At 35.8% G+C, this 57,671-nt stretch carries 49 protein-coding genes (1 of these 49 running past the window's edge); 17 read left to right on the plus strand and 32 right to left on the minus strand.

The features are described from left to right. Positions 1 to 483: 483 nt before the first annotated feature. Positions 484 to 2,133 (plus strand): glucose-6-phosphate isomerase, encoded by a 1,650-nt coding sequence (pgi, locus tag GQ594_RS06090; RefSeq protein ID WP_160411876.1) that lies wholly within the window; start codon positions 484 to 486, stop codon positions 2,131 to 2,133. Positions 2,134 to 2,218: 85 nt separating this feature from the next. On the opposite strand, the gene crr is transcribed toward pgi, so the two are convergent. The 4 genes from crr to GQ594_RS06110 all read right to left on the minus strand — a co-directional run bounded on the left by crr (position 2,219) and on the right by GQ594_RS06110 (position 5,263). Continuing rightward, positions 2,219 to 2,722: a PTS glucose transporter subunit IIA gene (crr, locus tag GQ594_RS06095; RefSeq protein WP_160401602.1), complete on the minus strand. Its 504-nt coding sequence runs from the start codon at positions 2,720 to 2,722 to the stop codon at positions 2,219 to 2,221. A 9-nt stretch (positions 2,723 to 2,731) separates the two neighbouring features. Then, a complete protein-coding gene (ptsI, locus tag GQ594_RS06100) occupies positions 2,732 to 4,459 on the minus strand; it encodes a phosphoenolpyruvate-protein phosphotransferase PtsI (RefSeq protein ID WP_160411875.1) in 1,728 nt (575 codons plus the stop codon). 52 nt (positions 4,460 to 4,511) lie between these two features. Continuing rightward, on the minus strand, positions 4,512 to 4,769 hold the full coding sequence (ptsH, locus tag GQ594_RS06105; RefSeq protein ID WP_160401606.1) for a phosphocarrier protein Hpr: 258 nt from the start codon (positions 4,767 to 4,769) through the stop codon (positions 4,512 to 4,514). A 131-nt stretch (positions 4,770 to 4,900) separates the two neighbouring features. After that, on the minus strand, positions 4,901 to 5,263 hold the full coding sequence (locus GQ594_RS06110; protein WP_160401608.1) for a hypothetical protein: 363 nt from the start codon (positions 5,261 to 5,263) through the stop codon (positions 4,901 to 4,903). A 124-nt stretch (positions 5,264 to 5,387) separates the two neighbouring features. Between GQ594_RS06110 and GQ594_RS06115 the strand changes: the two genes are divergently transcribed. Both GQ594_RS06115 and pepP read left to right on the plus strand, forming a co-directional pair. Further along, positions 5,388 to 5,930, plus strand: a complete 543-nt coding sequence (locus tag GQ594_RS06115) for a UPF0149 family protein (protein WP_160401610.1) — start codon at positions 5,388 to 5,390, stop codon at positions 5,928 to 5,930. 40 nt (positions 5,931 to 5,970) lie between these two features. Then, positions 5,971 to 7,281, plus strand: coding sequence for a Xaa-Pro aminopeptidase (gene pepP, locus GQ594_RS06120; RefSeq protein WP_442903531.1), 1,311 nt, complete (start codon positions 5,971 to 5,973; stop codon positions 7,279 to 7,281). A 98-nt stretch (positions 7,282 to 7,379) separates the two neighbouring features. Here the strand turns inward: pepP and GQ594_RS06125 are convergent, their stop codons facing one another. Continuing rightward, entirely contained in the window at positions 7,380 to 8,201 is an 822-nt protein-coding gene (locus GQ594_RS06125) for a TonB family protein (protein WP_160411873.1), read from the minus strand. A 154-nt stretch (positions 8,202 to 8,355) separates the two neighbouring features. Here GQ594_RS06125 and ispB point away from each other — a divergent pair, with 154 nt between their 5' ends. Next, positions 8,356 to 9,342 carry an octaprenyl diphosphate synthase gene (gene ispB, locus GQ594_RS06130; protein WP_160411872.1) on the plus strand — a complete coding sequence of 329 codons (987 nt, stop codon included), beginning with the start codon at positions 8,356 to 8,358 and terminating at the stop codon, positions 9,340 to 9,342. Positions 9,343 to 9,486: 144 nt separating this feature from the next. Continuing rightward, positions 9,487 to 10,368 carry an EamA family transporter gene (locus GQ594_RS06135; protein ID WP_160411871.1) on the plus strand — a complete coding sequence of 294 codons (882 nt, stop codon included), beginning with the start codon at positions 9,487 to 9,489 and terminating at the stop codon, positions 10,366 to 10,368. Positions 10,369 to 10,482: 114 nt separating this feature from the next. On the opposite strand, the gene ffh is transcribed toward GQ594_RS06135, so the two are convergent. Beyond that, a complete protein-coding gene (ffh, locus tag GQ594_RS06140; RefSeq protein ID WP_160411870.1) occupies positions 10,483 to 11,850 on the minus strand; it encodes a signal recognition particle protein in 1,368 nt (455 codons plus the stop codon). A gap of 200 nt (positions 11,851 to 12,050) precedes the next feature. On the opposite strand from ffh, the gene GQ594_RS06145 reads away from it, so the two are divergent. Continuing rightward, the gene (locus GQ594_RS06145; RefSeq protein WP_160411869.1) at positions 12,051 to 12,434 is read left to right on the plus strand and encodes a RidA family protein; all 384 of its coding nucleotides are present in this window, start codon (positions 12,051 to 12,053) and stop codon (positions 12,432 to 12,434) included. Between the two features lie 383 nt (positions 12,435 to 12,817). On the opposite strand, the gene GQ594_RS06150 is transcribed toward GQ594_RS06145, so the two are convergent. Beyond that, complete coding sequence (locus GQ594_RS06150) at positions 12,818 to 13,105, minus strand: NINE protein (protein ID WP_160411868.1); 288 nt, start codon at positions 13,103 to 13,105, stop codon at positions 12,818 to 12,820. Positions 13,106 to 13,546: 441 nt separating this feature from the next. Here GQ594_RS06150 and GQ594_RS06155 point away from each other — a divergent pair, with 441 nt between their 5' ends. From GQ594_RS06155 to galU, 4 genes are all read left to right on the plus strand, one after another. Continuing rightward, positions 13,547 to 14,740 carry an amino acid aminotransferase gene (locus tag GQ594_RS06155; protein WP_160411867.1) on the plus strand — a complete coding sequence of 398 codons (1,194 nt, stop codon included), beginning with the start codon at positions 13,547 to 13,549 and terminating at the stop codon, positions 14,738 to 14,740. Between the two features lie 44 nt (positions 14,741 to 14,784). After that, a complete protein-coding gene (locus tag GQ594_RS06160; protein WP_202112501.1) occupies positions 14,785 to 14,916 on the plus strand; it encodes an entericidin A/B family lipoprotein in 132 nt (43 codons plus the stop codon). A gap of 56 nt (positions 14,917 to 14,972) precedes the next feature. Then, complete coding sequence (locus GQ594_RS06165; protein WP_160411866.1) at positions 14,973 to 15,476, plus strand: hypothetical protein; 504 nt, start codon at positions 14,973 to 14,975, stop codon at positions 15,474 to 15,476. A gap of 324 nt (positions 15,477 to 15,800) precedes the next feature. After that, complete coding sequence (gene galU / locus GQ594_RS06175) at positions 15,801 to 16,715, plus strand: UTP--glucose-1-phosphate uridylyltransferase GalU (RefSeq protein WP_160411865.1); 915 nt, start codon at positions 15,801 to 15,803, stop codon at positions 16,713 to 16,715. A gap of 103 nt (positions 16,716 to 16,818) precedes the next feature. Here the strand turns inward: galU and GQ594_RS06180 are convergent, their stop codons facing one another. The 10 genes from GQ594_RS06180 to orn all read right to left on the minus strand — a co-directional run bounded on the left by GQ594_RS06180 (position 16,819) and on the right by orn (position 30,393). After that, on the minus strand, positions 16,819 to 17,157 hold the full coding sequence (locus GQ594_RS06180; protein WP_160411864.1) for a hypothetical protein: 339 nt from the start codon (positions 17,155 to 17,157) through the stop codon (positions 16,819 to 16,821). 86 nt (positions 17,158 to 17,243) lie between these two features. Continuing rightward, on the minus strand, positions 17,244 to 19,808 hold the full coding sequence (locus GQ594_RS06185) for a tetratricopeptide repeat protein (protein WP_160411863.1): 2,565 nt from the start codon (positions 19,806 to 19,808) through the stop codon (positions 17,244 to 17,246). A gap of 58 nt (positions 19,809 to 19,866) precedes the next feature. Beyond that, on the minus strand, positions 19,867 to 20,478 hold the full coding sequence (locus GQ594_RS06190; protein ID WP_160411862.1) for a hypothetical protein: 612 nt from the start codon (positions 20,476 to 20,478) through the stop codon (positions 19,867 to 19,869). Then, on the minus strand, positions 20,478 to 21,116 hold the full coding sequence (locus tag GQ594_RS06195; protein WP_160411861.1) for a hypothetical protein: 639 nt from the start codon (positions 21,114 to 21,116) through the stop codon (positions 20,478 to 20,480). The genes GQ594_RS06190 and GQ594_RS06195 overlap by 1 nt, the downstream gene beginning before the upstream one ends. A gap of 6 nt (positions 21,117 to 21,122) precedes the next feature. Then, positions 21,123 to 23,120, minus strand: a complete 1,998-nt coding sequence (locus tag GQ594_RS06200; protein ID WP_160411860.1) for a WG repeat-containing protein — start codon at positions 23,118 to 23,120, stop codon at positions 21,123 to 21,125. A gap of 1,364 nt (positions 23,121 to 24,484) precedes the next feature. Beyond that, the gene (locus GQ594_RS06205; protein WP_160400944.1) at positions 24,485 to 25,906 is read right to left on the minus strand and encodes a cation:dicarboxylate symporter family transporter; all 1,422 of its coding nucleotides are present in this window, start codon (positions 25,904 to 25,906) and stop codon (positions 24,485 to 24,487) included. Between the two features lie 111 nt (positions 25,907 to 26,017). Further along, on the minus strand, positions 26,018 to 27,349 hold the full coding sequence (locus GQ594_RS06210) for a CoA-disulfide reductase (protein WP_160411859.1): 1,332 nt from the start codon (positions 27,347 to 27,349) through the stop codon (positions 26,018 to 26,020). 187 nt (positions 27,350 to 27,536) lie between these two features. Further along, positions 27,537 to 28,550, minus strand: coding sequence for a ferrochelatase (gene hemH / locus GQ594_RS06215; RefSeq protein WP_237398487.1), 1,014 nt, complete (start codon positions 28,548 to 28,550; stop codon positions 27,537 to 27,539). Next, complete coding sequence (gene waaA, locus GQ594_RS06220) at positions 28,550 to 29,824, minus strand: lipid IV(A) 3-deoxy-D-manno-octulosonic acid transferase (RefSeq protein WP_160411857.1); 1,275 nt, start codon at positions 29,822 to 29,824, stop codon at positions 28,550 to 28,552. The genes hemH and waaA overlap by 1 nt, the downstream gene beginning before the upstream one ends. Positions 29,825 to 29,829: 5 nt before the next feature. Next, positions 29,830 to 30,393, minus strand: coding sequence for an oligoribonuclease (gene orn, locus GQ594_RS06225; RefSeq protein ID WP_202112496.1), 564 nt, complete (start codon positions 30,391 to 30,393; stop codon positions 29,830 to 29,832). A gap of 79 nt (positions 30,394 to 30,472) precedes the next feature. On the opposite strand from orn, the gene rsgA reads away from it, so the two are divergent. Beyond that, on the plus strand, positions 30,473 to 31,501 hold the full coding sequence (gene rsgA / locus GQ594_RS06230; RefSeq protein ID WP_160411856.1) for a small ribosomal subunit biogenesis GTPase RsgA: 1,029 nt from the start codon (positions 30,473 to 30,475) through the stop codon (positions 31,499 to 31,501). A 127-nt stretch (positions 31,502 to 31,628) separates the two neighbouring features. Here the strand turns inward: rsgA and GQ594_RS06235 are convergent, their stop codons facing one another. Both GQ594_RS06235 and dauA read right to left on the minus strand, forming a co-directional pair. Beyond that, complete coding sequence (locus GQ594_RS06235; protein WP_160411855.1) at positions 31,629 to 32,183, minus strand: HdeD family acid-resistance protein; 555 nt, start codon at positions 32,181 to 32,183, stop codon at positions 31,629 to 31,631. A gap of 193 nt (positions 32,184 to 32,376) precedes the next feature. Further along, positions 32,377 to 34,050, minus strand: a complete 1,674-nt coding sequence (gene dauA / locus GQ594_RS06240) for a C4-dicarboxylic acid transporter DauA (protein WP_160411854.1) — start codon at positions 34,048 to 34,050, stop codon at positions 32,377 to 32,379. Between the two features lie 249 nt (positions 34,051 to 34,299). Between dauA and GQ594_RS06245 the strand changes: the two genes are divergently transcribed. Then, positions 34,300 to 35,646 (plus strand): histidine-type phosphatase, encoded by a 1,347-nt coding sequence (locus tag GQ594_RS06245; RefSeq protein WP_160411853.1) that lies wholly within the window; start codon positions 34,300 to 34,302, stop codon positions 35,644 to 35,646. A gap of 70 nt (positions 35,647 to 35,716) precedes the next feature. Here the strand turns inward: GQ594_RS06245 and GQ594_RS06250 are convergent, their stop codons facing one another. The 11 genes from GQ594_RS06250 to GQ594_RS06300 form a co-directional block, all read right to left on the minus strand. Next, entirely contained in the window at positions 35,717 to 36,511 is a 795-nt protein-coding gene (locus tag GQ594_RS06250) for an ABC transporter ATP-binding protein (RefSeq protein WP_160411852.1), read from the minus strand. 2 nt (positions 36,512 to 36,513) lie between these two features. Next, on the minus strand, positions 36,514 to 37,446 hold the full coding sequence (locus tag GQ594_RS06255; protein ID WP_160400954.1) for an ABC transporter permease: 933 nt from the start codon (positions 37,444 to 37,446) through the stop codon (positions 36,514 to 36,516). A 69-nt stretch (positions 37,447 to 37,515) separates the two neighbouring features. Beyond that, the gene (locus GQ594_RS06260) at positions 37,516 to 38,472 is read right to left on the minus strand and encodes an ABC transporter substrate-binding protein (protein WP_160411877.1); all 957 of its coding nucleotides are present in this window, start codon (positions 38,470 to 38,472) and stop codon (positions 37,516 to 37,518) included. 304 nt (positions 38,473 to 38,776) lie between these two features. Continuing rightward, positions 38,777 to 39,739: an ABC transporter substrate-binding protein gene (locus tag GQ594_RS06265; protein ID WP_160400956.1), complete on the minus strand. Its 963-nt coding sequence runs from the start codon at positions 39,737 to 39,739 to the stop codon at positions 38,777 to 38,779. Between the two features lie 162 nt (positions 39,740 to 39,901). Next, entirely contained in the window at positions 39,902 to 40,810 is a 909-nt protein-coding gene (gene fdhE, locus GQ594_RS06270) for a formate dehydrogenase accessory protein FdhE (RefSeq protein ID WP_160411851.1), read from the minus strand. A 104-nt stretch (positions 40,811 to 40,914) separates the two neighbouring features. Then, positions 40,915 to 41,631, minus strand: a complete 717-nt coding sequence (locus GQ594_RS06275; protein WP_160400958.1) for a formate dehydrogenase subunit gamma — start codon at positions 41,629 to 41,631, stop codon at positions 40,915 to 40,917. Continuing rightward, positions 41,624 to 42,598 (minus strand): formate dehydrogenase subunit beta, encoded by a 975-nt coding sequence (gene fdxH, locus GQ594_RS06280; protein ID WP_160411850.1) that lies wholly within the window; start codon positions 42,596 to 42,598, stop codon positions 41,624 to 41,626. Before fdxH ends, GQ594_RS06275 begins: the two co-directional genes overlap by 8 nt. Positions 42,599 to 42,613: 15 nt before the next feature. After that, the gene (gene fdnG / locus GQ594_RS06285; RefSeq protein ID WP_160411849.1) at positions 42,614 to 45,682 is read right to left on the minus strand and encodes a formate dehydrogenase-N subunit alpha; all 3,069 of its coding nucleotides are present in this window, start codon (positions 45,680 to 45,682) and stop codon (positions 42,614 to 42,616) included. A gap of 249 nt (positions 45,683 to 45,931) precedes the next feature. Then, positions 45,932 to 48,379, minus strand: coding sequence for a glycerol-3-phosphate 1-O-acyltransferase PlsB (gene plsB, locus GQ594_RS06290; RefSeq protein WP_160411848.1), 2,448 nt, complete (start codon positions 48,377 to 48,379; stop codon positions 45,932 to 45,934). A gap of 326 nt (positions 48,380 to 48,705) precedes the next feature. After that, positions 48,706 to 49,470: a type I 3-dehydroquinate dehydratase gene (aroD, locus tag GQ594_RS06295; protein WP_160411847.1), complete on the minus strand. Its 765-nt coding sequence runs from the start codon at positions 49,468 to 49,470 to the stop codon at positions 48,706 to 48,708. A 113-nt stretch (positions 49,471 to 49,583) separates the two neighbouring features. Next, the gene (locus GQ594_RS06300; RefSeq protein WP_160411846.1) at positions 49,584 to 50,456 is read right to left on the minus strand and encodes a shikimate dehydrogenase; all 873 of its coding nucleotides are present in this window, start codon (positions 50,454 to 50,456) and stop codon (positions 49,584 to 49,586) included. A 174-nt stretch (positions 50,457 to 50,630) separates the two neighbouring features. On the opposite strand from GQ594_RS06300, the gene GQ594_RS06305 reads away from it, so the two are divergent. Together GQ594_RS06305 and rsmB are read left to right on the plus strand one after the other, a co-directional pair. Continuing rightward, positions 50,631 to 51,974 (plus strand): Na+/H+ antiporter family protein, encoded by a 1,344-nt coding sequence (locus GQ594_RS06305; protein WP_202112495.1) that lies wholly within the window; start codon positions 50,631 to 50,633, stop codon positions 51,972 to 51,974. A 42-nt stretch (positions 51,975 to 52,016) separates the two neighbouring features. Continuing rightward, on the plus strand, positions 52,017 to 53,309 hold the full coding sequence (gene rsmB / locus GQ594_RS06310) for a 16S rRNA (cytosine(967)-C(5))-methyltransferase RsmB (RefSeq protein WP_160411845.1): 1,293 nt from the start codon (positions 52,017 to 52,019) through the stop codon (positions 53,307 to 53,309). Between the two features lie 55 nt (positions 53,310 to 53,364). Here the strand turns inward: rsmB and GQ594_RS06315 are convergent, their stop codons facing one another. Next, positions 53,365 to 53,904, minus strand: a complete 540-nt coding sequence (locus GQ594_RS06315; RefSeq protein ID WP_160411844.1) for an NAD(P)H-dependent oxidoreductase — start codon at positions 53,902 to 53,904, stop codon at positions 53,365 to 53,367. Between the two features lie 108 nt (positions 53,905 to 54,012). Here GQ594_RS06315 and GQ594_RS06320 point away from each other — a divergent pair, with 108 nt between their 5' ends. From GQ594_RS06320 to radA, 3 genes are all read left to right on the plus strand, one after another. After that, entirely contained in the window at positions 54,013 to 54,354 is a 342-nt protein-coding gene (locus GQ594_RS06320) for a winged helix-turn-helix transcriptional regulator (protein WP_160411843.1), read from the plus strand. 186 nt (positions 54,355 to 54,540) lie between these two features. Continuing rightward, on the plus strand, positions 54,541 to 55,515 hold the full coding sequence (gene serB / locus GQ594_RS06325; RefSeq protein WP_160411842.1) for a phosphoserine phosphatase: 975 nt from the start codon (positions 54,541 to 54,543) through the stop codon (positions 55,513 to 55,515). A 9-nt stretch (positions 55,516 to 55,524) separates the two neighbouring features. Beyond that, positions 55,525 to 56,904 carry a DNA repair protein RadA gene (radA, locus tag GQ594_RS06330; RefSeq protein WP_160400968.1) on the plus strand — a complete coding sequence of 460 codons (1,380 nt, stop codon included), beginning with the start codon at positions 55,525 to 55,527 and terminating at the stop codon, positions 56,902 to 56,904. Between the two features lie 151 nt (positions 56,905 to 57,055). Here the strand turns inward: radA and ppnN are convergent, their stop codons facing one another. Continuing rightward, a protein-coding gene (gene ppnN, locus GQ594_RS06335; RefSeq protein ID WP_160400969.1) for a nucleotide 5'-monophosphate nucleosidase PpnN crosses the window boundary here: on the minus strand, positions 57,056 to 57,671 show its final stretch. 761 nt of this gene lie beyond the right edge of the window; only the last 616 of its 1,377 coding nucleotides appear in the window; its start codon lies off the right edge, out of view; it ends in the stop codon at positions 57,056 to 57,058.

The raw sequence follows: 57,671 nt of genomic DNA on the forward strand, positions 1-57,671 counted from the left end.
TGTGAGAGTAGGGTGCCGCCAGACTTTTAAATAGATGAGCCCAGCAGTAATGCTGGGCTTTTTTGCTTTTGGGATTTTTATTTAGGAAAATACTAAAGCAGTACACTAATAGTAATTTAGAATTATAATTTATTGGTTTATTTTAATTTACCCTTATTTGATATTGAATAATTCTGTTAATGATATCATTTTATTTAACCACACAAGAGATACTAACTTTTCCCTCCGTAACCTAAATGAGATAGATAGAGCCTAACTAAAAGGACATGTTCATTCGTTATTTTTCACTGGTAGTCCTAAGTATAGATGAAGAAAAACTTAATCTAATAAAGACTGTCAGGAAAGCTATTGATTTTATTTGATTTTTTTATTTTGTTGTTTTTTATAAAAATTACTCCATTTTAATCGACTGGATCCTTATCTTGCATCATGTCAGGCATAGTTATATCATGGCTACAATCCCATATTATTAAGGAATAAACTATGTTAAAGTCAATTGATCCAACTACTACTGAGTCTTGGAAATCGCTCCAAGCTAGCTATGAAAAGCATCATACTAAAACCATTGCTCAGATCTTAAAAGAAGAACCACAACGCGTTGAAAAGCTCAGCATTCCTTTTGAAGATGAATTTTTGGTTGATTTGTCTAAAAATCGTATTACGCAAGAGACACTAGCATTACTTTATAAACTTGCTGACGAATGTGATCTGGCTGGCGCAACACAGGCCATGTATAGTGGTGAAAAGATAAACCGCACTGAAGACCGGGCAGTACTGCATGTAGCGTTACGTAACGTATCAAATACACCAATTTATGTTGACGGTAAAAATGTGATGGATGATATTAATGCTGTTTTAGCTAAGATGGAATCATTCAGTAAAAAGGTGATCGAAGGTGAGTGGAAGGGCTATACTGGTAAGGCGATTACTGATGTGGTGAATATTGGTATTGGTGGTTCAGATCTAGGACCAGTAATGATTACCGAAGCGCTACGACCTTACAAAAATCACTTGAACATGCATTTCGTATCAAATGTAGATGGTACACATATTGTTGAAGCACTGAAAGGTTTAAATCCTGAAACAACGTTATTTTTGGTGGCTTCTAAAACCTTTACTACACAAGAAACCATGACTAATGCACAGACAGCACGTGCATGGCTACTTGATGCGGCTAAGGATGATAAAGCGGTTGCGTTACACTTTGTTGCATTATCAACTAATGCTAAAGAGGTTGAAAAATTTGGTATTGATACTACCAATATGTTTGAGTTTTGGGATTGGGTTGGTGGTCGTTATTCGTCATGGTCTGCGATAGGATTATCAATTGTATTATCTATTGGTTTTGATAACTTTAAGCAATTTTTAGCTGGTGGTCATGCGATGGATAAACACTTCCAAAATGCGCCAATCGATAAAAATATCCCAACTTTACTTGCGTTAATAGGTATTTGGTATAATAATTTTTGCGGTGCTGAAACCGAGGCGATTTTACCTTATGATCAGTATATGCACCGTTTTGCTGCTTATTTCCAACAAGGAAATATGGAGTCGAATGGTAAGAGCGTGGATCGTAATGGATATAAAACGCCGTATACTACAGGTCCAATTATTTGGGGTGAACCGGGTACAAATGGTCAACATGCGTTTTATCAGTTAATCCATCAAGGGACTAAGCTCATTCCTTGCGATTTTATTGCTCCGGCGATTAGTCATAATCCAGTTAGCGATCATCATCCTAAGTTACTTTCTAACTTTTTTGCTCAAACCGAGGCTTTAGCATTTGGTAAAACAAAAGCGCAAGTCGAGCAAGAGTTTATTGACGCTGGTAAGACACTTGATGAGGTTAAATCTATTGTTCCATTTAAAGTCTTTGATGGTAATAAGCCGACTAATTCGATATTAGTGAAGAAGATCACTCCTTATACACTTGGTGCATTGGTTGCAATGTATGAGCATAAAATTTTTACTCAGGGCGTTATTTTAAATATCTTTAGTTTTGATCAATGGGGTGTAGAGCTTGGTAAGCAATTAGCTGGACGAATTTTACCTGAATTGACTGATGATAAGCCAGTAAGTTCTCATGACGATTCGACCAATAGTTTGATCAACCAATATAAAAAGTGGCGTTAGATTATTTTAGTCAATCGACTATTAGAGTAGAGGATAAAATAAAACCTTCAGCTTTGGCTGAAGGTTTTTTTATAGATATATGGCGTTACTTTTTAATTCGCATTATTGGCGTTTTACCCGCTTCGATAGTACCTGATAATTTAGTTAACTCAGTCACTGTTTCCATATTAGAAATAACTACTGGCGTTAACACTGATTTTGCTTTGCTTTCAAGTAGTGGTAAGTCGATTTCAATAATTGTGTCGCCTACTTTTACTTGTTGACCCTCTTCTGCAATTCGAGTAAATCCTTCGCCTTTTAGTTCTACGGTATCAATACCAAAGTGAACAAAAAGTTCGATACCTTCGTCTGATTCAATAGCAAAAGCGTGGTTGGTTTCGAAAATTTTGCCAATTTTGCCGCTTAATGGTGCAACGATTTTGTTACCAGATGGTTTGATGGCAACACCATCACCAACGATTTTTTCAGCAAAAACCACATCTGGCACATCTTCGATTTTGACAATTTCACCACTTAAAGGGGCAATAATCTCGATGCTATTTTTATTATCATCAGATACAAATTGCTTAATTTTATCGAATAGACCCATTATTGTCTCCTAACAAACTTGCTTTTCAGCAGTATAATTTTCAATTAACTCGATGATTTCTTTAGATGTCGCTTTTTCAAGTACGGTATCTGCAAATTTTTTCGCTTCTGCATAATTAGTATTACGAATTAATTTTTTAATTTTTGGAATAGATACTGCACTCATACTGAATTCATCAAGTCCCATACCTAGTAATAAGATGGTAGCTCTTTCATCGCCAGCAAGTTCACCGCACATTCCTGTCCATTTTCCTTCCTTATGAGAAGCATCAATAACTTTTTTAATCAATGTCAACACAGAAGGTGAAAACGGATTATAAAGGTGAGAAATTAGTTCATTACCACGGTCAACAGCTAAAGTATATTGTGTTAAGTCGTTGGTACCAATACTAAAGAAATCTACTTCTTTGGCTAAATGATGTGCAATCACAGCTGCTGCTGGTGTCTCGATCATAACGCCGATTTCAATGTTTTTATCAAATGCTTTACCTTCAGCACTTAATTGTTCTTTAAGAATATTGATTTCTGACTTTAATGTACGAATTTCTTCAACCGAAATGATCATTGGGAACATGATACGAAGTTTACCAAATGCCGATGCACGCAATACTGCACGTAGTTGTGTGTGTAGTATTTCTTTGCGATCTAAGCAAATACGGATAGCTCGCCAGCCCAGGAATGGGTTTTCTTCTTTTGGTAGATGCATATAAGGTACATCTTTGTCACCACCAATATCCATGGTTCGAACAATAATTGATAAGCCATTTGTTGCTTCAGCCACTTCTTTGTAGGCTTTGAATTGTTCTTCTTCATCAGGATATGCTTCACGATCCATGAACAAAAATTCAGTACGATAAAGCCCAACACCTTCGTAACCATTACGTTCAGCCCCAGCGATGTCACGTACAGTGCCAATGTTGCCACAAATTTCTACTTGATGGCCATCAAGTGTGACTGCAGGTAAATCCTTTAATTTTGCCAGTTCTTCTTTATCGGCTGTGTATTTTGTCTGAACTTGTTTTAGTTTTTCTTGAGTATTGTGATCTGGATTAATATAAATGGCATTATTTATTGCATCTAAAATAATAAAATCACCATGTTTGATCGCTTGAGTGGCATTAGATGTGCCGACAATAGCAGGGATTTCTAAAGAACGCGCCATGATTGATGTATGGGAAGTGCGTCCACCGGCATCAGTAATAAAGCCTAATACCATTTCTAAGTTTAATTGAGCTGTTTCTGACGGTGTTAAGTCAGTGGCAACTAGGATACATGGTTGATTGATTGCACTAAGATCAACAATTTCGATACCTAAAACATTTTTAAGTAATCGTTTGCCAATGTCACGAATATCGGCAGCGCGTTCTTTTAAATATTCATCATCTAGATTTTCAAGCTCTTTAGCTTGTGCCTCAAATACTGATTGCACCGCAGCGTCTGCGCTTGAATGCTTGCTTTGAATACGAGAAATCACTTCTTGTTCAAGATCTTCATCTTCAAGAAGCATGATATGCCCTTCAAAAATAGCGGCTTTATCTTCCCCTAGTGTTAACTTTGCTCGCTCCATAATTACGTTTAGCTGTTCGCTTGATTTTTGGCGAGCCTCTTTAAAGCGTTCTATTTCAGCGTCAATTTTGTTATCAAGAATTTGTCTATTATTAATAACAATTGGTTCTTCTTTTAGTAATAACGCTTTAGCAAAAGCGATACCGGGGGAAACAAGTATACCTGATACCATAACATTTAGTCCTTATTCAATTTTAAAACCGTTCATATCTCATTGGGAGTGATTATTCTAATTCTGGAATTAATTTTACTAGATGTTTTACTGCTTCTTTTTCGTCTTCACCTTCGGCAGAAATGCTAATGGTTGTTCCTTGTGTCAAGCCTAAAGTCTGCAATTTAAATAAACTTTTAGCGCTTGCACTTTTGCCGTTAGATGTGACAGTGATTTCTGCATTAAAGTTTTTTGCTTCTTTAACGAATTGCGCCGCAGGACGTGTATGAAGCCCGTTAGATGCAGTAATAGTGACATCTTGTGTATACATTTTTTTACTCCCAAAAATATTCTCATATTAATGACCAATATAAATAAAAACTGCCTGAAAGGCTAGTAAGATTTCATTGTTTATATTAAGTCAATTGTATTAGTTAACATTTATTATGATAACTATGTTTTTCAGTATCGGTAGATGCGAGTGATTTTATCACTACATTTTTTAAATTCTACCTGCCCATGGATTCCATGTTTTATATTTTCAAACACGATTTCTTCACTGCCATCAAGTTGTGAGGCGCGAATTTCTTTTTTACAAAAAGCTTCAAATCGTTGTAGTTCTTGTTCGCCATTACCTATTTTATATGATTTAGGCAAATCTTGACTGGTTACATTGGTCTGTATTTTATCCTGTACATCAAGGATAATGACACCTTTATTAGGTAAAAATGAGCTACAGGATGCTAACGACAATGCTAATCCTGAGAAACATAATAGACTTAATCGTTGCAGAGATAATTTTGCAATTAATCTAACAATGTTCAAAATAATTCCTTTATAAAGCACAGTAACCTGTTTATTATTTATAATTGAATACGGATTATATACTAATAATCAAAGAAAGTGCAGAGTGCATTTTTAGTGATATGACAAGATTAGGGTGGAGCTTATGTCTGATGCTATTAATTACGACGAATTTAATCGTCAATTAATCCAAAATAAAATTGGTATTACTGCTGCTGAGTTGCATGGTTTTCTTTCTGGAATTTTAGCAGGTGGTAATCATGATGAAAGTTGGCATCCTTTAGTTAGCGATATGTTAAATAATGGTCAAGCGATTGTTGAACCATTAGCTGAGCAAATAAAAAGGCTTTATCTGTTAACTAAGCAACAATTTTCTAATGATGATTTTGAATTTGAGCTATTACTTAGTCATCATGATTTGTTTACGCAAATTGATGATTTGGTTGGTTGGGTGAATCATTTTTTACTTGGTATTGGCCTTGTACAACCTAAAATTAACCGTCTGAAAGGCGATGTCGGCGAAGCGATTTATGATTTACGCCAAATTGTTAAATTGGGTTATGATGAAAGTGAAGATCAAAAAGAGCTTGGTTTTGCATTTGAAGAAATTAAAGAGTATGTTCGTATAACAGCTATGCTCTGTTTTGATGAGTTTAACGAGCCTGATATAGCTCCGACCATTCATTAATATGAATAATTACATCCCATTAAGTAAGGCTATGACTATGATAAACAGTAATATCAAAACAGAACTATTGTCACGAAGAGAAAAACTATCATCCCAGATGACTACAAATAGTGTTGCACTTTTTTTTGCTGCCCCTGAAATGACACGCAGTAATGACACCAATTACCGATATCGGCAAAATAGTGATTTTTGGTATTTTACGCTTTTTTCTGAGCCAGAAGCAGTTTTTATTATTGTTAAACAAAATGATAATTCTACTAGATATGTGTTATTTAATCGTAAAAGAGATCGACTAGCTGAAACTTGGACAGGTTATCGATTAGGACAACAAGCAGCGTTAGATGCTATTTTTGTTGATGAAGCTTATGCATTTGATGAAATTGCTACCGTATTACCTGATTTATTGAATGGTAAAACAGCAATTTATCATGCTGATCAGCAATATGAATATGCTGATAACATTGTTGATAACGCAATGGAGACGTTGCGAAAAGGTAATAAAATGAATCTTTTCGCACCCAGTTGCATGATTGATTGGCGACCGCTAGTTCATGAAATGCGTATGTTTAAATCGGATTTTGAAGTAACTATTTTACGGCAAGCTTGTCAAATTAGTGCTAAAGCTCATGTTCGCGCTATGCAAAAATGTCAACCAGCGATGTTTGAATACCAGCTAGAAGCCGAAATTTTACACGAATTTGCTTGGCATGGGGCACGTTTTCCATCTTATAACACGATTGTTGGCGGTGGAAATAATGGTTGTATATTGCATTATGAAAATAATAATAAACCGTTAAAAGCGGGTGATTTAGTTTTGATCGATGCTGGTTGTGAATATCAATACTATGCGGGGGATATTACTCGAACATTTCCTGTTAATGGTCAATTTAGCCAAGCTCAACGTGAAATTTATGACATCGTTTTAGCATCACAATATCAAGCAATTAAATTACTTAAACCGGGTACTTCTATTATGGACGTGAATCATCACGTCGTTAGAATAATGGTTGAAGGCTTAGTCAAATTAGGCATTATGCAAGGTGATATCGACACTTTAATTGCCAATAAAGCATATATTGAATTTTATATGCACGGTTTAGGGCATTGGTTAGGAATTGATGTGCATGATGTTGGTAGCAATCGAGCTAGAATATTAGAGCCAGGTATGGTTTTAACCGTAGAACCAGGCTTATATATTAATCAAGATGCTGATGTGCCAGAGCAATATAAAGGTATCGGTATTCGGATTGAAGATAATATTTTAATCACTGAATCAGGCAATGAAGTTCTAACCAGTGATGTTCCTAAAGAACCGCACGAAATTGAAAAGTTAATGGGAAAAAATAAGTAAATTATTAATGGTAAGCCATAATCACTTTGCTTAAGGTTATGGCTTACCAGTTAGCTAACTATCAAAAAGCTAATACCTAACTATTTATTATCCAATTATTAATTGTTATCTAAACGAATCGATTTATCACGATTGAAGATAATTTTTATTTTCATGTCTTTGGTGGCAATGGGTTGATATTTCCAAGTTTTCATAACGCTGATTACTGAGCGATTAAATATATTATTGGGAATTGCCTCAATAATACGAATATTTTCAACTCGTCCATCACTGTTCACATCAAACTTTGCTACGACATAACCTTCTATGCGCATATCGAGTGCTCGGCGTGGATATTCAGGTTGATTTCGCCTTATCGGCGACGGGTTTCCTGAATATTGACGATTATCAGAAATCTTAGGTGCAACAGATGTTTTGGCAATATTTGGGCTATTTACTTCTTGCCTAACTTGTTTGTGCGAAGCTTTTTGAACTGGTGGACGCTTTTTCTTTGGTTTTGGTTCTTTTTTTATTTCAATTTTCTTTTCGGGCTCAATAGTTGGTTTATCAGTAACTTTTTCGATGATGGGTTCTGGCGTTTCTTCTTTTACAACTTCCGGCTCGGTTGGAACTTCTTCTATTTTTTGATTATCAATAATTGGACTATTTTCTACGCCTTGTATGTCTGGGGTGTCTTCTACTAGGGATTGTTCAGGTGCTGCTAATAGTGATAGATCAACCATGACGGCTTTGATGGAATTATCACCCTCATCAACCGCAATATTTTGGGCAAGTAACGCAGAACTAAATAGCATTACCAATAACACAAGATGCGACAGGATGGAAGCCGATGTGCATAGATAGGTGTGTTTTGGTTTTTTTTTAGTAGGGCTTTGTGGAGCCTTGGTATGATCGATGTCTATATTAAAGTTAATCTTCATAACAATTATCATTTTCAACTTAAGATATGTATTTTAAATGAAAATGAGTATCATTTATAGTGTTTTTTAAAATATGATAGATGACACCTTGTTGCATAAAGATATTTATCAGATAATAGAAAACAAATATCTATTATTTGTAGTGGTTAGACTGATGAATACTCCATCAATGAATCAAATACTCGATCTTGTTAAAGAAGATCTAATCAAAGTCAATCAGGCTATACAAGCAGAACTCAACTCTGATGTGGCTTTAATTAATCAATTAGGCAATTACATCATTAGTAGTGGTGGAAAACGCATTCGTCCGGTTATTGCTTTGTTAATAGCCAAAGCACTCAATTATCAAGGTGATAAACATATTATTACTGCTGCTTTCATCGAATTTATCCATACTGCTACTTTATTGCATGATGATGTTGTTGATGAATCAGATTTGCGTCGTGGCAAATCAACAGCAAATGCGCTTTTTGGTAATGCGGCAAGTGTACTCGTTGGCGATTATATTTATACACGTTCGTTTCAAATGATGGTACGCACAGAATCTTTTAAAGTCTTGACTATCATGTCGGCAGCAACTAATGTAATTGCCGAAGGTGAAGTTCAACAACTTATTAACTGTAACGATCCCAACATTACTAAAGAACAATATTTAGAAGTCATTTATCGTAAAACAGCCCGTTTATTTGAAGCAACTTCGCATTCGGCTGCGGTGTTAGCCGGCGCTAATGAAACACAAGAATTGGCTTTACAAGAATATGGAAAATACTTGGGAACAGCCTTCCAAATTATTGATGATCTGCTTGACTATAGTGCCGATAGTAACCAAAAACTGGGTAAAAATTTAGGCGACGATCTTAACGAAGGCAAACCAACATTACCACTTTTACACGCCATGCATCACACAAAAAATGCTCAAGATGCCGAATTAATTCGCCAAGCAATAGAACAAGGTAATGGACGTAACTTGTTAGAACGTATTTTAAAAATCATGGATGAATGTGGATCGCTAGATTTTACATTGCAAACAGCTCAAAAAGAAGCGCAAAAAGCATTTGATGCTATCGCCATCTTACCTGATTCACCTTATAAAAAAGCGTTACAAGATCTTGCCTTATTGTCAGTAAAAAGGGAAAACTAATTAATCAATTCGCAAATAAATGAGTATTCAGTTGAACAGCTATTTTTATAGCTAAATTCATGGCGTTATATCTAATCATATAGTTTCCTGAAAACTTCTTGCCATTAGTTTCATATACAATAACTTCAATTAAGGTAATTATTCATGTTTAAAAGAGCTTTGCCTATTTTATTAATCTTTATTTCGATGATTTCGGTTCAAGGCAGTGCATCAATAGCTAAATATCTGTTTCCTGTATTAGGGCCTGAGGGCATGACGGCTTGGCGATTGTTTTTTTCGTCCATTCTGTTGATTTTTATACTCAAACCATGGCGTAAAACAATGACAAAACAAGCATTGAAATATGTTTGTTTGTACGGAATTTCAATTGGTGGCATGAATTTAGCGTTTTATAACGCAATTGCTAGAGTACCATTGGGGGTTGCTGTCGCTATTGAACTTACAGGACCTATTATGGTGGCAATGTGCTCATCAAGAAAACTACTTGATTTTATTTGGCTAGGTATTGCTATTATTGGGCTGTCTATGCTTTTGCCTCTTTATCAAGTTACAGATAATTTAGATCCTATAGGCATTTTATTTGCGTTATTAGCGGGAAGTGGTTGGGCGTGTTACATTTTATTTGGACGCAAAGCCAGCACTATTTATGGAACATCAAGCGTAGCAGTTGGGTCAGTTATTGCTGCGTGCTTTTTATTCCCTATTGGAATTTGGCAAAGTGGTAGCACAATGTTTTCGTTGGAACTGCTTCCGCTTATTTTTGTCGTTTCATTATTAGCATCGGCAATCCCTTATGGCTTAGATATGATTGCACTACCAAAATTACCGGCGCAAACATTTAGCACATTAATGAGCTTGTCTCCTGTCTTTGCCGCGCTTTCTGGATTGGTGGTTTTGCGCGAACAGCTAACTTGTAATCAATGGTTAGCCATTGTCTTTATTATTATTTCGTCCATAGGCACAGTACTTACTATGAACCATCCAGTAAAGATTAAACCGATTAAATCAAATAGTGAAATAAAGTAACAAAATTAAGCGACTAAAAACAATATCGCACTGTTTATCAGTGCGATATTTTGGGGAAATTTGAAATAAAGATTATGATAGTTATCGCTGTTGAAAATTTGAATTTGTGACGCCTTAACGAGGAGGGAATCCCATACCTCCACCCATTAATCCTTTCATTTGGCGCATCATTTTCATCATGCCACCGCCTTTCATTTTTTTCATCATTTTTTGCATATCTTCAAACTGTTTTAATAGCTTATTAACATCTTGCACTTGTGTGCCAGAACCGTTAGCAATACGGCGTTTACGTGATCCTTTAATTATTTCAGGGTTAGCACGTTCTTTTAATGTCATTGAACCAATAATAGCTTCCATTTTGATGGTAATTTTATCATCCATCTGAGCTTTGATATGATCAGGAAGTTGACCAACACCGGGTAATTTAGCTAGCAAAGCACCCATTCCGCCCATATTACGCATCTGCTTGAGTTGGTCTTGAAAGTCATTAAAATCGAACTTATCGCCTTTTTTTAGTTTTTTGGCAATTTTCTCGGCTTTCTCTCGATCGACATTATGTTGTAGATCCTCAATCAACGAAAGTACATCACCCATGCCTAAAATGCGTGAGGCAATACGATCTGGGAAAAATGGCTCTAACGCATCAGTTTTTTCTCCCATTCCTAAGAATTTAATTGGTTTGCCCGTAATATGACGAATAGATAATGCTGCCCCACCACGAGCATCGCCATCAACTTTAGTTAAAATTACACCAGTAAGAGGCAATGCATCGTTAAACGCTTTAGCTGTATTGGCGGCATCTTGTCCTGTCATCGCATCAACCACAAATAATGTTTCTATTGGATTAATGGCTTGATGAAGCGCTTTGATCTCATTCATCATGTCACTATCAACATGCAAACGACCCGCGGTATCGACAATAAGCACATCAAAGAACTGCAATCTTGCATGTGAAATGGCTTTATTAACGATATCAATAGGTTTTTCATTAATATCAGATGGAAAAAACTCAACATCAATCGCTTTAGCTAAGGTTTCAAGTTGTTTAATTGCTGCAGGGCGGTAAACATCGGCAGAAACAACTAACACTTTCTTTTTTTGCTTTTCTTTTAAAAATTTGGCTAACTTAGCAACACTGGTTGTTTTACCTGCACCTTGTAAGCCTGCCATTAACATAACAGCTGGAGGTTGAGTAGCAAGATTAAGCGAACTGTTAACTTCACCCATTGCTGCTGTAAGTTCCGCTTGAACAATTTTGATAAACTCTTGTCCTGGTGTTAAGCTTTTACTAACATCTAATCCAACAGACTTTTCTTTAACTTGATTAATAAATTCACGAACGACAGGCAAAGCAACATCAGCTTCGAGTAAGGCCATACGTACATCGCGCAATGCGTCTTTGATATTATCTTCAGATAGTCGCCCACGACCACTGATATTACGAAATGTTTGTGATAAACGGTCGGTTAAATTCTCGAACATATTAACTCTCAATGAATAAAAAAATTATGTTTATGATATCAGAAAATTTCAATAAGTCCCACGATCATAATTTTGCGTTAGCTTGACACTAAATTGTGTTCCTGATGAAATGAGAACGTAAAACAAAAAAAGAAAAACCAAATATATTCACCATATTGGTAACTAAATAACACAATAGATTAAAAAGGAGAAAATCGAATATGGCAAAAATAATTAGTACAGATAAAGCGCCAGCCGCTATAGGGCCTTATGTTCAGGCTGTTGATTTAGGTAATATGTTATTTGCATCAGGACAAATTCCATTAGACCCAAGCACTGGTGAAATGCCAAGTTGTGTGAAAGAGCAAGCAAAACAAAGTTTAGCAAATGTTAAAGCGATTGTTACCGCTGCTGGTTATCAAGTGAATAATATTGTCAAAACGACTATTTTTTTAGCCGATATGAATGATTTTGCTGTGGTAAATGCGGTATACGAAGCCTTTTTTATTGAAAATAATGCGACTTTTCCTGCTCGTTCTTGTGTACAAGTTGCTCGAATTCCTAAAGATGCTAAAGTCGAAATAGAAGTGATTTGTAGCAATTAATCGCTTTTTTTACAGGAAGTTGAGAAACTACTGTAATGAATATGCAACATAAAAAACAAAACTAATGCCTTATCACAGACAATAGATAGGGCACTTATATCGTAAAGAGAAAATAATTGTCACTTATTGTTACAATCTAGACTAAGGAAAAGTATGAATTTAAGAGGAATATGTTGGGATAATGCGGTCGTTAAAATTTTTTCACCCACTTAAAACACATTTTAATGGTAAAAAAATGTTGTGTAATTTTGAATAATTCTAAAATTTATTCTACTGAATAGAATTAAAAACTCAAGCGATTTTGGATAAAATCACCTCATGAAGCTTTAAAGAATTATTTTATTTGTAAAGCGAAAAACTAGATATTCTCATTTTCTTACATATTACCTATCCTTTTCATTTATAGCACGATTTGATGGTTCAGAATGACAAACGTTGTTAACTTGAATTGAAATATTATTTGGTGGCTGACCATATTTATTTATGTGGATACAGTTTACATAGTCAACCATGCCACTAGTTAGAAAAAGGTCTAAAAACCATCCAAAACCAAATAAACCAGCAGTAAAAAACCAAATGATTCCTGTAATCCATTTACCACAGTACATTCGATGGACACCCCAAAAACCCAAGAAGAACCATAACAAATAAGCTACACTTTTATTTCTCATAATCATCCTTATTTTATAATTACATAATGTTATCTGATTATAATTAAGTTGATTTTTTAGTACTTATATCCCTATTGATATCAGATCAACTATGTTTATCCTTACTCTTTGTATGTAATTAATGCTACAGTAGCTAAAAAAGAATATCAATAAAAAGTTTTTAAATTAACATGTTACTTTGATTGATTTAACTATGGACAATAATAAATACATATAAAAACAAAACTAATGTCTTATGAGTTTTTAGAGAATTATTTTAATCATTCTGTGTAAAAAACGGTGTTTTCCTACATTTTATTTTTTCTAAAAAGCATGATTTTTAACCAAAAATCAAAGTAATTATTTGTTGTTAAACTGCTATTTAATGATTGATTGCCAATAAAGTTGGTGCAATAATCTACAATTATTTATTGTTATTTTTGTCTTAACTGGATTGTGAATATGTTTGAAAAAGTAGAGCCGTATGCAGGCGACCCGATTTTATCGTTAGTCGCTGAATTTATTAATGATAATCGAGATAATAAGACTAATTTAAGTATTGGTTATTATTATGATGAAAACAGTATAGTTCCTCAATTAGAATGTGTAAAAATGGCTCGCGATTATATTTATCATTACAATCAAGAGGCACAGCTTTATTTGCCTATGAGTGGGTTACCATCCTATTGCCAAGCTATTGGCTCTTTATTATTTGGCGAACAACACGCTGCTTATAAAGACAAACGTATCGCAACAATACAGACACTAGGCGGATCGGGTGCACTTAAAGTGGGTGCTGATTTTTTATTTCGCTATTTTCCACACGCTCAAGTATGGGTAAGTGATCCAACTTGGGATAATCATATCGCTATCTTTAGTGGTGCGGGTTTTAAGGTCAACCAGTATCCTTATTTTGATGAACAAACATGTGGCGTAAAATTTGATGCAATGCTTGAAACATTAAATCAATTGCCAGCTAAAAGCATCGTATTACTTCATCCTTGTTGTCATAACCCAACTGGTGCTGATTTAACTCATGCTCAATGGGATAAAGTGATTGAAGTATTAAAGGAACGGGATCTAATTCCTTTTATGGATATTGCTTATCAAGGTTTTGGTGAAAGTATTGACGATGACGCTTATGCCATTCGAAAGGCGGCAGATGCAGGATTATGTGGCTTTATTAGTAACTCGTTTTCAAAAACATTTTCACTTTATGGTGAACGTGTTGGCGGTTTATCGGTTTTATGTGATAACAATAACGTCGCCAACCGCGTATTAGGGCAACTGCAAGCAACCGTTCGTCGCAATTATTCTAGCCCATCGGCTTATGGTGCACAGCTAGTTAGTTATATACTAAATAACCCAACCCTTAAAGAACAATGGGTTAAAGAGGTGGATGCGATGAGAAGCCGTATCGTAACAATGCGAACAATGCTTGTCGACCTACTGAAAACTGCTATACCCAATCGTAATTTTGATTATTTAGTTAAACAGCGAGGCATGTTTAGCTATACCGGCTTTACAAAAGAACAAGTCACACAATTAAAAGATCATTTTGCTGTTTATTTGGTGGGCAGTGGAAGGATGTGTGTGGCGGGTTTAAATCACCATAATATTGATCGTGTGGCAGAAGCATTTGCTGCATTAAAATAAACATGCTACTAAAAGGAGTATATTTTATGTTCCATAAAGTGTTAATGTTAATATTAGGTATAGCTATGACGACTTTGGTTGTTGGATGTAACACTGTTAAAGGTGTTGGGCAAGATGTTGAATCGGGTGGAAAGGCTATTTCACATACTGCCGAAAAAGTAAGTGATAAAATGTAACTAAGGTTATATATGTCTAGAAATATTTTAGCATTTTAACTTTTTTTAGAGTAAAAATGCTACGTAGTTTGTCTTTTGTTATATTATTTTTACTTGTTGGGTGCGGTTCGTTAAATTTACGAACCGCACCTTTAACTGTGGAAAATTGTCAATATTCAATCCTATCGGGTATTGAGTTTTTATTAAATACCCTCCCAGCAGATACCCCAAGTTATCAGTATGTTTATATTGCTCAAAGTAGAGTAAGCCAACACTTACCATCTAATTATGCAGGCATAAAAGGCAAATTAACGGGACAAACTTTAGTCCGTGACTATCCTAAAGAAACTTTTTGGCGAACGCCAAGCCTACTAGAAAGCGCTTCTTTATATGACGATGGATATGATGATCTTTATATTCGCAAAACACAAAAAGAAGCGCGTGATCGCAAGGCCAAATTTGTAGTAAGGCAAGCCGTGTTGCAAAATTGCCAAATCGTTTATATCGCTATTGATTCTTTAGCCAAAGACAGGGATAATCCTTTACTAATTGAATCTAGTGACTTATCAATTATTAAATAAGAATAAAAATAACTAAGGGAAAAGACTTAAAGGATTAAAAGGTGGGTTAATTTTAATTTGTGTTAAATTGTTTTTTTATTTGAAGTAGGTCTAAATTATTTATTTTTTCTTTTAAGAATTTATACATATCTATATTTTATTAAAAGTAATAAATCTCCTATCTTCTTTATTATGTTTAGTAGTAGTTTTATTGCAATCATTTATACCTGTATTTGGATTGCTTATATATTAAAGTCAGTACGAGTCAAAAATACATTTGTTAATGGTCGCCGTGTGAAGGTACGAGCAATACCATTGTTGGCTAATTTGTTTTAAGGAAATAAAATGACATTACATTTAGAAAGTTCGGTTAGCGGAAAAGTAAGAAAAGCGGTTATCCCCGTAGCTGGTTTAGGTACGCGTATGTTACCTGCAACTAAAGCCATTCCTAAAGAGATGCTTCCTGTTGTTGATAAACCACTAATTCAATATGTGGTTAAAGAATGTATTGCCGCCGGCATAACCGAAATTATCTTTGTTACTCACTCATCAAAAAACTCGATTGAAAACCACTTTGACACCAGTTTTGAATTAGAAGCAATGCTAGAAGCGCGTGTTAAACGTCAGTTATTGCAAGAAGTACAAGGTATTTTGCCTAAAAATGTCACAATAACAAGTGTTCGCCAAGGCTTAGCAAAAGGGCTTGGTCATGCAGTATTATGTGCTTATCCTCTGGTTGGTAATGAACCTTTTGCTGTTGTTTTACCTGATGTCATTATTGACGAATACGATAGTGATTTGACTCAAGATAATTTAGCTGCAATGATCAATAATTATCACGAAACCAAACACAGCCAAATCATGGTAGAGCCTGTGCCAAAAGAGTTAGTTTCTTCCTATGGTATTGTTGACTGCCGTGGTGAAACGCTATCAGCAGGCAATGTAGCACAAATGTATAGCGTTGTTGAAAAACCATCGATTGACAAAGCACCATCAAACCAATCTGTAGTTGGACGCTATGTATTATCTGAAAAGATTTGGCCTTTACTTGCTAAAACGCCATTAGGCGCAGGGGGTGAAATTCAGTTAACTGATGCGATTGCAATGCTACTAGAAGAAGATCCAGTTGATGCTTATTGCATAAAGGGACGTAGCCATGACTGTGGTAATAAATTGGGCTATGTACAAACCTTTGTTCAATATGCAATGCGCCACAAAAGTTTGGGTAACGATGTTAAAGCTTGGTTAAAGACACTTTAGTTTTGAACATCTAACAATATAAAAAAGGGCGCAGATGGCGTCCTTTTTATTTATAATAATTAAAGTGGTCAAATTTTTATTTGATTAACATGAATTTGACCTACTAAAAAGGTATGCAATTTTCGCGTATTTTTTGTAGCTCCTCTTTGCTGTGTGAGATGTTGTCTATTTTTTGAACTTCAATGAGCTTTTCATCGTATTCAATAGAATTGATACAATTGAATACAATAGGATGCTGATAATAACCAAAAAATTTAGGTGTAACATACTTAATTTTGATATTTTTTGGTTGTTGAGATACTGGTTGACTAGTAACAAAAGTATTATTCTTAAAAAAATAATAGCCACCACTAACCACCAATACTAAAAAAATAGCGCCTAATGCCCAAAGTATTTTGAGGGTAATTGGTTTTTTTTTGTTTTCAATAACAATACTATTCATACTTTATTTACCTATATTAACTATTTAAACACCAGTCCGTATTGAATTTGGTGGTTTACTTTAATTAAGCACTATCACTTAGTCTATTATTCATTAATATCCAAATGCGTTAACGGAAGAAAACGATATAACTTACGATAGTCATTGAATATATTATTGACCTCTAGTTGTTGTTCTTCAGTTAATTGAGCAGTGATTTGCTCTACTTTTTTTATTGCTTGGGTTTGATTATATTCAACTAATAAACGATACCAAACTAAAGCTAATACATTATTTTTCGGAATTTCTATTCCTTGTTCATGCATTTGTGCAAGTTCAAACCATATTTTATAAATATCAGACGAAGATAATTTTAAATTTTCATCAAAGTATTCTGAGAAGCGATTTTTTTGATAGTATTCGCTAAATTCAGGATCTGAATAGTACTGCCTTAAATCATTTTGTAACAAAACTGATTTAATATATTCAGACTTATTTTTATTTTCACAATAAAAAGCTAAAAGCCTAGCAGCAGCTGGGTTGCCTGATTTTAGTAATGTTTTTATATAAGGTAGCACGGTATTATTTGGCAAATTAACCTGTTTTTTTGCTAGTTCAAAAATTGCATAAGGATTATTATCTGCAATTTGAGCTTTAAGCATTGTATCAAATTGTTTATATTGTTCTGATAATTTGTAATATTGTGCTTTTAAAAAAGCTTTCTTTTTATCATTTTTATCACTGCTATCAATCCAACTAAAGAGCAACTCTTTCTTAGGTGTACAAATAAAAGAATCTGCACGGTTATTCATTTGACTTAACAACTCATCTTGAGCAAAAGTATCGCCATTAGCAGCAAGTGACAATGCGGCTTTACAACTTTGATACGTTTTTAGTCCATTCCCATTTGTATCATGCCTTACATGGTGATATATGGCTTTATCGTTTTGCTCGACTTCGCTTTGAGTTTGTAACCAATCCATGCCATCAACCATAACCGTTGGGGAATGGTAAATTTGTTGGTGGTTAAGATATTGGGTTGTTAACCAATCAAATTCAGGGTGAGACTTATCAATTGTGATTAAAAAATCCTGTGCAGGTTGATAACCTTGCTTAGCTGCCAAATCAAGATATTGCCAAGCATTATGATAACTTTGCTCAACGCCTTTACCTAAATAATAAATGACACCTAACCGATAATTCGCTTTTGAATTGCCTAATTCAGCCGCTTGTTGGTAATAGGTTATTGCTGTCTTTTCGTCTTCAATAATAAAGTCATATAACGTACCAAATTGATAAAGCACTGTCGGATTGTTGGGTTCAATTTTTAATGCTGATTGATAAAGAACTATCAATTCATTGGTTGTTTTACCTTCAATATTTCTAGCATCACGATAAAAACCATAAGCCATTTCCTGTTGTTGGGCAAGTTCCAGCAAAAGAGGAATAGATTTAAATTCACGTAAGAAAAAATAATTGTCAACTTGAAATGTTTCGACTTGATTTTCTATCAGTTTTTCATAAAAAACTTCTTTATCTTTAGGGTTATCAGCAAAAACAACATTGATAACTTTTTGGGCTTCAGCACTATCAAATTTATTTATATAAAATGGTATAATAAACTGATGTAAAAATTGATCTTGCAATGGCATATCAGTTGAAGATGTAACGTATCTATATTTTGTTAAGTCCATCTGATGGTGCGTTAGGTCACCTTGTTCTATACCTAAATGATAATATTTTACTGCTTCTCCAATATCTTTTTCTACACCTAAGCCATTTAAATAAAACCACCCTAACTGGAAAGCGGCTTTTTGTTTTAATTTTTCTGGTATGTCAGATTGTTCGACTATTTTTAGTAACCATTTGGCTGCCCAAAGGTAATTAGGGGTATTTAATTTTGAACCGTCAGGTTGCCCCCCATCCAAAAAGTAATTGACCATTTGCGTTGACGTTTCTAACGTTTGTTTATCAGCATATTTACTAATATTGTTTGCAGTCTTTTCAAGCCAATAGAGTGATTTTTTGGGATCGTTGAGCTTATCTTGATAGAGTTTATATAGTTGATATTGTGCCAGGTTATAACCCCCCCAATCGGTGCTTTGACTTGCTATTTTATAATGCTTGATTGCTTTAGCATAATCGGCTTTAACCTCTGTCCCCTCGTGATAAAGCAACCCTAACCAATAATGGGCTTCGCCGACGCCAAATTCTTTACCATCTGGTTGTGCTAACCAAAATGTACCTTCAATAATTCGAAATTTTGCTTTGTCTGAAATCGGCGAAGCAGCCCTTTCTAACCAATAAAGTCCTTTTTTAATATCTTTGGACACTAATTCCCCTTTAATATAAGCAACACCTAAGTCTGCTTGGGCGATAGGGTATAGGTTTTCGGCTGATTTTGTTAACAATTCGATATATTTATCGGCAGATTTATCGCGACAACCTGACAATTCTTTCTTGCTATGTTTGAAATATAACTGATCAGAGCGACAATAAAAACTATCCTTTTTTATTAAAGGGTTATAAGCCTGAGCGATTTGATATTGGGCAACGCTATCTTTCCTTTTGAAAGCTAAATACCAATCTTCTTGATAGATAACGCTTGCAAATGTGCAACAAGGGAAAGCCCAAAACATGGTCAACAAAAACAAAATTTTTTTATTATTCATATTACTACATCTTATTTATTTAAGTGCATTACAAAATAGATAACGATCTTCCATCCATTTAGCGAAGTTTAATTAATTCGGATTCCTCAATTTGAAATGAAGAATAATATAAACTAGATTGATAATGAATTGCCTTTGCATCATAAAGCCGTTCGGTATTGAGCGAAGGGGTTATATAATATTGCGTTAGGCGTTTATCTTTTGCCCAATCAGGAATATCACTAAATGAATAATGATAATAGACCAATTTTGATTTTTTACTGCGTTGACTATACCTTTCTGAAATCGATTCAGTTTTATACACATCATTGACTTTAATATTGCCAAAACAAAAACCATCTTTTTCTGGATTAAAATACGTTTTACCTTCTTGGGATAATCGATATCTTGTGGCATAAGTTAATGACCCATCCAACTTGGTTATGGATAACTTACGTTTAGTTAATAAGTTTAAATCGACAAAAATATCTACTAGTTCATCATTCAGATTATCTTCAACGATATTGTCATCAAAAATATCTTTAGGAAATCGTCTTACTTCTTTAGGTAAAGAATAACACAATGGTTGATTATTATTGATTGTCGATTGTAATTCATCTTTATTAATGTTGTTATCACAAGCCACAAGCGACAAACCACAAAGCAGCATAAATAGTGTTTTTAACTTCATTATTGATCCCATCCTCCGTAGATGTGGGTAATTAAACCAATTCCTGACACGCTATAAAGCTGATTGTTTTTATCTAAACTAAATGTAGCGGTTGCGGTTTTTGATGGATTATTAATATACGAATCTTGTTTTGATAAAATAGGCTCAATATTGGCAGGAAAATCAGCCACTTTATATTGGTACTCAACAGTAACATAATTACCAGCTTTATCGGTTTTGTTTATTTTTTCAACCGTAACTTTACCGAAACAAAAACCAGAATTCTCTAATTTAGGCCAAGTTTTGTAGTAGCGTTTCCCTTTTTCGGTTAGGTTATAAGTGTATTGATAATCTCGACTAGAATTACTTATTGCCGTGATCGACTCATCAACTAATTCAGCATCGAACGCCATCAATAGGGGCTCTGATATCAAGCTAGAATAATCAAAGTGATAAGGGAAATGACTAATGTATTCAAATACAACACATTCAACGGGTTCGCCATTTTCATTAATTGCATCAAAACGTTGTTGAATTTCTTTTTGCCACTGTTCAGATGTTAAATTAAGTGTCGCATCAGCACGTGACTCATTACTCACGATGGCTAACATCAATGCCATGCATAATGGGCAAAATGATAAATATTTCTTAAGTTTCATAAAGTCTTAACGTCCTATACCTGTACTAGAATAATAGTAAGATGGTTCAAAAAACAACGCATTTTGCAAGCTAGTTAATTCTTTTGAATTTTTTTGTTGCTTTTTAGGATAAATAAGTTCGGTTAACGACATTGGAAAACAACGTCCCTTATTCAGATAATCAAAGTTTTTTGTTGAAAGCACCGAATCTGTTAACGGAAATTGACTACAACGATAAGCAGGTAGCCTATCAAGTTGATAGTCTGGTCGAGTCTTAATTTGCTTAGCCCAATCAATTTCCATTGATGTAAAGTTAGAAAAGGTATCGTCAGGATTGTTAGTTAAAACAATCATATGATCTTTAACAAAAATGACTTGCGCAATCAGATGACTAGTAGTAACTACTTGCCTATTATCTTCGTCGATATGCTCAAAGATATAACGATAGCCAAATTTCATTGTGTGATTTTCAACATCTAATTGTGGTTCTATTAACCATTCAAAATGTTGATAGCGATTGCGGTAATTTATCGCTTTACGTTGTAAATTATCTTTTATTTCTTGCAGAAGCTTAGGATCATCAAACCGCTTTTTTTCTGCCTTTAAATCAATATAGCCAACATTATGTACAGAAATACACAATTGATTATTATTGCTATATGCTGGCATCAAAAAACGATTACAGCCTTTTTCAAGAAAAGGCCTCTCATAATAAATATAGCCATCTGGTATAGCTAAATCAGCAATATCTTTAATATTAACCGTTTCAGGACCAACTAAATAGGTTTCATTTTTGGTATGTTTTATTGTATTGTTCTGTTTATTATTTTGTTTTTTGATGACAAAATAATTGGCAATTTCACCGATTTTATCTTCGGGAATATCAACGACCTTATATTTTTTATTCATCCAAGTATCTCTTACGACCGATTCATCAACATATCGGTTCAATAAACACTCTTTTTCAATATCTAAAGGCCATACAATGTTACCTTGCGTATCTTTCAAAACGATCAAATCTTGCTTACAAGCACTGTTTTGGGTTTCATCGATTTTATCTTCATAGAATAAAACATGACCATCCTGATCCAAAATTTTGGTTAAAACTCCCCCATCTTTATGGTCTTTTTTGGGTAAATTGGTTTTAGCATAAAACAGCACATGATCACCGACTTGAACGGTACTATAACTATCGTATTTATCGATAGTTTTGCCTGTAGAATTAATTAAACGATACTGATCTTCATTGCTATCCTTTTTAACCCAACTTACCGAACCATAAAAAGGGGTGACTTGATAAAAATTATTTTCATAGATCATAGTCCCTTCGTAATCATAAAGTTGATATACCTCATAATTATCTTGATAATTTTTCACCCAAAAATATTGACCAGAAAGATCTACATTATTATCAAAATGATAGCTATTCATCTCCCATGCTCGTATACCGACATCCACTTCTTTACCGGTTTTTTTATTAATAAGATATTTGCTGTTATGTTTGTAACACAGCTGCATGATTTTATCGAGGGTGACGTTTTGACAATGTGGATTGTATTTGCTGTTTAGCTCATTGGGGTTCTTACTAACAAATTGCCCCTGCAAATCAATATAACCCTGTTTATTATCTTGCGTTTTTACTTCAGCGTAGCCATTATTAAATGGATAGATTTTTTTATAATAAACGCCTTTAGGGGTAATTAAATGACCATCGGTATCAATTAAAACTGATGCCTTAGTATCTTGATAGTAATAAGCAATTCTTTCATTACCCAAATACCTCAACGACCCACCGGGTTTGAAAGTTAAAATATCACCCTGTTTATCAAAAGAATATTCAAAGTTTTCAACTTGCCTAGAATTATTAAAAAAAACATCATTATTTTTTTGTATAATCCAATAATGATCCTTATACGTTATTGTATTTTCATCCTGCACATTATCGACAATCACCTTACCGCTACGATCAAGTAACAAATTCTTATAAGGCACATAAAGTCTTGCATCATCAGCATACGACGACATTGAAAAGCAAGCCAAACTTATTAGATATAAAGCGCTCTTTAATCTTTTTTTTATCACTTAACTATTTCCTTTCCTTAACAAAATTCCAATCATTCATTATTAACGGTTAGTGTTTATTGAATAATGGTAATAGTGAAATTAATGATTATTTTTATTAATACCTAATTCTAAAATAAAATAAGGTTAATTTCTTGTTATTTTTCAAATATGATTTTTGAAAATGGTGTGAGGTTTTTTATTGGGGGAATTTTCTATAAAAAAACATACTATCAAATGCTCAAAAATTAGTCAGGAAAGGTATTGATTTTATTGAAGTTTTTATTTGACTCTTTTTAAGCAAAATCAACCACTTGCATAACTAGCGTTAAATACCAACAACTAACAAACCCGTAAAACCAATAAAAGCACACTCTGGATAACTGCATTTAATCGCAAAAAAGTGGTCAGGAAAGGTACTGATTTTATTAAAGTTTTTTCTATCCGTTTTTTTGAATATAAACCTCTACAAACCCTTTTTTTTACGATAATTTAAAATTAAATAAAATCAATGCATTAGAAAACAGCTTAAAAAAAGGGTTTTCAAAGCCAAAATTGTTGTTTATCTTTATATAACGAGATTTATCAAATCTTGAGTTCTCCCTTAACGCCGTATAGGCGGTTTAGAAAAATCTTGAGCATCATAAAATTCTTTATTACATCCTTAACGCCGTATAGGCGGCAATAAAAAATAAAATTAATCACATAATTAAAAAACAATCGACTATACTATCTGCCTTATTCAGGCGTCAGAATGTGCCGACAACAGAGTGAGGTTAGCACGCCAAACAGGGATGTTTGGCGAGTTTGTGGCGCACTTGACAAATTTGTCTGGAACAAATTTGAACACCTGAGCATAGCGAAGGTGGCCTCGTAGAGGCGAGTATCAGGATGATACGAGTATTGCCGAAGGCCACATTCTGCAGCCAAAGCGAGGGATTGCTAAGGGAATTCGCTTTAAATTCCCTTGGCTCGGACGTGGTCACTGTGGCTATTTTATTCGCAAAAAGTCAAAACGTCCGAAACCACCGCACTTAATTTATTCTATTCACAAAAACAAAAAAAGGCCTGATTTTCCGCTAAAAAATCAGTCAGGAAAGGTATTGATTTTATTGAAGTTTTTGTTTAGCTCTTTTTAAGAAAAATCAACCGCTTGCATAATTAGCATTAAACACCAACAACTAACAAACCCGTAAAACCAATAAAAGCACACTCAGGATAACTGCATTTAACCGCAAAAAACGGTCAGAAAAAGTGTTGATTTTATTAAATTTTTTGATTTTTAAAATCAACACTAACATCAGCTTAGAACAACCTCCTCATTGCTATCAAACCTCTGACGACTCATTTTCAAGAGTAATATTCGGATCGTTATACACACCCATATCCATAAGGCCAATTTCACGATCGGTTACCACTGCGGCTGTCATAGCGCCAGATACATTAGCTAAAGTTCTTGCCATATCAATAATTGGATCCACGGCTAAAACCATTCCAATTAATGGGAAGTATTCGGCCATCCCCATCCCCGATAAAACAACAGTTGCGGCAACTGTTGCTGTGCCGGGAATGCCGGCGATGCCGATTGAACCAATAACGACCACAATGACAAGCATAATATAAAATTGGATATTTGTTTCAATGCCAACCATATGGGCTACCATCACGGCAAGTAAAGCAGGGAAAAAACCTGCACACCCATTCATTCCCATTGTACTGCCAAGTGAGCCGACTAAATTTGCAGTGCCGGTATTCACTCCCATTCGAATGGTTAATGTTGAGATAGTCATTGGTAATGAGCCAACTGATGAGCGACTAGTAAAGGCTAATAACCATGTTCCTAGCGCTTTTTTTATAAACATAGTTGGTGAAATACCATGAATCGAAACAATGGCAATATGCACAATTAACATAATCAATGTGGCAATATAGATGGCGGCAACAAAGCTTGAGACCTGAATAATGGCCGGTATTCCATTAGAAATAATGGTGCGAGCCAGTAACGCAATGACTGCGTAAGGCATGTATTTAATAACCGTCATCGCAATGGACATAACGATCTTGTAAAGTGCTTCGATAAATGTTTTAAAGAGTGAAATAGGTTGTGGATTCTTCTTTTCCATTCTATTGGCGGCAAGCCCCATTAAGGCAGAGAAGATGACTAATCCAACAATATTTTCATTTACCATTGATGCAATAATATTACTTGGGATTAGATTTACAAAGGTATCAATAATATTGGTGTATTGTTTTGCTTGCGCTTGATGTACAGAGCTTGAGCTTATTTCACCTAAAGAAAATAGATTCGCTAGCAAAATACCGATGATACAAGCAATGGCTGTTGTAAACAGTAACCAAAAAATTCCTCTAAATGCAATTTGAGGTAGATTTTTTTTTCCCGAAAAGTCGATAATCACTTTAACAATCGATACAAAAATAAGTGGTATTACTAGCATTCGGATAAAGGCAATAAATGCTCGACCAAATAGCCCATACCATGTTGCGGTTTCCTGCATCCAGAGGGTTGCCGCATCAGGAAATCCCGCCACAGCTTGAATGCCTAGACCAAGTATAGCACCAAGGATTAAGCCAACTAACATACGAACTGAAAAATTGACTTTTTTATCTTGTAACGGTTTCATCACCGCAAAAAAACAGATGAGAAGTAGTCCAATACCAATGAGGGTTTGATAATGGGTAATTGATAAGAACTTTTCAAAAAAAGTCCCCTGAAAAATGGCATCTGACATAATTAGCCTCTCTTTTGATAATTCAGTTATCTGGTTAACAATCTATGTTTAATTACGTGCTATGTTTAATTACGTGATTTGATGTTTAACTATAAATATATTATATGTTGTTTATTTTGCGATTGAGCCTGCAATATTTAAAATATCCCAAGGTCTGGAAAAAGGTGGCGCGTACAGAAAATCCATCATGGCTAATTCATCAATTTTCAAATTAGCCCATATAGCGGTTGCTAACGTGTTCACTCTTAATACCGCGCCATTCCCCCCCGCTATTTGTCCACCTAAAATCACGCGCGTATCGGCATGATAAATCAGTTTTGCTGTTACACTTGTTTGTCCAGCAACATAATTACTGTGATTTTTATCTTTAACTATGACAGTTTTATAGGGGATTGCGGCTTTTTGGGCTTCGTTTTCAGTTAAACCCGTGCGTCCTGCTTCGATATCAAAAACTTTTAACGCTGAAGTACCAATCGTGCCGGGATATTCGCAATGTCCACCACCTAAATTTTCGCCTACAATTTTACCAAGCTTGTTTGCTCCTGTGGCCAGCGGGATATATACCATTGAATGGCTAACTTTATGGTAAAGCGCGGCGCAATCGCCAGCGGCATAAATATCAGCAATATTGGTTTGCCCTAAGCTGTTAGTGATTATGGCTCCATTTTTAAGTAGGTTGATGCCAAGATCTTTATAGATATCACTGTTTGGTTTTACTCCCGTTGCAATAATAACGATATCAGCAGGATATCGTCCTTTATCAGTAATTACATGGGTGACATTGTGTGATCCCTCAAAGCTAAGAACTCGCTCTTGCAAGTGTAGGTCGCAATGTTGTTTAATATTTTCTTCAATTAGGCTGGTAATTTGTTCATCAAACGCATCGACTAGGATTCTGTCATCTAATTGAATCAATTTGACATTTTTTTGTAAGGCGACCAGCGATTCAGCGATTTCAAGCCCAATATAGCCAGCACCGACAACAATAACATTTTGGGTATTTTTGTTTGATAATACGTGTTTGATTGCTAATCCATCGTGCAGATCACGTAATGTAAAAATGTTTTTTAGCTGATCATTTTTAAAAGCTGGTATGATAGGACTTGCGCCAACCGCCAGTAATAATTTATCGTAGTTGTCATCAAAGCAATGGCCAGTATTATGATCTTTTATGGTTAATTTTTTTTGATTAACATCAATCGTCATTACTTCATGTAACGTTTTAATTTCAATACCATCTTTTTGAAATTGTTCTGGTGTTCGAGATATCATTTCATTGGCATCAGTAAAGTGGTTACCAATGAAATAGGGTAAACCACAAGCGCCAAACGAGACAATATTTGATTTTTCATAAATACGGATGGTTGCCTCTGGGTTCATTCTTTTGGCTTTTGCGGCGGCACTTGCGCCTGCGGCTTGAGCGCCAATGATGATGATTTTCATTTAATTTGCTCCTCAGTGCTCAGATACTCAATTATTAATAATATCCTATCATACGCCATAAATTATAGGAGAGATAGACAGCTATTTAGCATTAATATTTGTGAATTTGAATCATTTGAACATTTACAATCACCAGTCTTGCATAATCTTTTTAAGTCACTTTGCTTCTGTAAAAAATTTTAGGAGACTATGTGTTTGAATATAAGGTGTTTGAGCATAAGTTTTTAAATGTAAGCGGTTGAGTATGATTAATTAGCTCTATGATAAAACTAATCTGTAAGTCGCTCTCATTTAATGCGGGAATATAATAAAACGTTTTTCCTCCTGCATTAAAAAATAGTTCTCGATTTTCTTCATCAATTTCATAAAGGGTTTCAATACAATCTACCGAGAAACCTGGGCAGATGACGTGCACGTTTTTTATGCCTTGTTTGGCTAGCTGTTTTAATACATCACTGGTATTGGGTTCGACCCATTTACCTTTGCCAAATTTGGATTGGTAAGCCATTTCAATCGGCAGGTTTATGTCATTTTTTTGGCACTTTTCAATTAATAATTGCGTGGTCAGTTTACAGCGTTTTATATAATCGTCTTTTCGTTTATGAATATAACGCTCTGGAATACCATGGTAAGACAGAACGAGCACTTCCGGCTCGCCTTGCTGTTGAAAAGCCTGTTTGATTTGCAAATATAGTGCATTGATATAACTTGGATGATCCGCATAATCACGAATGTAGTTAATGTCTGCAGTGATTTGATTGTGGTTGATGAGTTGGTTAAGTTTATCTAGTACGGCAAGTGTTGTGGTGGTTGAGTATTGCGGAAAGAGGGGCAATACTGTAATTTTGGTACATGAGCTAAGATGATTCAATGCCGATTGCATAGTGGGATCACCATAAGTCATGGCTAATTCGCATTGCACATTGGGTAAACACTGTTGTAACTTGTTACATAATAATTGGCTGTAATGCAATAATGGCGAGTTACCCTCTATCCAGATTTTTTGGTAATGCTTAATAATATAAGGTACGCGTTTAGGGATTATGCGGTACTTTAAAAGCGGATACCAAAGCAGTCTAGGCAGATCAACAACATGCCTATCAAGCAGGAACTCAGTTAAATACTGCGTTATGGCTTCTGGCGTTGCGGCGTTTGGAGTGCCTAGGTTTACAAGTAATAGTCCTTCTTTTGAGGTCACCATTAATCCTTATTTTTAAGATATCGGTTGATAATAGCAAGAAGCCGACCTAATGCCCCTTGATTTTGTTTTAATACTTGATAGGCGTGTTCACCCATTTGTTGGCGATTAATTTGACTGTTTAATAATGCATCAATCGTTGAATAAAGTGCATCAGCCGAGCTAGCACAAACTTGCATTCCTTGTGCTGAAATGAGTTGTTCACCAATTACTTTAAAATTAAAAAAATGTTTGCCACTTATGATCGGGATGCGATGCAGTGCTGGCTCTAGTGGGTTATGTCCTCCATGCTCAACTAAGCTCCCCCCAACAAAGGCGATGTTGGCAATGCCATAAAGTTCTATTAGTTCGCCCATTGTGTCGCCCAATATAACTTGGGTTTGTCGCGTTGGGGCATTATTGTGACTGCGGTTGATGTAATTTAGTTTGCGGTCATCAATTAGCTTTTCAACTGTTTTAAAGCGCTCAGGATGGCGGGGAACAATAATTAATAATAAATCAGGATGTTTGAGTAATAACCGTTGAAAGGCCGTTAAAATAATTTCGTCTTCGCCATTATGGGTACTTGCGGCAATAAATACTGGGCGATTTAATGGCCATTGCTGTTTTAGCGTGGCAATTTTTCGCTGTTGTTGTTCGGTTAGCTCAATATCGAATTTAATACTGCCTGTGACGGTTAAGTGATCAGGCGGTAAGCCTAATGACATAAATCGTTCGCCGTCTTGCTTATTTTGTGCGGCAATGGTGCTGATTTTTGATAATAAGTGGCTAATGGCAGAACCGAGTTTGCGGTATCGGTTTGCTGATCGCTCAGATAATCTAGCATTGGCAATAATTAGGGGGATGTTTTTGTTATGGCATTGGCTAATCATGTTAGGCCAAAGTTCGGTTTCCATAATAATCACTAATTTAGGTTGTACTGTTTTTAGAAAACGATGGATTGCACAAGGTAAATCGTAAGGTAAATAAACATGGCTGACACTATCACCAAGTAACGATTTGACTCGTTCAGATCCCGTTGGTGTCATGGTGGTGACAGTGATGGGTAAATGCGGGTATTGTTGCTTAAGTGCTTTGATAAGTGGTATTGCGGCGATGGTTTCGCCTACCGATACCGCATGAACTAAAATGCCGTTGGGCTTGACTTTGTTTTTACAAAAACCATAACGTTCAAGCCAACGTTTACGATAATTTGGCGCTTTAAGGCTACGCCAAAGTAACCTTAGCCAGACAAAAGGTTGTAGTAAATATAATAAAATAGTATATAAAATTTGCATACTAATTAAATAGTTATATTAAAAAAGTGTTGGCGATAATAAGCCAATTCGGCAATCGAGTCACGAATGTCTTCAAGTGCTTGGTGTGAACTTTGTTTACTGATGCCTTTTAATATTTCGGGCTTCCAGCGTTTGGCTAGTTCTTTAATTGTACTGACATCTAAATAGCGGTAATGAAAATAGCTTTCTAAATTAGGCATATAGTTAAATAAGAAACGTCGATCTTGCCCAATGGTGTTGCCACAAATTGGCGAGCTGTTTTCAGGCACCCATTGTTTTAAGAATTCAATGGTTTGTAATTCGGCTTGTTGTTCGCTGATGGTACTTTGGCGAACACGTTCAATTAGTCCTGATTTGCCATGTGTGTTTTGGTTCCATTCGTCCATTAGTGCTAACTGTTCATCAGATTGGTGAACGGCAATGACAGGTCCTTCAGCAAGGATATTAAGGTCGGAATCGGTGACGATCGTTGCAATTTCAATAATGCGATCAACGGCTGGATCTAGACCTGTCATTTCAAGATCAATCCAAATTAGATTGTTGCTATTAATTTGTGTTTGTTTGGTCATAATATGTGATAGATAATTTCTTTTTGATACTGAGTAGTGTAGCATAACTGGCAATCTGTTTTAGTAAAAAATGAGTACTATGGCAAAAATTCAATTATCCAATAATCAAAAAAGACGCATGGCAGCTAAACATCAACAACGGTTAGCAACAAAGCAAGATGAAAGCCTATCTAACTTTTCATCACCGCGTGATGGTGTGGTTATCAGTCGTTTTGGTAAATCGGCTGATGTTGAGGATAATACTGGCAATATTTATCGCTGTAGTATTCGACGAACGTTACCTTCGTTAGTCACTGGCGATAAAGTGATGTGGCGTGAAAGTTTAGAGCCTAATACCAATGGTGTGATTGAAGCTGTTCACCCTCGACATTCTGAATTGGTTAGGCCTGATTTTTATGATGGTGTTAAACCTGTTGCGGCAAATGTGGATCAAATTGTGATTATATCGGCTGTATTGCCAGAGTTGTCTCTTAATATTATCGACCGTTATTTGGTGGCTTGTGAAGCAACAGATATTAAACCGATTATTGTTTTAAATAAAATTGATTTATTAAACGATGTCGAGCGAGCAAATGTTGAAAGCCAATTGGCTATTTATACTAAAATTGGTTATCAAGTGTTGTATGTTTCATGCCAGCATCAACAAGGTATTGCTGTATTACAGGATATTTTACAAGGTAAGATTTCTATTTTAGTTGGACAGTCTGGTGTGGGTAAATCAAGTATTATTAATTTGCTGTTACCGCATCAATCACAATCAGCGATGATTGGAGATATTTCAGAAATATCAGGGCTTGGTCAGCATACAACCACATCCTCTAGACTTTATCACTTACCAAACGGTGGTGATATTATTGATTCTCCAGGGATCCGCGAATTCGGATTATGGCACTTAGAACCACAGCAAGTGATTAGTGGTTTTAAAGAATTTGATAATTATTTGGGCGGTTGCCATTTTCGGGATTGTAATCATCTTGACACACCAGGATGTTTACTACAAAAAGCCGTGCAAGATGGTGAAATCGCTCAATCAAGGTTAGATAACTATCATCGAATTTTGCAGACAATGCAAGAAGTTAAGGCAAAAACCAATAAAAGCTATAAATAGTCGGTTTTGGCGTGTTGTTTGTTGCAATTAAGCTGTATTATGTTCATAAATGATTGCTCACAATAAGTAGGAACCCTGTGCCATATAGCTAAACGTATCGCTACTTGATTGTGAGCACTGGCATAATTTATTTTTTATTTACTGCTTTAATTGCAAAACCAATCGCAACATAAGCCCAACCTTGGAAGATGAGGTCGATACCTAGAAACATACCTAATATCCAAAGGCTGTCGTATGGCCATCCTATGATAATCATAAAGCCTAAAATAAGTGTAATAATGGCAGAGGTTAAAATCCATCCCCAGCTTGGTAAATTACGATTATTTAGCGCTGCAAATAACTGAGTAAAACCACTCATCAGTAATAAGAATGAAATAACTAGTGTTAACGCCGATGAAACTGCAACGGGTTGGAAAAATGACATCAAGCCAATCACTATATATAAAATCCCCATTACTGCCCATAAAGCTGATTGGCCAAAACTTTTTATGTTAAATGAATGTAATGCTTGAGCAATCCCTGCAATTAATATTAATGAACCAATAAAATAGACAGAAAAGACAGTGGCGATAAACTGATAAGTTAATGCTAAACATCCTAATACAATTAAAATAACACCAATTAAAATAAACCAATTTGATTTTGGTTTTAGGTTTTGTAGCTCGTTTTTGTTAGATATCATGTTATTTTCCTGTTTTTATAAGTTAATTTTGGGTTTTAAATTAAAATTATCTTTAAAACCTATGCGTTTGCTAATAGTGAATAGAAAATAAAAAGAAAGGTCGTGGAGCTTTAATTTATTGCACAGTCATTATTTTTGCTGAAACTTTGACTGTGCAGTTAAATTAGTAAATATGATAAGACTAAATTTAAAATTAATCTTTATCTTTCAGTGCTTCTTCTAATGTTGAATAGAACATGATTTTGTTAGATGTTGGCACTACTTTGGCACGAGCAAGGGTTTTTAATGGTTGAAATTGTAACTCGCAAATCGATAAATCGACATGTTCAGGAAGTTCATCAATAAAATGTATTAAAGCATTGAGTCCGCCTGCATCAAGAATAGGCACGGCATCCCATTGTAATACGATGTGTTTATAACCATTGATTTTTTGATATATTTCTGAAAAAGTACGTTCAGCAGCAGCAAAAAAGAGTGGGCCGTTAATTCGTAATGCAAGGGTTTTATCGTTGCTTTGGTTTAGTTCAACTAAGCGGGTCATTCGAGCAATACGGCGCATAAATAGAATTGATGCCAGCACAATTCCAACAGTAATTGCAATCACCATATCAAATAGTACTGTTAGCGACATGCAAATAAGCATAATTAAAATATCGTCTTTAGGGGCGCATTTGATGATATAAATGACACGTTGAACTGCACTCATGTTCCATGCCACGATAAGTAACAAGGCGGCCATCGCAGATAGAGGAATAAACGATAATGCTGGCGCAAAGCAAATAAGTGCAAGTAATACAACTAATGAATGTAATACAGCAGCAATAGGTGATGTTGCTCCTGCTTTGACATTGGCGGCCGACCTTGCGATAGCCGCTGTTGCTGATATACCACCAAAAAATGGGGCAATGATATTACCTAAACCTTGCCCAATAAGTTCACTATTTGAGTGGTGTTTGGTGTGTGTCATTTCGTCTAATACGACTGCGCACAATAATGATTCAATTGCACATAACATTGCCATGGTTAGTGAAATGGGTAATAGGGCTGTGAGCATTGACCAATCCCAGTTAAATTCAGTATGAAGCCACGGTAAAGAAAATTCTGGTAGTACGGATGGAATACCGTGCCCTATGGTATTATCAGCCATTGTGTAGGTGAATCGTGAACCAATTGTTTCAATCTGGTAGCCTAATTGATTAAAAATAAACATGACAATCACGCCAGCAATGAGTGCAGGTAGGTGCCCCGGTATTTTTACTTTAAGTTTTGGCCATGCAATTAATACCATTAGTGTGACAAAACCAACAATGGTGTCAGCAATGTTGATAGTTGGTAGGTTTTTTGTTAGTTCAATGACTTTACTAATATAGCTTTCTGGCATATGTTCAAGCGTTAAGCCAAAAAAATCTTTAATTTGCATGGTGGCGATAGTGATGGCAATGCCCGAAGTGAAGCCTAATACAACAGGGAGTGGAATATATTCAATTAATCGACCTAATCGAGCCATGCCCATAAAGATAAGGAATATCCCCGACAATAAGGTGGCAATGAGTAGTCCAGATAATCCGTATTGTAATGAAACAGGATATAAAATAACGACAAATGCAGCCGTTGGGCCAGAAACACTAAAACGTGATCCTCCAGTTAATGCAATCACCAAACCAGCAATAATGGCTGTATATAAGCCATGTTGTGGCGGTACTCCACTGGCAATTGCTAATGCCATTGCTAGCGGAATAGCAATAATACCAACAGTTATGCCGGCTATTAAGTCTTTAATAAAACGAGGAATGCTGTAAGGGGTGTTTATGCATGAGGATACTAATGCACAGCAAATTTTTGTGCCAGAAAGGCCGTATAATTTCATTGTATCTAATCAATTAAAGGAAAGTTGTGTTGAGTGCTTAATAAGATAATCTTTTTTACAAAAAATAAAAGAGTGTTATAAAAATAATCATCTTTTTTTTGAAGTTTTTTATAGGTAGTGTTTTATTGATGCGATGACTTGATAAGTACGGCTTATTTTAATTTTTATGTTAATCTACACTATAAGGTAGTGATGTTGAGAGTATTTTTAATGGTATATTAACATTGTTTATTTCAAGGGGAAAAGCGTATGGTTACGGTTCGTTTTTGCAAATGGTTTACTGTTTTTTTATGTGCGTTTTCTGCTGTAAGTTTTGCTCAACAATCTATAATTGTGGGGTCTAAGACAGCTTATCAATATGATACCGAACAAAAGATTACTCCTGCACCAGTTGGGTATGTGGCGTTTTATATCGATCATGTCGGGCGACATGGTTCACGTTATATCAGTAAGTCAAAATCTGAAGATATTGCTTATCAAATTTTGTCAATGGCCGAAAAGCAAGATAAATTAACTAACCTTGGAAAAGATTTATTGAGGCAAATAATTCGTATTAGTGAGTTAAATAAAAATCATTACGGTCAACTTACCGATCTTGGTCGTAAAGATATAGCTTTGATTAGTCAACGAATGCTGAACAATAATCCTACTGTGTTTAACGGAAAGGAAATTGATGTTGTTTCCTCTAGCTCACCAAGAGCCAAAGAAACCGCAGAAATATTCGTTAGTTCTTTCAAATCTAAATATCCTAATATCCATGTCACACAGCAACCCGAAGATCAGCAAACGTTATTGCGTTTTTTTGATTATTCACCAGATTATGATGAATATAAACACAGTAAAATAGTAAAAAATGCCGTGAAATCAGTAGAAAATGCTCCTAAAACGCAACAAATAAGCAAACAGGTTGCAAAAAAGATCTTTGTTGATGATTTTATTCAAAAGCTAGATAGCGGTATTGAAGTTGTCGACAAACCATCTGTAACAACGCGAGATTTCGTGATTGCGATTTACCAATTGTATCAAGAGTTACAAGCATTTTCGCCTCAATTATTAAAGGATAATTATCTTGACCTTAATTCGTATTTTTTGGTTGATGAAAATACTTGGCTTAATACCGTGGTTACAGCTAAAAATTATCTGGAAATTGGTCCTGCTTTTGATGCCAATGGTATCCAAATAAAAATTGCCGCCCCATTGTTGTGGGATATGTTAAACACTGCCGATATTGCAATAGCGAATAATAATATTGATGCTAATTTGCGTTTTGCTCATGCTGAAACTATTTCACCTTTAGCTACTTTACTTGAAATTGAAGGTACATCCACTGTTGCTGAGTCTATTTTTGATTATTATGCCGTTTGGCAAGCAGATAAAATTATTCCTATGGGGGCCAATATTCAATGGATTTTTTATAAAAGCGAACAAGCAAATCAGCCTGTATTAGTTAAAGTATTATTAAACGAGCGTGAAGTGCATCTACCTATAAAATCAGCGCAATACCCTTATTATCGTTGGAGTGATATAAAGCAATTTTATACAGATAAGCTTAATAAATTAGGTTTAAGTTATGTCCCGTCACCCGTGGCAAATTAGGCTGTAATGGAATTAATTGCGATAGATAAAAAGCAATATTTCTAATAGAAATATTGCTTTTTGATAATGGTTAACCTAAAAGCAGAGCATCGTCGGTAACCTTTTCACCGCGTGTTCGTTCAAACATGGCTAAAAGGTCGGTGACAGTTAATTTAGCACGTTCTTCGCCCGATACATCAAGTACTACTTGCCCTTGATGCAACATGACTGTTCGGGTGCCATATTCTAAGGCTTGTTTCATTGAGTGAGTTACCATCATGGTCGTTAATTTGTTTTGTGACACGATTTTATCAGTAAGATCTAAAACAAATTGCGCCGTTTTAGGATCAAGTGCCGCAGTGTGCTCATCTAGAAGTAGTATTTTAGATGGTTGTAAAGTTGACATTAATAAGCTAACAGCTTGCCTTTGCCCACCAGAAAGTAGTCCCATCATGTCGGTTAGTCGATTTTCAAGTCCTAGGTTTAATGTTGCTAGTTTTTCTTTAAATATCGAACGTGCTTTGCGGTTAAGCGCTGAAGATAATGTGAATTTTTTACCACGGTTATAAGCAATAGCAAGGTTTTCTTCAATCGTTAGGTTTTCACAAGTTCCAACCATTGGGTCTTGGAATACTCGAGCAACCATACCCGCGCGTTTCCATGCTGACCATCGAGTGACATTTTTATCATTGATCATAATACAGCCAGAATCAGTCAGTAAATCACCACTAATTGCGTTAAGTAACGAGCTTTTCCCAGCACCATTACTGCCGATGATTGTGACAAATTCCCCTTCACTGATGTTAAGATTTAACCCTCGTAATACATGATTCTCAATCGGCGTACCTTGATTAAAGGTTAAATGTAATTGTTCTGCTTTAATCATGTTTACTTTCCTCTTTTCTTCGAGAGTTTTCTTATTTGTTTTGGTAATACAAGTGCTAATACCATTAATAATGCGGTGATGATATTAAGATCTTCTGTTCCAACACCGATACTTTTTAGGGTTTCATTACTTAATGCAAAAGCAATAAATAAACGATATAAGATAGACCCTAAGATGATCGCAAACATAATCGACCAGATGCGTTTTGTTGGGAAGATGCTTTCTCCAAGTATAATCGAGGCAAGCCCAATAACGATAGTGCCAACGCCGATAGTGATGTCAGCACTGCCTTGTGTTTGTACAAATAATGATCCACCTAGCGCAATTAAACCATTTGAAATCGCCATTCCTAAAATGATGATGCCATCCGTTGGAATCCCTTGCGATTTTGCCATTCGTTGGTTAGTCCCTGTAGCTCTTAAAGCAAGGCCTTTTTGGGTATTTAAAAATAGGTTTAGTAGCATCCAAAATACAATGACAAACCCTAAGATTATAAGGTATTGCGATATAGATCCTTCAAAAGGAAGTGATGTAAAAATTGTATCCGAACCCAATAATGATAGGTTGGGTGTACCCACAATTTGATCCGCTTCACCAGTGACATAACGGCCAACACCTAAAATCCGAAGATTTATTGAATAGAGCCCCATCATGACAATAATACTAGCGAGTAGCTGTAAGATATTTAGTTTGACATATAATAACCCTGTCATTGCACCAGCAAGACAACCTGCAAACATGCCAAGAAATGTTGCAATCCAAGGATCAACGCCAATATAGATGAATAAACCACATACCGCCCCTCCAAGAGGAAAGCTACCATCAGCAGTTAGATCAGGAAAATCCAGTAAACGAAACGAAATAAATACACCTAAACTAACAAGTGCATAAATAAGGCCAATTTCGGTTGAGCCTAATAAAAATTCAAAAGACATTCAAAAATCCATTAAAGTTAACCGCCAATATTGGCGGTTTAATGATAATAAAAGTGTAAAAATTAAAAATTATTTTTCAACAATTTTTGCGGCTGATTTTAATATATCTTCAGATAAAGTGACACCTTGGCGTTCAGCTGCTTTTTTGTTAATTGTTAGTTGAGTAATATTGCCCACTTGTGGTGGGATATCACCTGGGTTTTCGCCATTAAGGATGCGAATAACAATTTTACCAGCTTGTCGACCAAGATCATAATAACTCATACCTAAAGCAGCAATAGCACCGCGTTCTGCAGAATCAGGATCTGATGCTAGCAAAGGAATTTTGTTTTCGTTAGCTACTTTTGCTAACGCTTCATAAGCGGAAACGACGTTATTATCAGTTGTGGTATAAATCATATCAACCTTACCTTTTAAGCTTTGAGCTGCGGTTGAGATATCTGATGTTCGTTGAGCTGGGGCAGCAATGATTTTCATACCTCGTTTTTCAAGTGCTGATCGTAATTCTTTAAGTACAATTGTTGAATTAACTTCACTTGGGCTATAAACATAACCAATATTTTTAGCATCCGGTTTAATTTTTAGCATCATCTCAATTTGAGAATCAAGCGGTAGTGCATCAGATACGCCTGTTACATTCGTTTTTGATGCTTCCCAGTTTGATGTTAATTTAGCCGCAACAGGATCAGTTACAGCAGTAAAAACGATAGGAATATTTTTGGTTGTAGCAACTAACGCTTGTGTACTAGGCGTTGCGATACCAACGATAACATCAGGTTTACTTGCTGCAAATTGTTTAGCAATTTGCGCTGCATTTGCACTAGTTCCTTGTGCACTGGCAAATTGTAGTTTTAGATTTTGGCCATTAATATAACCGTTATCTTTTAATTCGTCTTCAACACCTTTGCGTACATTGTCTAACGCAGGATGTTCAACAATTGCGGTGATAGCAACAAATTTTTGTTCAGCTTTAGGTTCAGCATCAGCAAAAGAACAAAATGTTGCTAACGATAAACTCAGTAACATACAAAGTTTAATTATAGAATTACGCATAAAACGCTCCTGTAATATTTTTTTTACATATAAGCTAAATATTGAGTTACTATAAAGCAAAATTAGATAATTTTCTATAATAAAAAACAGGTTATCTGTAAATATTTCATTACAGTTACAAAGGCATTATTAAAAGCGATGTTAATGATGTGTATCTTAGTATTCGATTAAAGTTGAGAGTCAGTGATGTTTATTGATTCAGAATGATGCTTTGTAATATTAAGTGCCTTGTTCACTTAAGTGAACAAGGATTTTTATTGATTTTAGGGATATTAAATTAATGATTACCGATGACTTTGTCAGCAGATTGAATCACTTCAGGTGTAAATGTAATTCCTTGTTTTTTAGCTGCATCAATATTGATGACAAGGCGAAGAGATTGTCCTATTTCTGGAGCAATATTACCTGCGGTTTCACCTTTTAATATGCGCACAACAAGTTTGCCTGACTGACGACCCACATCGTAATAACTCATGCCATATGCCGCAACAGCACCGTGTTCAATAGCATCAGGGAACGAGGCTAAAAGGGGAATTTTATTCTCATTAGCAAATTTAACTAAAGACTCATAGGCCGAAACCACATTGTTATCCGTTGTGGTATAGATTAAATCAACTTTACCCTTTAATGAGGCGGCCGCCGTTGGAATGTCTGATGTTCGTTGAGCTGGCACGGCAAAAAGGGCGATCCCTTGTTCTGTTAGCAATGTTTGCAGGTGTCTTAGTACAACCGTTGAGTTAATTTCACTTGGGCTATAAATATAACCGACTGATTTAACGTTAGGTACAATTTTTTTCATAAAATCAATTTGTGGACCTATTTCTTGGTAATCAGATACGCCAGTAATATTGGTGCCTGTTGGTTGCCAATCTTTGGTTAATTTAGCTGCTATGGGGTCGGTAATTCCCGCAAAGACGATAGGAATTTGTTTAGTTGCAGCAGCTGTTGCTTGTGCGCTTGGTGTTGCAATTGCAACGATAACATCAGGTTTTGCTGTAGCAAATTGCTTTGCTATTTGAGCTGCAGTGGCACTGCTTCCTTGTGCACTTTTGTATTGTACGGTTAAATTATCATTTAATGTATAGCCGCTATCGGTTAATTCATCTTTGACACCATCACGGATTTGGTTTAATGATGGATGCTCAACAATTGCCGTAATGGCGACATTTTTCATTGCATCAGCAAAACTGTAAAAAGGCACAAGCAATATCATTATTATCAATAAAGTAAAGCGTTTCATAAAATACACTCATAAACTAGTACAATGGTTTCATTGTAGCCTTATTAGCCTAAAAAGTTAAGTTGTATTTTATGAATTAATGATTATTGTTAACAAAGCCGTTATAAAAGTGGTAATCAATAACCATAAATTATTTTTTAATCATCGTGTTATAGTCACTTTTTATTGAGCGAATATAAAAGGATTTATTCCACTTTTAGCAAATCCCTCTTTTTCTGTTTTGATATCTAATATTAGCGAAGCAATGTCATCAGCAATAATCTCAATGTGTGGATCTTTATCTTGATCGAAGATTTTTAAATAGCTATGGCAAGCATCACAGCATTCTGTTTTGGTGGGGGATAATTCGTTATCAAGTGAAAAGTATTGAATATCTTTCATGTTATCACAGCAGGTACATTTTATTCGAGGCACATACCATTCGCTTTCACACAAACTACAATGTAAATAGCGTAAGCCATTATTGCTACCTAATTGGATGATACTAGCAACAGGTATGTTGTTGCATACTGGGCATAACCAGCTTTTATCAGTGCTTTCTGCTACTGCTTTGCCTTTAATTTGGCTTGCTAGTTGACTGTAATAAACCGACAATGCTGCCCAAATAAATATCGCTTCGTTACCCTCTACATGAGCAAATTCATTATTGAGTAGATGTAGCGCTTTATCTTGTAGCTGCTGAACACTATTTTTTTTAAGTTGCTCAATGACTAATGTTATTTGTTCAGTTGTTGCAGTTATCGAACTTAATAATTCATTGAGGTATTCTTGCCAACTCGTGGACAATGGTCGATTGCTTAAACTTAATGGTGGATTTTCGTTGTTAAGATATTCAGACAAATCAACATTAATAGGATTTTGTTTAGCTAAATTGGCTTGTTGTTCGGCGATTGTGGCGCAAAAATTTAAATAATCACTAAATAGGTTATTGGCTGCCAAGCTTTTTAAGCGCTTTGCTCGATGTGCATAAGTCGTTGTTGGTGATGGATAAAAAATTAATGGAATCTGTCTAATCACTGAGTTTGTTGCCTGTTGTTCAAGTTGTTTTTGTGGGATGATTTTTATACTCATTATAAATTCTCATTGATTGTGACTTAGCTGATTATAGACTTTAACCAAACGTAGTACCGCTGATATATTGTCAGCGGTAAATTGGCGTTATATAAAAACGTTAATTAAATCGTTTTATGTTCAATGTCATTCTTGATATCATGTTTCGTGTCAGTTGTCGGCTGATCTGATTCGGTTTTGGCTTTTAGTTCTGCTTGATAGACTTTTTCCATCTCTTGTTCATACCAAGCGGAATGATTTTTTCGTGCCCAAGCACGTGATACATAGCCCGTTATCATCCCTTTAATCGAGCCTTTAACCCAAATTGCCATATAAGCATGGCCAATAGCCAGTAAAATTAAGCTAATTGCGGCAAGTGAATGAAATAATATCGCAATACGAACAGTCTGTACTGGAAAATAATCCGAAATATACTGACGCCACATAATAAGTCCCGTAACGAATAAGACAAAAATTAAGCCCATAATGCACCAGAACAGAAACTTTTGACCGACGTTGTATTTACCAATTGGAATGCCTTCTTCTTTGCCCATAATGACGCTTTTAAAGTTTTTAATCCACACCATATCTTGCTTATTAGGGATGTTATGATGAACCAACTTCAAAAACATAAACATCAGCAATACAAAAACAATACAGCCCAAAATAGGGTGTAATGTTCTCACTAATTGTGGGGTGCCAAGGAACAAACCAAATAGTTTTATTGATGGGAAAAACAGTGATAAACCTGATAGCGCAGTCAAAATAAATAGACATACCATACACCAATGGCAGAAGCGAACAATTAATGGTGTTCTTAATATCATTCCTTTCTTATTCATGATGATTCTCCTGTTGTGGTAAATTAGCACCATTTTTACGTTCAACAACTGGTAATCCTAATTTTTTTCGTGCTTGTTTATCGGCTTCTTTTTCGTGTTCAATATCATCTTGGTCGACTTCAATTGCACCTACGCCCATATAATGGAATAGTAAACCTCCAAAGGTGGCAACAAATGCTGCCGCTGAAAGTGGTTTCCAAACACCTTTCCAGAATTTAACAATTTCGCTAATTTGTGGATCTTTAGGCAGACCGTGATAAAGTTCTGGTTGATCTGCATGGTGTAAAACATACATCACATGCGTACCACCAACACCTTGTGGATCATAAAGCCCCGCATTTTCAAACCCTCGTTTTTTCAAATCGACAATTCTGTGTTCAGCATGGCGAATCATGTCTTGTTTTGTGCCAAAATGGATAGCGCCCGTCGGGCAAGTTTTTACACATGCTGGCTCTTGCCCCACAGCAACACGATCTACGCATAAAGTACATTTATAAGAGTGATTATCTTCTTTACTGACCCTTGGAATGTTAAAGGGACAACCAGCAATACAATAGCCACAACCAATACAGTGTTCTGATTGAAAATCCACAATACCATTGGCATATTGAATAATAGCACCTTCGGCAGGGCAAGCTTTTAAGCACCCAGGATCTGAGCAGTGCATACAACCATCTTTACGAATCAGCCATTCGAATTTACCATTAATTTCAACTTCCGAATAACGCATTACTGTCCAAGCTTTGGGCTCTAAGTCAGCGGGATTATCATACACGCCGACAGTATTGCCAATTTCGGCTCGTAAGTCATTCCATTCGCTACAGGCAACTTGGCACGCTTTACAGCCAATACATGTTGTTACATCGATTAATTTTGCGACTTCTTGTTGATAATCGCGGGCTCGTGGCGCTGGTGTTAATGCGTTGGTTCCTGAGCGGCGAATAATATCTTGTGTTTGTAATGACATAATTGATCTTCCTCCTTATGCCGCACTGGTAACTTTTTCAATATTGACTAAGAATGATTTATATTCTGGTGTTTGTGAATTAGCATCACCTAAATGAGGTGTTAATTCATTAACCAAAAATCCTTTCTTTGTTTGCCCTGTGAATCCCCATACAATAGGAATTCCTATGGTTTCAATCTCTTTACCATCAACGGTTAATGTCGGAAGACGTTTTGTCACGACTGCTTTAGCTTTGATATAGCCCCGATATGAAGTTACTTTAACCGTATCACCTAATTTGATACCTTTTTTATTGGCTAAATTTTCACTTAGTTCAATAAATTGCTCTGGTTGAGTGATCGATGCTAACCTTGCATGCTGTGTCCAAAAGTGGAAATGTTCAGTGATGCTATAAGTCGTGCCAACATAAGGAAATTCGCTAGCATTACCTAAGCGAGCCAAATCTTCTTTAAATGCTCGTGCAACAGGACTGCTTATTTGATTTGGATGCAATGGATTATTGGTAATAGGCGTTTCAAACGGTTCATAATGCTCAGGGAACGGTCCATCAACTAATCGATTTAAACAAAATAATCCACCTAAACCATCATTATTCATAATAAAAGCGCCTGCTCCAGCACTTGGCGATAATGTTGCCGTAAAATCAGGAACATCATTACCGATCCAGTTTGAGCCGTTCCATTTTACTAAAACTCGTTTTGGATCCCATGGTTTGCCGTTTTCATCCGCTGATGCACGATTATAAAGTACACGTCGATTCATTGGCCATGCCCAAGCCCAACCAGCATGAACGCCTTTGCCAGACGGATCGCTTGGATCTCGCCTTGCCATTTGGTTGCCTTGCTCAGTCCAAGAACCACAAAATATCCAAATACCTGATGACGTTGTTCCATCTGCTTTTAATTGGGAAAAACCACTGAGTAACTGACCTTTTTTAAGGATAACATTTCCATTTGCATCAGTGATATCTGCAAGTGCACGTCCATTATAATCTTTGGCTAGTTCTTCGGCTGCTGGACCTTCAGGGTCTTGATAATCCCAAACTAAATTATCAATTGGCTCATGATAAGTACCGCCCTCTTCGGCATATAGTTCTTTAATTCTTAAAAAGATACGTGCAATAATTTCAGGATCATATAATGCTTCGTAAGGCGGTTTAGCTGCTGCCCAATGCCATTGTAACCAACGGGAAGAGTTAACAATTGTTCCGTTTTCTTCAGCAAAACAGTTAGATGGTAATCTAAAGACTTCCGTTTGAATCTTGCTAGAATCCACATCATTTGATTCACCATGGTTTTTCCAAAACTCAGCGGTTTCAGTTGGCATAGGATCAATGCTAACTAAGAATTTTAAGTTAGATAAACCTTCACGAACACTATTTTTATCGGGTAGAGCAGCAAGTGGGTTAAAGCCCTGACAAATAAAGCCATTGGCTTGTCCATCGCGCATCATTTTACTAAATCTTAAAACATCATAGGTTTTATCCCATTTTGGTAACCAATCAAATCCCCAATCGTTATCTTTAGTCGATTTATCACCGTACATTGATTTCATAAAACTGACAAAGAATTTAGGATAATTTCCCCAAAAATTTATTTCGCTTGGACCAAGTGGTTTTGGTGTTTTTTCATCTAGATACTGAGTAAGTGAAACTTGAGACTCTTTAGGTAAATCAAGATAAGCTGGCAGGCGATTTGACAACAACCCTACATCGGTTAAACCTTGAATATTTGAATGCCCACGCAGAGCATTAATACCTCCGCCCATAACGCCAATATTACCTAAAATAAGCTGGACCATGGCAGCAGTACGGATAATTTGTGATCCATAAGTGTGTTGAGTCCAACCTAATGCATATAAAAAGGTTGCTGCTCTATCATTGGTTTTTGTGCTAGCAAGTGATCGGCAGACATGTAAAAATCCATCAATTGGGCTACCAGTAACCTTATTTACCATTTCAGGGGTATAACGGCTAACGTGTTGTTTTAATAGATTCCAGACACAACGAGGATGGTTTAGTGTTTTATCCCGAAGAGCATAACCATTTTCGTCTTTTTGATATGCCCAACTGGTTTGATCATATTGACGATTAGTTGCATCATAACCACTAAACAATCCACTATTAACATCAAAATTAAAATCATCACGCACAATTAAGCTAGCATTGCTGTGTGTCACTAAATACTCAAAGTTAACTTCGTTATGAGTAATCAGATAATTAATAATACCAAGTAAAAATGCAATGTCAGATCCTGAGCGAATGGGTACATAATGATCCGCAACTGAAGCTGTTCGGTGAAAACGAGGGTCAATGGCAATTAGTTCTGCGCCATTATTAATTTTAGCTTCAATTGCCCATTTAAAGCCAACTGGATGGGCTTCTGCGGCATTACCACCCATGACAATAACAACATTGGCGTTTTTGATATCATTCCAATTGTTAGTCATTGCCCCTCGACCAAACGTGGCAGCTAAGCTAGATACAGACGGTCCATGACAAACTCGAGCTTGGGTTTCAAGGCTTAACATGCCTAATGCACGAGCAACTTTAAAGGCTAACCAGCCTGTTTCGTTGCTTGCGGCCGATGTGACAAGCCATCCTGTTGTTGTCCAACGATTAACCGTCGTGCCTTTCTCATTTTTTTCAATGAAGTTTTTATCTCGGTCAGCTTTCATTAAACGAGCAATACGGTCAATTGCATCATCCCAACTTATTTTTTGCCATTTATCTGAACCTGGTGCTCGGTATTGTGGATATCTAACACGATTTTCACTTTTGATATAATCAAGAACTCCAGCGCCTTTAGGACAAAGCGAGCCGCGGCTAACAGGATGATCAGGATCGCCCTCAACATGAAAGATGGATGATTCGGCATTTTTAGCGCCATCGCCACGACTATAAAGTAGCATTCCACAACCCACTGAGCAATAAGTGCAGTTGTTACGAGTTTCTTTGGATTTGAGTAATTTAAATTGGCGAGTTTGTGCAAGCGCGACATTCGGCGCTAGTCCTAGTGTGGCTACCGTTGTTCCTGCCATACCACCAGCACAGATCTTAAAGAACTGCCTACGGTTAAATAGCATATGGGCTCCTTAGAAAGCTGACATTACATTATTTGATTTATTATATTGGAAGTTATTAACATCCTTATAAGTTGTAATGATAATCTTTAATAGCATGGAAATAAAGGAGAAAACAGGGATGAATTCACAAAATTTGATGTATATCAAAAATATTATTATTAAATATTGCTTGTTTGGCATGTTCGCAAGATTGCGTGATTTTTCATGCCAAACAGTATCAACAAAAAGTATGACTTATTATTTTCTTTTTTAGTTTTTTATTATGTTATTTTTATTGTTTGATGATAGATTAATTTCGTCAATGGTTTGCATTACCCTTGCAGTAATAAGGGGTTTAAGAATTTCGTTCATTTTTTCAATTTTTGGTATGTTTTTGTCACCGTGATCATCTAGATATCCTTGTTCACGCAATGATGCTACTAATGTTGAAAAAACACCTTTATCAAAAAATTCAGGCGCATTGATGCCGTGTAAAATGGATAATCGTTCAGCAATTAATCGACCTTCTTTTTCTAGTGTTGCTCGGCTAATGGTTGGTTCTTTTTGCAATAAAGAAAATGCAATGGCATAACGCTGTAATGTATCTTTAGATGATGAAGCAAGTAATTGTAATCCCGAAATTTTTAAATAATTTATTGTCAGCTTATTTGTCGAATCATTAATCAAATTCAACTCGGTATAAGTTGCAATGATTTGTTTTACATACTCGGTCAGTTGTTCATCGTTATGATAAAGAAATAGCTCTGATTTGATTAAAGGGAAAAGTAGTTTTACTTGTTGTAAAACGTCATCAGGTGAAATTTGGTTATGTTTGAGTACAATTCTGGCTATGATGGCCGGAATAATCAGTAAATGCTGAATATTATTACGGTAATAAGTCATTAATACTGCTTGTTCGGTTGTAAGGCCAACCATTTCGCCAACGTCGTCAGTAGTAATAATAAATTTGCCCATTTCTTTGGCATGCTCAAATAATTCTTCGGGCGTATCATCGGGAATAGTAATTAAATTCGAATAAGGGACTGTTTTAAAAAGTTTTAAAAGATAATCAATATGTTCCAAAAGTCTGACTTTGGTTAGTGCGCATTGGTCTGCAGCTAATAATATTGAACAACATAAATTCATTGCATTAATCGCTGCTGATGAATTTATATTTTCCATAATTTGCTTGGCAAGTAAGTTGGTTGTTGGTGTTAACCATTGCGGGCGTTGGGCGCCTGTTGGTTCGATAGCTTCTCGCCATTCGGGAACGTATTGGTTTAGAAATTGATTTAACGGAATAGGTTGACCAAAATTGACATAACCAAATCCTAATTTCTTTAGCTTTAAAAATGCTTTAATAGTACGCCACAAACTCTCTTTTTCTTTTTTAGCGCCTCGTAGTTCATTGGCGTAGGTTGCAACTTCTAATACATGCTCGTAACCAATATAAACAGGTACAACAGTAATTGGTCTTGCATCTCCACGTAATAATGTTTGAATGGTCATCATTAACATCCCCGTTTTAGGATCGAGTAACCGACCCGTACGAGAGCGTCCACCTTCAACAAAATACTCAACAGCATAACCGCGAATAAATAGTTCGGCTAGATATTCTCGAAAAACTGAGGTATAGAGTTTATTACCTCGGAACGAACGGCGGATAAAAAATGCACCTAATCGTCTAAAAATAGGACCCGCTGGCCAAAAATTTAAGTTAATACCAGCGGCAATATGTGGCGGAACTAAACCTTGTCGATAAAGCACATAAGATAATAATAAGTAGTCCATATGGCTACGGTGACAAGGCGCATAGACAATTTCGTGGCCATTTTGTGCCAATTCACGAACAGGATCGGCATTGGTTACTTTTAATCCTTGATAGAGTCGATGCCACGCCCAAGTAAGGACAAAATCAGTTACTCTAAGCATGCGATAAGAAAAACTAGCGGCAATTTCGTTCAAATTAGCTAATGCATTTTTTTTCGCTTTATCAAAAGTGATATTTTTACTTTTAGCCTCTTCTTGTATTGCCTCCGAAATAACTTGCTTTTTGAGTAAATTATTTAGCATTGCTTGACGAACAGGTAACTTAGGTCCAATTGAAGCCATACGTTGTTTGGCAAAATGAATTCGTGCAACACGAGCTAATTTATGAGCTAATACTGAAAGATCTTGTTCTGCAACATGAATATCTTTAAACGAAACCGTACGAGAAAAGCGCGTATAACAGTCTCGTCCTGATGTGATTATTTTGAAAAATTTACTTGTTGCACCAAGCACTTGTAGTGATAACTTTTTTTTGCCTTCTTTATCAGGTCGACGCCCAAACATAACCGAAACAGGTAACATTTGAATATCAAGATCATGATTTTGTTGATGTGCCGAAATATAATCTCTTAAAATGCCAATAGCTTTGTTTTTTTGTTGATTAGAGGCAAAAATACCAGGGCCTTTATCAATATAGATATAAGCTGGAACGTTTTTTCCGTTGATGTCGATTCCAATTAATGGATCAGGTAAATTATATTGTAAACAAAGTGACCGAACCACCATTAAGTCGATTTGAGAGTTGTAAGGTAATACATATAAAATGGGGCTATCGATATCAAGGTCTAATTCTGTTATTGGATCGGTTGGTATCGGTTTACTTTTAACAAAAAGTTTGACCAGCATTTGGATAAGAAAAAAATAGACTTTAGTCCACCAAGAAAACATAAAAAAATAAACCTCATACTTTTGCGTTATTCATAATACTTTAAAAAAGCAACGAACTCAGTATATACTTGTTACTGCCTAATTGTTAGTAAATTTGCATAACCTTTAGGCTATATGATTAGATAAATTCGAAGCCAAATTATCACAATATTTAGCCGTATTATAACGGTTTATCGTTATCAACGCCACGCATCGACTTGGCTTTTAAGTATCAAACGAATTTATTGGGATATCGCCAATTATTTAATGAATTACTACCGCTAATGGTGCGCTCATAATTATGATTAGAAAGCTGTATTGTCATTTATTAAAAATGACAGATTCAATTAACCGTGGCTTTTGTATAGCACATCTAAAATGTATCGTAATTCTTTGACATCTAATTGCCCTGGTGCAGAGGCATTTTTAGCTGCTCCAAAAGTCATTGCAGAACCAAATGTGATTCCTGCAATGCGACTGATAGCGCCAAGCCCCGCCATAGACATGGTAATAATTGGCTTGGTTGCGTATTTTTCGTTCATTTCGGTTGTGGCGGCCAGTAAAGTTAATACATCATCTGTGGTTTTGGGCATAACGGCAATTTTAGGAATATCAGCGCCTAAATCTTGCATTTTTCGTAATCGCTCGATAATGTCGCTTTTTGCTGGTGTTTTTTCAAAATCGTGGTTTGATGCTACAACAAAGACTTGATTGTTGTGGGAAATATCAATGATATCTTTTACATAATCATCACCAATAAATACTTCAACATCAATCAGATCAACAAGTCCACTACAGGCCATTTCTTTATTCAATTGAATATAAGAGGATAACGGCCAAGGTTTGACTCCTCCTTCGTTTGCTGTTCTAAAAGTGAATAAAAGGGGTTTATTGGGTAATAGATCTGTTATTTTTTTAGCGACTTGTTTGACAGCGAAAATATCGTCAACTTGGGTAAAATGATCGACTCGCCATTCTAAAACATCAAAATCAATGGATTGCAAAAATTGAACTTCATCGATTAATTCAGCTTGAGTTTTACCAACAATTGGTACAATAATTTTGGGTGCTCCAACGCCGATCTCAAGTTGTTTGATAGTAACTGTTTTCATTTTATTTCCTATTAATTGTCGATACTCTCATTATAAATGGCTATTTTATGTTTTATATCGGATAAAACAATAGAGTAAAACGAGTTGGTATAATGTTATTACATCGATTTTAACTAATCATTAAAGCCCATTTTTTCTTTTACATATTCAATTGGAGCGTCTTCACCTGTCCATATTTTAATTTGCGCAGCTCCTTGCCATAACATCATGCCAATACCATTTAGTGTTTTGCAACCTTGCTGTTCAGCTATCTCTAATAGTTTTGTTTTGCGTGGACTATAGATACAGTCTGTCACAATAAGATCTGCATGTAGCATGGTGGGATCCGTAATTAAACTTTGACCTTCTAATGGCTTCATTCCAACGCCTGTTGCATTACAAAGCACAGTACTTGTTGCTATTTCTTGACGTAGCTGTGTTTTATCGGCCAAATCGAGAACGTTTACCTGACATTGTGTATTTTGATTTAGTTTTTCGGCAATGGCTTCTATTTTTTTATAACACTCATCTTTTTGATTAAAGATCGAGATTTCTTTTACACCATCAAGAGCGGCTTGCACTGCAATGGCGGTGCCTGCACCACCAGCACCAAGGATGGTTATTTTTTTGCCTATCATATTGACACCAGCTTCTTTTAGCATCCGCATGTAACCCATTCCATCAGTGTTATAACCAGTTAAAACACCATTGTCGTTTGAAATGGTGTTACATGCTCCGCTCATTTCAACCGCTGGTGTTAATTTATCCAGATATTGGCAAACGATCTGCTTGTTTGGCATGGATACGGCACTGCCACGTAGACCTAATGCTCGTAGTCCTTTAATAGCATCAGGAAGTTTTTCTTGGTCAACTTCAAACGCTAAATAAACATAGGGAATATTCAATTTAGAATAGATCGTATTTTGCATCTGAGGGGATAAACTATGGCGAATAGGATAAGCCATTAACCCAATCAATAAAAAATGTCCGTCGATATTACTTCTCATTCACCATTCTCCGCGCAAGTTTTTCTTTATTATAATAGGGGTTATGTTTAATCATTCTTCAATAACATGCCTAGGGCACACCTATCGGAAAAGAGTGAGTATACACTATCAATTGCACTTTCGACACCTATCGCCTAGAATAATAAACTTTGCTTCTTAACAAAGAATCTATTTATGAATACCATGCTTGATTTGTTCTCATCAATAAATGCCGTTGTGATAGCGGTAATTTGTATGTTAATTTTGTCTCTTTGCCGTGTTCATGTGGTAATTAGCTTAATTATTGGGGCATTTGTTGGTGGCTTGTTTAGTCATTTATCGTTAAAAGAAACGATTGATGCTTTTAATACAGGTATTAGTAATGGCGCTAATATTGCATTATCTTACGCCATGCTTGGCGCTTTTGCAGTGGCAATATCAAAATCTGGTCTACCCGAGCTATTGGCTGATAAAGCAATAAAACAGCTGACAACAAGTAATGCTAAAAAGCGCATTAAATGGTTATTAATTATTATTATTGCACTTGTTAGTATTTCATCACAAAATATTATTCCGATTCATATTGCTTTTATACCGCTTTTAATTCCGCCACTCTTGTATGTAATGTCTCGATTACAACTTGATAGGCGAATGATTGCTTGTATCATGACATTTGGGTTAATTACGCCATATATGTTTTTACCTGTTGGCTTTGGTAACATCTTTTTAAATCAAATTTTATTAAAAAACATTACTGCATCAGGAATGGATGTGAGTCACGTCAACGTAATGCACGCCATGGCTATTCCTGCGCTAGGTATGTTTTCTGGTTTATTGTGGGCGATTTTTGTCAGCTACCGTAAACCAAGAGAATATAAAATTATTGATGAACAGACAAATCTTGACGCGTTAAAAAATGTAAATAAGCGTTCACTTATTGTCTCATTATTGGCGATTATTCTTTCATTTGCTATCCAACTTTACACGGGTTCAATGATTTTAGGTGCCTTAATTGGTTTTATCTGTTTTATTGTGTCAGGCTCCATAAAATGGGGTGAAGCCGACGGTGTATTTACCGATGGTATCAAAATGATGGCAATGATTGGTTTTGTGATGATTTCCGCACAAGGCTTTGCCGAAGTTCTAAAACAAACTCACGAAATTGAACCATTGGTTATTAATAGTGCTGCTTTATTTGCAGGAAATAAAATAGTTGCATCATTTATGATGATGTTAATAGGGCTTATTATTACGCTTGGTATTGGTTCTTCGTTTTCAACGGTGCCGATTATTGCCGCAATTTATGTTCCACTTTGTGTTCAACTTGGTTTTTCGCCAATTGCAACTGTTTGTTTAATTGGTGCCTCTGGTGCAATTGGGGATGCTGGTTCTCCACCATCAGATACTATTTTGGCAACCTCAGCAGGGCTTAATAGCGATGGGCAACATGATCATATTCGTGATAGTGTTATTCCTACATTTACCCATTTTAATATTCCATTATTTATTGCAGGTTGGGTTGGATCGTTAATTTTATAATCAACATTATTCTATTTAATTGTTGTTTTTTAGGTCATTATTATGAATAATCAATCACACCAAAATATTCGTGCAGTTTGTGCGCAAGCTATTTTTAATGTGCTAGAAGAAGGGCAATCATTAAGTGCAACCTTAACGGCACTTAATCATAAAATAGCTGATAAAGATAAGGCGTTAGTACAAGAGATCTGTTTTGGTGTGATGCGAGTATTACCCGAACTTAATTTTTATATTCACACCTTGATGAGTAAAGTATTAACGGGTAAAAATAGAATTTTACATGACCTATTGTTAGTGGGTATTTACCAAATTCTTTATACTCGTATTCCTGCACATGCGGCAGTTGCCGAGAGTGTAAATGCGGTTAACTCACTTAAAAAAACACAACTTAAAGGATTAATTAACGGTGTATTGCGCGAATTTTTGCGCCAACAAACATCATTACAACAACAATTTACGCAAGACAGTAAACAACAAAACCAGCAAACACTGCACCCAAGTTGGTTGTTAACACGCCTTAAACAAGCTTATCCAAAGCAGTGGCAAAGTATTGTTAATGCTAATAATCAAAAACCACCAATGTGGTTGCGCGTTAATCTTAATCAATACTCAGTAAGTGAGTACCAACAATTACTAGCCAAAGATAACATTGAATCAGAAACCTTTGCGGATATACCTTCGGCAATTAGGTTAATAACCCCCGTTAATGTGGCAAAATTACCTGATTTTGCAAAGGGTGCTGTCACAGTGCAAGATCTATCAGCACAATATGCTGCGTATTTATTAGCGCCGCAAAATGGCGAACAAATTTTAGATATGTGCGCGGCGCCCGGAGGTAAGACTACACATATTTTAGAAGTAGCTCCAAAAGCGCAAGTCTTAGCTGTAGATATTGAACCTAGTCGAGTTAAGCGTATTAACGAAAATTTAGCTCGCTTAAAACAGCAGGCTGAAGTAAAAGTAGGGGATGGTTTAACGCCCGAAAATTGGTGCAAAGAGCGCAGTTTTGATCGTATTTTACTTGATGCACCTTGCTCAGCAACAGGCGTTATTCGCCGTCATCCTGATATCAAATGGTTACGCCGTGATAGTGATATAGCGCAGTTGACTGAATTACAATACGCAATTTTAACTAAAATATGGGCTTATCTAAAAACGGGTGGTACTTTGGTTTATGCTACTTGTTCAATTCTGCCAGACGAAAATAAATTACAAATTGAGCGTTTTTTGCAAGAAAACACCAGCGCCAAATTACAAGGTGAACTAAAACAATTTTTACCGTCTGAAAATGGGGGTGATGGTTTCTTTTATGCGGTTTTAAAAAAGCATAGTTAATACAACATAAACTATGATGATTTATCAATTACTATAGATATCATATTGATTTTTATTAGTTATATTTGTTTATAATGTCAACTAACTGTTGACCGTGTTGTTGTGCTTTTGTTTTTATTTTAGCTTGTACTTCTTCAACCACAGGTGAAACACCATATAAAAGTTTCGGTGGCAGATATTCCATTTGCGCATATAAGGCTGATATTTTGACGGGCTCTAATAAATTATCCATTAAATCGTTGCGATATTTTTTATAATTCTGTTCTTGTTGTCCTATGGTTAAACTTGGTAATAGTTTTTTATCTTTTAATTTATCGCCTTTGGAGCCATAAGCAAATTGGTAAGTAAATACTTCATCAAACCATATTTTTAATATGGCCGGCATGTTATACCAGTACATTGGATATTGTAAAATAATAAGGTCATGTCTGAGTAATGCGGCTTGCTCCTCTTGCACATTGATTTGATAGTTTGGATAAAGATTGTGAATATTGCGAATTTCAATATCCTCAACTTTATTTTGTAATGTTTCGATAATTGTCTTATTGGCGGTAGACTGTTTAATGTTAGGGTGACCTAAAATAATTAATGCCATAATGATTCCTTTTTCCTTTTTTGCTATTAAAATGATAGTTACTCTAATTAGTTTATTCGTAAATAAGCTTATAGCAATATCTATCAAACTTGATAGTTAGGTGAATTAATGCAAATAGATGAACAAAGGCCATTAAAACGTTATAACAATAAAACTTATGATTGTCCTATTAGTTTATCAATGGATTTAGTTGGCGGAAAATGGAAAGGGGTGATAATTTATTATTTGCTTTCTGGTGAAAAAAGATTCAGCGAATTGAAAACCATTATTCCTAATATCACCGATATGACATTAAGTATACAACTTAAAAAATTAGAGGAGGATGAGTTAATTACTCGACATGTTTTTGGCGATAAACCCCCTTTAAAAGTTGTCTATAAATTAACTTCACTTGGTGAAAAATTAGAGCCTATATTAGAGCAACTTTGTTTATGGGCGTTGAATATTTAAGATCACTATCAGTATCGTGGAGGAATGATTAAAGGTAATTGATAGATTTATTTTTTTGTTAAAAAGTTTCAGGTAACTATGTGTTTAAGTATAAAAAACTAAAAAAATCACACAATCCTAATTTGGACAATCTTTAGTAGTTGTGATAAATTTTGGGCTTGTTTTATGTTATGAAGACTTCCTAATATGGCTTATATACTTACCTACAATGACCTTCCTGAAAATATTCAATCTTGGCAGGGGTTACCACTTTCATTAAATGGCTGTGAAGTGGTTCCTTTGGATTATAATGCTGGTAAAACAGGTTGGATTATTTATGGTAAGAAGTTAAATAAGACCATCTTGTCAAAATTTCAAGATCAGCTTGCTATGCCAATGGTGATTGTATCATCGTGGAAAATAAAAACTTACCAAATTGTTCGTATTGCAGGTGTTATGCCTAAAAAAGCCAAATCGATTTCATTGACTTTAGGTATTGATGTTGCACCAATCGACAATTTGCCTACGCTACGCTCCCCTGGATTATTAGTCATGGATATGGATTCGACGGCGATCAGTATTGAATGTATTGATGAGCTTGCTAAATTACAGGGCGTTGGTGAGCAAGTTGCGGCAGTGACCGAACAAGCAATGCATGGTGAACTTGATTTTGCGGCGAGTTTACGCAAACGAGTGGCAACCTTAAAAGGGGCACATCAAGCTATTTTAGATCAAGTTAAAGATAATTTACCGCTTACTCCCGGACTTACTTATTTAGTGAAAGAACTGCATAAAAAAAATTGGCATGTTGCTATTGCGTCAGGCGGTTTTACCTATTTTGCTGATCACTTAAAGCAAAAGTTAAAATTAGTTGATGTTTATGCCAATGAATTAGAGATTAAAAATGGTAAATTAACTGGTAAAGTCACAGGGCAAATTGTTGATGCTAAATATAAAGCAAGAACATTACAGCAGTTAGCTGCATCGCTAGACATTCCTATTGAACAAACGGTTGCGATTGGTGATGGTGCTAATGATTTGATGATGATCCGTATTGCAGGTCTTGGCGTTGCTTATCATGGTAAGCCTAAAGTTGTCGAAAAGGCACGAATTAGTATTAATTATGCTGATTTAACTGGATTATGGTGCATTTTATCAACCAGTTTATTGAGCGAAGGTTAGGAGATTAAATTGGCAAAAGCAGTAAAACGTGCTTATGTTTGTAATGATTGCGGAGCAGACTACCCTCGTTGGCAAGGGCAATGTAGTTCATGTCACGCTTGGAACACCATCACCGAAGTTAGACTTGCTAGCACCTCATCACGTAATGATCGGTTAACGGGGTATGCAGGTAGTAGTGTTGGACAAGCTAAAATTCAAAAATTATCTGAAATCAGTTTAGAGGCATTACCGCGGTTTTCAACGGGGTTTTCAGAATTTGACCGCGTGCTTGGTGGGGGTGTTGTACCGGGTAGTGCTATTCTTATTGGTGGAAACCCTGGGGCAGGTAAAAGTACGTTGTTACTGCAAACCATGAGTAAGCTCTCATCACAAATGAATACGCTTTATGTTACTGGTGAAGAATCACTCCAACAAGTGGCGATGCGAGCTCATCGTTTAGGATTACCTGCTGATAATATCAATATGCTATCTGAAACCAGCATTGAACAAATATGCTTACTTGCTGAACAATCACAACCTAAACTGATGGTGATTGACTCAATTCAAGTTATGCACTTAACTGACATTCAATCGTCCCCCGGTAGTGTTGCACAAGTGCGTGAAACAGCAGCTTACTTAACGCGTTTTGCCAAAACTAAAGGTATTGCCATTATTATGGTTGGACATGTCACCAAAGATGGCTCGCTTGCAGGACCCAAAGTGCTTGAACACTGCATTGACTGTTCTGTCTTATTAGATGGTGATGCGGATTCACGTTTTAGAACATTACGAAGCCATAAAAACCGTTTTGGTGCCGTGAATGAACTAGGCGTATTTGCCATGACCGAACAAGGTCTAAAAGAGGTTAGCAATCCATCCGCCATCTTTTTAAGCCGTGGTGATGAAATGCTACCGGGTAGCTCGGTAATGGTATTGTGGGAAGGGACACGTCCATTATTGGTTGAAATTCAAGCCCTTGTCGACCATTCTATGTATGGCAATCCACGACGTGTAACAGTAGGATTAGATCAAAACCGACTTGCATTATTACTTGCAGTATTACACAGGCATGGTGGATTACAAATGGCCGATCAAGACATTTTTGTTAATGTAGTTGGTGGCGTAAAAGTCACCGAAACCAGTGCAGACTTAGCATTAATTTCGGCTTTAGTCTCTAGTTTTCGTAATCGTCCGTTACCGCAAGATATCGTTATTTTTGGCGAGATTGGACTGGGTGGTGAAATTCGCCCAGTACCAAGTGGTCAAGAACGTATTACTGAAGCGGCTAAACATGGCTTTAAAAAAGCAATTGTTCCCATTGCCAACATGCCTAAAAAGAAACCCGAAAATATGCAAATTTTTGGCGTCAAAAAGGTATCAGAAGTGCTAGATATTTTAAGTAATTTTTAGCTAAAAATTGTATTTGCCTTTTACACAAACGTATCCGCCGATAAGGTATCGGTGGATACGATAAATTAAGCGACTATGTGCACCAACAATTAAAACACTATGTGAAATACTAAGTTAAATGCAAAGTTAAATACTAAGTTAAATACAAAGCTTAATAACAAATCTCATAACAAGGCTGATAAGCCGTTCCACCCGGTAACTTCATACGGTCTTGCTTAATAAAGCTTCGCAATAAATTATCCATTTGTTTCATAATTTCGCTATCGCCTTGTAGCTTATAAGGACCTTTTTCAGCAATTTGCTTCATACCAAATTCTTTAACATTGCCTGCCACAATACCCGAAAACGCACGACGTAAATCAGCAGCTAATAGTTCAGCTGGTTGATCCTTATGAAGATTTAATGACGCCATATTGTCATGAGTGGGATCAAATGGATGTTGTAGCGATTCGTCAATTTTTAAAAGCCAATTAAATCCATAAGCATCGCCTGTTTTTAAGCGTGAAGATTTAACATGCTTAACACCCTCTTTCATAATGCGAGCCACTTGCTCAGGTGAATCGATCACAATTTGATAAAGCTTCGTCGCTTCATCGCCTAGTGTGTTACGAATAAAGCTATCGATAGAAGCAAAATAGGCTTCGCACTCTTTAGGACCTGTTAAAATTAACGGTAATGTTTGTTGTTTATTGGCTGGATTTAGCAAAATACCCAGAATATAAAGTAACTCCTCGGCAGTGCCAGGACCACCAGGAAAAATAACAATA

Source organism: Gilliamella sp. Pra-s52, from assembly GCF_009795805.1.
In the GTDB taxonomy this organism is placed as follows: domain Bacteria; phylum Pseudomonadota; class Gammaproteobacteria; order Enterobacterales; family Orbaceae; genus Gilliamella.

Coding starts and splice junctions, on each gene's coding strand:
- pgi (WP_160411876.1), top strand. CDS start 484: ATGTTAAAGTCAATTGATCCAACTACTACTGAGTCTTGGAAATCGCTC.
- crr (WP_160401602.1), bottom strand. CDS start 2,722: ATGGGTCTATTCGATAAAATTAAGCAATTTGTATCTGATGATAATAAA.
- ptsI (WP_160411875.1), bottom strand. CDS start 4,459: ATGGTATCAGGTATACTTGTTTCCCCCGGTATCGCTTTTGCTAAAGCG.
- ptsH (WP_160401606.1), bottom strand. CDS start 4,769: ATGTATACACAAGATGTCACTATTACTGCATCTAACGGGCTTCATACA.
- GQ594_RS06115 (WP_160401610.1), top strand. CDS start 5,388: ATGTCTGATGCTATTAATTACGACGAATTTAATCGTCAATTAATCCAA.
- GQ594_RS06125 (WP_160411873.1), bottom strand. CDS start 8,201: ATGAAGATTAACTTTAATATAGACATCGATCATACCAAGGCTCCACAA.
- ispB (WP_160411872.1), top strand. CDS start 8,356: ATGAATACTCCATCAATGAATCAAATACTCGATCTTGTTAAAGAAGAT.
- GQ594_RS06135 (WP_160411871.1), top strand. CDS start 9,487: ATGTTTAAAAGAGCTTTGCCTATTTTATTAATCTTTATTTCGATGATT.
- ffh (WP_160411870.1), bottom strand. CDS start 11,850: ATGTTCGAGAATTTAACCGACCGTTTATCACAAACATTTCGTAATATC.
- GQ594_RS06145 (WP_160411869.1), top strand. CDS start 12,051: ATGGCAAAAATAATTAGTACAGATAAAGCGCCAGCCGCTATAGGGCCT.
- GQ594_RS06150 (WP_160411868.1), bottom strand. CDS start 13,105: ATGAGAAATAAAAGTGTAGCTTATTTGTTATGGTTCTTCTTGGGTTTT.
- GQ594_RS06155 (WP_160411867.1), top strand. CDS start 13,547: ATGTTTGAAAAAGTAGAGCCGTATGCAGGCGACCCGATTTTATCGTTA.
- GQ594_RS06160 (WP_202112501.1), top strand. CDS start 14,785: ATGTTAATATTAGGTATAGCTATGACGACTTTGGTTGTTGGATGTAAC.
- GQ594_RS06165 (WP_160411866.1), top strand. CDS start 14,973: ATGCTACGTAGTTTGTCTTTTGTTATATTATTTTTACTTGTTGGGTGC.
- galU (WP_160411865.1), top strand. CDS start 15,801: ATGACATTACATTTAGAAAGTTCGGTTAGCGGAAAAGTAAGAAAAGCG.
- GQ594_RS06180 (WP_160411864.1), bottom strand. CDS start 17,157: ATGAATAGTATTGTTATTGAAAACAAAAAAAAACCAATTACCCTCAAA.
- GQ594_RS06185 (WP_160411863.1), bottom strand. CDS start 19,808: ATGAATAATAAAAAAATTTTGTTTTTGTTGACCATGTTTTGGGCTTTC.
- GQ594_RS06190 (WP_160411862.1), bottom strand. CDS start 20,478: ATGAAGTTAAAAACACTATTTATGCTGCTTTGTGGTTTGTCGCTTGTG.
- GQ594_RS06195 (WP_160411861.1), bottom strand. CDS start 21,116: ATGAAACTTAAGAAATATTTATCATTTTGCCCATTATGCATGGCATTG.
- GQ594_RS06200 (WP_160411860.1), bottom strand. CDS start 23,120: ATGTCGTCGTATGCTGATGATGCAAGACTTTATGTGCCTTATAAGAAT.
- GQ594_RS06205 (WP_160400944.1), bottom strand. CDS start 25,906: ATGTCAGATGCCATTTTTCAGGGGACTTTTTTTGAAAAGTTCTTATCA.
- GQ594_RS06210 (WP_160411859.1), bottom strand. CDS start 27,349: ATGAAAATCATCATCATTGGCGCTCAAGCCGCAGGCGCAAGTGCCGCC.
- hemH (WP_237398487.1), bottom strand. CDS start 28,550: ATGGTGACCTCAAAAGAAGGACTATTACTTGTAAACCTAGGCACTCCA.
- waaA (WP_160411857.1), bottom strand. CDS start 29,824: ATGCAAATTTTATATACTATTTTATTATATTTACTACAACCTTTTGTC.
- orn (WP_202112496.1), bottom strand. CDS start 30,393: ATGACCAAACAAACACAAATTAATAGCAACAATCTAATTTGGATTGAT.
- rsgA (WP_160411856.1), top strand. CDS start 30,473: ATGGCAAAAATTCAATTATCCAATAATCAAAAAAGACGCATGGCAGCT.
- GQ594_RS06235 (WP_160411855.1), bottom strand. CDS start 32,183: ATGATATCTAACAAAAACGAGCTACAAAACCTAAAACCAAAATCAAAT.
- dauA (WP_160411854.1), bottom strand. CDS start 34,050: ATGAAATTATACGGCCTTTCTGGCACAAAAATTTGCTGTGCATTAGTA.
- GQ594_RS06245 (WP_160411853.1), top strand. CDS start 34,300: ATGGTTACGGTTCGTTTTTGCAAATGGTTTACTGTTTTTTTATGTGCG.
- GQ594_RS06250 (WP_160411852.1), bottom strand. CDS start 36,511: ATGATTAAAGCAGAACAATTACATTTAACCTTTAATCAAGGTACGCCG.
- GQ594_RS06255 (WP_160400954.1), bottom strand. CDS start 37,446: ATGTCTTTTGAATTTTTATTAGGCTCAACCGAAATTGGCCTTATTTAT.
- GQ594_RS06260 (WP_160411877.1), bottom strand. CDS start 38,472: ATGTTACTGAGTTTATCGTTAGCAACATTTTGTTCTTTTGCTGATGCT.
- GQ594_RS06265 (WP_160400956.1), bottom strand. CDS start 39,739: ATGAAACGCTTTACTTTATTGATAATAATGATATTGCTTGTGCCTTTT.
- fdhE (WP_160411851.1), bottom strand. CDS start 40,810: ATGAGTATAAAAATCATCCCACAAAAACAACTTGAACAACAGGCAACA.
- GQ594_RS06275 (WP_160400958.1), bottom strand. CDS start 41,631: ATGAATAAGAAAGGAATGATATTAAGAACACCATTAATTGTTCGCTTC.
- fdxH (WP_160411850.1), bottom strand. CDS start 42,598: ATGTCATTACAAACACAAGATATTATTCGCCGCTCAGGAACCAACGCA.
- fdnG (WP_160411849.1), bottom strand. CDS start 45,682: ATGCTATTTAACCGTAGGCAGTTCTTTAAGATCTGTGCTGGTGGTATG.
- plsB (WP_160411848.1), bottom strand. CDS start 48,379: ATGTTTTCTTGGTGGACTAAAGTCTATTTTTTTCTTATCCAAATGCTG.
- aroD (WP_160411847.1), bottom strand. CDS start 49,470: ATGAAAACAGTTACTATCAAACAACTTGAGATCGGCGTTGGAGCACCC.
- GQ594_RS06300 (WP_160411846.1), bottom strand. CDS start 50,456: ATGAGAAGTAATATCGACGGACATTTTTTATTGATTGGGTTAATGGCT.
- GQ594_RS06305 (WP_202112495.1), top strand. CDS start 50,631: ATGAATACCATGCTTGATTTGTTCTCATCAATAAATGCCGTTGTGATA.
- rsmB (WP_160411845.1), top strand. CDS start 52,017: ATGAATAATCAATCACACCAAAATATTCGTGCAGTTTGTGCGCAAGCT.
- GQ594_RS06315 (WP_160411844.1), bottom strand. CDS start 53,904: ATGGCATTAATTATTTTAGGTCACCCTAACATTAAACAGTCTACCGCC.
- GQ594_RS06320 (WP_160411843.1), top strand. CDS start 54,013: ATGCAAATAGATGAACAAAGGCCATTAAAACGTTATAACAATAAAACT.
- serB (WP_160411842.1), top strand. CDS start 54,541: ATGGCTTATATACTTACCTACAATGACCTTCCTGAAAATATTCAATCT.